Source organism: Nocardia transvalensis NBRC 15921, assembly GCF_000308875.1.
Classification (GTDB): domain Bacteria; phylum Actinomycetota; class Actinomycetes; order Mycobacteriales; family Mycobacteriaceae; genus Nocardia; species Nocardia transvalensis.
The window spans coordinates 112,075-157,861 of the sequence record NZ_BAGL01000124.1 but is presented as its reverse complement, the minus strand read 5'-3'; the positions used below and the strand labels follow the sequence as shown (position 1 = coordinate 157,861).

General features: G+C 69.1%; 46 protein-coding genes. 29 read left to right on the top strand and 17 right to left on the bottom strand.

From position 1 onward, the window contains the following. The coding region (locus ON41_RS34040; RefSeq protein ID WP_040752517.1) for an aldehyde dehydrogenase family protein at positions 1-938 on the bottom strand (938 nt) is incomplete at its 3' end. Positions 939-1,012: 74 nt separating this feature from the next. Beyond that, on the bottom strand, positions 1,013-1,735 hold the full coding sequence (locus tag ON41_RS34035; RefSeq protein ID WP_218003599.1) for a TetR/AcrR family transcriptional regulator: 723 nt from the start codon (positions 1,733-1,735) through the stop codon (positions 1,013-1,015). Positions 1,736-1,831: 96 nt separating this feature from the next. On the opposite strand from ON41_RS34035, the gene ON41_RS34030 reads away from it, so the two are divergent. The 4 genes from ON41_RS34030 (at position 1,832) to ON41_RS34015 (ending at position 5,232) form a co-directional block, all read left to right on the top strand. Beyond that, on the top strand, positions 1,832-2,032 hold the full coding sequence (locus tag ON41_RS34030) for a DUF4177 domain-containing protein (RefSeq protein WP_040752513.1): 201 nt from the start codon (positions 1,832-1,834) through the stop codon (positions 2,030-2,032). A 350-nt stretch (positions 2,033-2,382) separates the two neighbouring features. Then, the gene (locus ON41_RS34025; protein ID WP_040752511.1) at positions 2,383-2,985 is read left to right on the top strand and encodes a TetR/AcrR family transcriptional regulator; all 603 of its coding nucleotides are present in this window, start codon (positions 2,383-2,385) and stop codon (positions 2,983-2,985) included. Positions 2,986-3,121: 136 nt separating this feature from the next. Beyond that, positions 3,122-3,739 carry an NADPH-dependent FMN reductase gene (locus ON41_RS34020; RefSeq protein ID WP_040752509.1) on the top strand — a complete coding sequence of 206 codons (618 nt, stop codon included), beginning with the start codon at positions 3,122-3,124 and terminating at the stop codon, positions 3,737-3,739. A gap of 5 nt (positions 3,740-3,744) precedes the next feature. Further along, positions 3,745-5,232 carry a DHA2 family efflux MFS transporter permease subunit gene (locus ON41_RS34015; RefSeq protein ID WP_051163111.1) on the top strand — a complete coding sequence of 496 codons (1,488 nt, stop codon included), beginning with the start codon at positions 3,745-3,747 and terminating at the stop codon, positions 5,230-5,232. On the opposite strand, the gene ON41_RS34010 is transcribed toward ON41_RS34015, so the two are convergent. From ON41_RS34010 to ON41_RS34000, 3 genes are read right to left on the bottom strand one after another with little or no spacing between them, the layout of a single operon-like run. Then, a complete protein-coding gene (locus ON41_RS34010; protein WP_040752507.1) occupies positions 5,216-5,677 on the bottom strand; it encodes a DUF8821 family protein in 462 nt (153 codons plus the stop codon). The two genes, ON41_RS34015 and ON41_RS34010, sit on opposite strands and share 17 nt — an antisense overlap. A 22-nt stretch (positions 5,678-5,699) precedes the next feature. Continuing rightward, entirely contained in the window at positions 5,700-6,398 is a 699-nt protein-coding gene (locus tag ON41_RS34005; protein WP_040752505.1) for an LmeA family phospholipid-binding protein, read from the bottom strand. A 4-nt stretch (positions 6,399-6,402) separates the two neighbouring features. Next, positions 6,403-7,068 (bottom strand): TetR/AcrR family transcriptional regulator, encoded by a 666-nt coding sequence (locus tag ON41_RS34000; protein ID WP_040752503.1) that lies wholly within the window; start codon positions 7,066-7,068, stop codon positions 6,403-6,405. A 156-nt stretch (positions 7,069-7,224) separates the two neighbouring features. Here ON41_RS34000 and ON41_RS33995 point away from each other — a divergent pair, with 156 nt between their 5' ends. Genes ON41_RS33995 through ON41_RS33980 form a run of 4 tightly spaced genes read left to right on the top strand, consistent with a single transcriptional unit; the run spans position 7,225 to position 11,979 of the window. Beyond that, a complete protein-coding gene (locus ON41_RS33995; RefSeq protein ID WP_083905831.1) occupies positions 7,225-8,085 on the top strand; it encodes an alpha/beta fold hydrolase in 861 nt (286 codons plus the stop codon). After that, on the top strand, positions 8,082-9,107 hold the full coding sequence (locus ON41_RS33990) for a VOC family protein (RefSeq protein ID WP_040752500.1): 1,026 nt from the start codon (positions 8,082-8,084) through the stop codon (positions 9,105-9,107). The genes ON41_RS33995 and ON41_RS33990 overlap by 4 nt, the downstream gene beginning before the upstream one ends. After that, on the top strand, positions 9,104-10,858 hold the full coding sequence (gene mhpA / locus ON41_RS33985) for a bifunctional 3-(3-hydroxy-phenyl)propionate/3-hydroxycinnamic acid hydroxylase MhpA (protein WP_083905828.1): 1,755 nt from the start codon (positions 9,104-9,106) through the stop codon (positions 10,856-10,858). Before ON41_RS33990 ends, mhpA begins: the two co-directional genes overlap by 4 nt. Further along, complete coding sequence (locus ON41_RS33980) at positions 10,855-11,979, top strand: amidohydrolase family protein (RefSeq protein WP_051163109.1); 1,125 nt, start codon at positions 10,855-10,857, stop codon at positions 11,977-11,979. Before mhpA ends, ON41_RS33980 begins: the two co-directional genes overlap by 4 nt. Before the next feature lie 30 nt (positions 11,980-12,009). On the opposite strand, the gene ON41_RS33975 is transcribed toward ON41_RS33980, so the two are convergent. Continuing rightward, complete coding sequence (locus tag ON41_RS33975) at positions 12,010-13,134, bottom strand: hypothetical protein (RefSeq protein ID WP_040752498.1); 1,125 nt, start codon at positions 13,132-13,134, stop codon at positions 12,010-12,012. Between the two features lie 261 nt (positions 13,135-13,395). Then, entirely contained in the window at positions 13,396-14,334 is a 939-nt protein-coding gene (locus ON41_RS33970; RefSeq protein ID WP_221333388.1) for a TIGR03564 family F420-dependent LLM class oxidoreductase, read from the bottom strand. Between the two features lie 233 nt (positions 14,335-14,567). Here ON41_RS33970 and ON41_RS33965 point away from each other — a divergent pair, with 233 nt between their 5' ends. The 14 genes from ON41_RS33965 to ON41_RS33900 are packed head-to-tail and all read left to right on the top strand — an operon-like array spanning position 14,568 to position 31,463. Next, a complete protein-coding gene (locus tag ON41_RS33965) occupies positions 14,568-15,785 on the top strand; it encodes an acyl-CoA dehydrogenase family protein (protein WP_051163107.1) in 1,218 nt (405 codons plus the stop codon). 7 nt (positions 15,786-15,792) lie between these two features. Then, the gene (locus tag ON41_RS33960) at positions 15,793-17,427 is read left to right on the top strand and encodes an ABC transporter substrate-binding protein (protein ID WP_040752494.1); all 1,635 of its coding nucleotides are present in this window, start codon (positions 15,793-15,795) and stop codon (positions 17,425-17,427) included. A gap of 17 nt (positions 17,428-17,444) precedes the next feature. After that, positions 17,445-18,395, top strand: coding sequence for an ABC transporter permease (locus ON41_RS33955; protein WP_040752598.1), 951 nt, complete (start codon positions 17,445-17,447; stop codon positions 18,393-18,395). Further along, on the top strand, positions 18,392-19,225 hold the full coding sequence (locus ON41_RS33950) for an ABC transporter permease (protein WP_040752492.1): 834 nt from the start codon (positions 18,392-18,394) through the stop codon (positions 19,223-19,225). Before ON41_RS33955 ends, ON41_RS33950 begins: the two co-directional genes overlap by 4 nt. A 1-nt stretch (position 19,226) precedes the next feature. Further along, on the top strand, positions 19,227-20,900 hold the full coding sequence (locus ON41_RS33945) for a dipeptide ABC transporter ATP-binding protein (protein ID WP_040752490.1): 1,674 nt from the start codon (positions 19,227-19,229) through the stop codon (positions 20,898-20,900). Then, positions 20,897-21,826, top strand: a complete 930-nt coding sequence (locus tag ON41_RS33940) for a TauD/TfdA dioxygenase family protein (RefSeq protein ID WP_040752487.1) — start codon at positions 20,897-20,899, stop codon at positions 21,824-21,826. Before ON41_RS33945 ends, ON41_RS33940 begins: the two co-directional genes overlap by 4 nt. Further along, positions 21,823-23,067 carry an NtaA/DmoA family FMN-dependent monooxygenase gene (locus ON41_RS33935; RefSeq protein WP_040752485.1) on the top strand — a complete coding sequence of 415 codons (1,245 nt, stop codon included), beginning with the start codon at positions 21,823-21,825 and terminating at the stop codon, positions 23,065-23,067. Before ON41_RS33940 ends, ON41_RS33935 begins: the two co-directional genes overlap by 4 nt. Positions 23,068-23,101: 34 nt before the next feature. Beyond that, positions 23,102-24,112, top strand: a complete 1,011-nt coding sequence (locus tag ON41_RS33930; protein WP_040752484.1) for an aldo/keto reductase — start codon at positions 23,102-23,104, stop codon at positions 24,110-24,112. Between the two features lie 6 nt (positions 24,113-24,118). Then, positions 24,119-25,105, top strand: a complete 987-nt coding sequence (locus tag ON41_RS33925; protein WP_246829654.1) for an ABC transporter permease — start codon at positions 24,119-24,121, stop codon at positions 25,103-25,105. After that, positions 25,102-25,947 (top strand): ABC transporter permease, encoded by an 846-nt coding sequence (locus ON41_RS33920; RefSeq protein ID WP_040752481.1) that lies wholly within the window; start codon positions 25,102-25,104, stop codon positions 25,945-25,947. Before ON41_RS33925 ends, ON41_RS33920 begins: the two co-directional genes overlap by 4 nt. 2 nt (positions 25,948-25,949) lie before the next feature. Continuing rightward, the gene (locus ON41_RS33915) at positions 25,950-27,566 is read left to right on the top strand and encodes a dipeptide ABC transporter ATP-binding protein (protein ID WP_040752479.1); all 1,617 of its coding nucleotides are present in this window, start codon (positions 25,950-25,952) and stop codon (positions 27,564-27,566) included. Beyond that, positions 27,563-29,200: an ABC transporter substrate-binding protein gene (locus tag ON41_RS33910; RefSeq protein WP_051163105.1), complete on the top strand. Its 1,638-nt coding sequence runs from the start codon at positions 27,563-27,565 to the stop codon at positions 29,198-29,200. The genes ON41_RS33915 and ON41_RS33910 overlap by 4 nt, the downstream gene beginning before the upstream one ends. 1 nt (position 29,201) lies before the next feature. Next, positions 29,202-30,149, top strand: a complete 948-nt coding sequence (locus ON41_RS33905) for an LLM class oxidoreductase (RefSeq protein WP_051163103.1) — start codon at positions 29,202-29,204, stop codon at positions 30,147-30,149. Positions 30,150-30,161: 12 nt separating this feature from the next. After that, positions 30,162-31,463 (top strand): NtaA/DmoA family FMN-dependent monooxygenase, encoded by a 1,302-nt coding sequence (locus ON41_RS33900; protein WP_040752477.1) that lies wholly within the window; start codon positions 30,162-30,164, stop codon positions 31,461-31,463. A gap of 36 nt (positions 31,464-31,499) precedes the next feature. On the opposite strand, the gene ON41_RS33895 is transcribed toward ON41_RS33900, so the two are convergent. The 3 genes from ON41_RS33895 to ON41_RS33885 form a co-directional block, all read right to left on the bottom strand. Next, the gene (locus ON41_RS33895) at positions 31,500-32,405 is read right to left on the bottom strand and encodes a LysR family transcriptional regulator (RefSeq protein WP_040752475.1); all 906 of its coding nucleotides are present in this window, start codon (positions 32,403-32,405) and stop codon (positions 31,500-31,502) included. Positions 32,406-32,507: 102 nt separating this feature from the next. Then, a complete protein-coding gene (locus ON41_RS33890) occupies positions 32,508-32,777 on the bottom strand; it encodes a hypothetical protein (protein ID WP_040752473.1) in 270 nt (89 codons plus the stop codon). Between the two features lie 65 nt (positions 32,778-32,842). Further along, positions 32,843-34,408: an adenylate/guanylate cyclase domain-containing protein gene (locus ON41_RS33885; RefSeq protein WP_246829653.1), complete on the bottom strand. Its 1,566-nt coding sequence runs from the start codon at positions 34,406-34,408 to the stop codon at positions 32,843-32,845. A 174-nt stretch (positions 34,409-34,582) separates the two neighbouring features. Here ON41_RS33885 and ON41_RS33880 point away from each other — a divergent pair, with 174 nt between their 5' ends. Both ON41_RS33880 and ON41_RS33875 read left to right on the top strand, forming a co-directional pair. Beyond that, positions 34,583-35,338, top strand: coding sequence for an SDR family NAD(P)-dependent oxidoreductase (locus tag ON41_RS33880; protein ID WP_040752590.1), 756 nt, complete (start codon positions 34,583-34,585; stop codon positions 35,336-35,338). Positions 35,339-35,520: 182 nt separating this feature from the next. Beyond that, a complete protein-coding gene (locus tag ON41_RS33875; RefSeq protein WP_040752471.1) occupies positions 35,521-36,084 on the top strand; it encodes a hypothetical protein in 564 nt (187 codons plus the stop codon). Between the two features lie 14 nt (positions 36,085-36,098). Here ON41_RS33875 and ON41_RS39500 read toward each other — a convergent pair whose 3' ends face one another. Then, positions 36,099-37,232, bottom strand: coding sequence for an LppU/SCO3897 family protein (locus tag ON41_RS39500; protein ID WP_051163101.1), 1,134 nt, complete (start codon positions 37,230-37,232; stop codon positions 36,099-36,101). Between the two features lie 202 nt (positions 37,233-37,434). Here ON41_RS39500 and ON41_RS33865 point away from each other — a divergent pair, with 202 nt between their 5' ends. After that, complete coding sequence (locus ON41_RS33865; RefSeq protein ID WP_040752470.1) at positions 37,435-38,085, top strand: DedA family protein; 651 nt, start codon at positions 37,435-37,437, stop codon at positions 38,083-38,085. A gap of 29 nt (positions 38,086-38,114) precedes the next feature. On the opposite strand, the gene ON41_RS33860 is transcribed toward ON41_RS33865, so the two are convergent. Then, the gene (locus ON41_RS33860; RefSeq protein ID WP_040752468.1) at positions 38,115-38,987 is read right to left on the bottom strand and encodes an oxidoreductase; all 873 of its coding nucleotides are present in this window, start codon (positions 38,985-38,987) and stop codon (positions 38,115-38,117) included. A gap of 210 nt (positions 38,988-39,197) precedes the next feature. Between ON41_RS33860 and ON41_RS33855 the strand changes: the two genes are divergently transcribed. Next, positions 39,198-39,953: an STAS domain-containing protein gene (locus ON41_RS33855; RefSeq protein WP_051163099.1), complete on the top strand. Its 756-nt coding sequence runs from the start codon at positions 39,198-39,200 to the stop codon at positions 39,951-39,953. Between the two features lie 81 nt (positions 39,954-40,034). Then, positions 40,035-41,141, top strand: a complete 1,107-nt coding sequence (locus ON41_RS33850) for an NADH:flavin oxidoreductase (protein WP_051163122.1) — start codon at positions 40,035-40,037, stop codon at positions 41,139-41,141. Between the two features lie 178 nt (positions 41,142-41,319). Here ON41_RS33850 and ON41_RS33845 read toward each other — a convergent pair whose 3' ends face one another. The 3 genes from ON41_RS33845 to ON41_RS33835 form a co-directional block, all read right to left on the bottom strand. Next, positions 41,320-41,694: an SHOCT domain-containing protein gene (locus ON41_RS33845; RefSeq protein ID WP_040752466.1), complete on the bottom strand. Its 375-nt coding sequence runs from the start codon at positions 41,692-41,694 to the stop codon at positions 41,320-41,322. A 261-nt stretch (positions 41,695-41,955) separates the two neighbouring features. Next, the gene (locus ON41_RS33840) at positions 41,956-42,642 is read right to left on the bottom strand and encodes an alpha/beta fold hydrolase (RefSeq protein ID WP_040752465.1); all 687 of its coding nucleotides are present in this window, start codon (positions 42,640-42,642) and stop codon (positions 41,956-41,958) included. 155 nt (positions 42,643-42,797) lie between these two features. Next, positions 42,798-43,382 (bottom strand): TetR/AcrR family transcriptional regulator, encoded by a 585-nt coding sequence (locus ON41_RS33835; RefSeq protein WP_040752463.1) that lies wholly within the window; start codon positions 43,380-43,382, stop codon positions 42,798-42,800. An 85-nt stretch (positions 43,383-43,467) separates the two neighbouring features. Between ON41_RS33835 and ON41_RS33830 the strand changes: the two genes are divergently transcribed. Together ON41_RS33830 and ON41_RS33825 are read left to right on the top strand one after the other, a co-directional pair. Next, positions 43,468-43,962: an anthrone oxygenase family protein gene (locus ON41_RS33830; RefSeq protein ID WP_040752461.1), complete on the top strand. Its 495-nt coding sequence runs from the start codon at positions 43,468-43,470 to the stop codon at positions 43,960-43,962. A gap of 32 nt (positions 43,963-43,994) precedes the next feature. Continuing rightward, positions 43,995-44,591 carry an NUDIX hydrolase gene (locus ON41_RS33825; protein ID WP_040752459.1) on the top strand — a complete coding sequence of 199 codons (597 nt, stop codon included), beginning with the start codon at positions 43,995-43,997 and terminating at the stop codon, positions 44,589-44,591. Positions 44,592-44,710: 119 nt separating this feature from the next. Here the strand turns inward: ON41_RS33825 and ON41_RS42025 are convergent, their stop codons facing one another. Together ON41_RS42025 and ON41_RS33820 are read right to left on the bottom strand one after the other, a co-directional pair. Next, positions 44,711-44,866: a hypothetical protein gene (locus ON41_RS42025; RefSeq protein ID WP_218003598.1), complete on the bottom strand. Its 156-nt coding sequence runs from the start codon at positions 44,864-44,866 to the stop codon at positions 44,711-44,713. 58 nt (positions 44,867-44,924) lie between these two features. After that, a complete protein-coding gene (locus tag ON41_RS33820; RefSeq protein WP_040752457.1) occupies positions 44,925-45,728 on the bottom strand; it encodes an alpha/beta fold hydrolase in 804 nt (267 codons plus the stop codon). Positions 45,729-45,787 lie beyond the last annotated feature (59 nt).

Genomic DNA, 45,787 nt, shown 5'->3' with positions numbered 1-45,787 from the left:
GTCGTGATGCCGTCCACCACCTGGTCGTAGACGCCGCGCTGGACGAAGACCCGTGAGCCGCAGACGCATCCCTGGCCGGAATGCACGAAGATGCCCATCGAGGCCATCATGATGGCCATGTTCAGGTCGGCGTCGTCGTAGATCAGGACCGGTGACTTCCCGCCGAGTTCGAGCATGACCTTCTTGAGGTTGCCCGCCGACGCCTGCACGATCTGCTTGCCGACCTCGGTCGACCCGGTGAAGGCGATCTTCTCGACATCCGGATGCGCGGTGAGCGCCGCTCCCGCCGTGTGGCCGTAACCGATCAACAGGTTGACGACACCGTCGGGCACCCCGGCCTCGGCGATGATCCGCTCCAGGAGCACGGCCGACAGCGGCGTCTCCTCGGCGGGTTTGACCACGCTGCTGCACCCCGCGGCGAGGGCCGGGGCGATCTTGGCGCACGCGTTGAAGATCGGGCCGTTCCACGGAAAGATCAGTCCCACAACGCCGTAGGGCTCCTTGAGGGTGTAGGCGTGCATCTCCGCGAAGGAGCCGGAGACGCCGCCCTCCATCTGCACCTCGTAGGCGTTGCCGTTGACCTTCGTGCACCAGCCGGCGTAGTAGCGGAAGAACTCGGCGCAGGTGGGAACGATCATCCGCGCCTGCGCCATCGGCATGCCGGTGTTCAGCGAATCGAGTTCGGCGAACTCCTCGGCGTGCTGATCCATCAGATCGGCGATCCGCCACAGGACCTTGGCCCGCTCCCGGGCCGGCAGACCGCGCCAGACGCCCGCCTCGAACGAGGCCCGCGCCCGCGCCACCGCCTCGTCGACGGCCTCCTGCCCGCAATCGGTGAACTCGGTGATCTGCTCCTCCGTCGCGGGGTCGATGACCGGGATGACCGCACCCGTCCCGCGGCGCTTACGTACTTCGTCCAGTACCGACTGCACTGTCATCAGGGATCCCTTCTGGAACGGCAATTCTCAAAGGCGAGAATAGCATTTCCACATCCGCGCGGCAGGTACGACGTTCATTCGTTCACTTCGGTCAGGATCTTGCCGAGGTGGTAGTCGAGGGTGCGGCGGACCTCGGGGAGGGTGCGGGTGCCGTGGAGGACGTCGCCGCCGAGGGAGACGGCGGCGGAGACCAGGATGTCGGCCTCCGCGCGGGGATTCAGGGTCGAGGGGGCCGCGCCGGTGTGCTGGGCGTGGGTGATGACGGCGGTGACGAGGTCCTCCAGGGGGTGCTGGTCGTGGAGGAAGACCGCTGCCAGGGCGGGGTCGGTGAGGCTGCGCGCGTAGTAGGCGGCGAGTACGCGCAGGGTGGAGCGCCGCTGTGCGTCCAGTGGCAGCAGCTCGTCGACGATCGCCCGGAGCAGGGCGGCCGGGTCCCGCGGATCGGCGGTGATCCGCCGCCCGGCCCGGTGCTCGTTGTCCTGGTGCAGCAGGCGCAACGCGGCGACGAGCAGGTCGTGTTTGCTGCGGAAGTGGTACTGCACCGCGCGGGTGGAGACGCCGGCCTCGGCGGCGACCTCCCGGACGGTGGCCGCGTGCAGGCCGCGCTCGGCGGCGATGCGCCACACCGCTTCGACGATCTGCCGCCGCCGCGGATGCGGTGACGCCGGTTGCGGGACCGGCGGCGCGACGCGGCGGCGGTACGCGCGGGCCTGGCAGCTGCGCGAGCAGTACACCCGCCGGCGACCGCGGCCCCGGTCCGCGAGCGCCGTGCCGCACATCGCGCATCCGGCACTCATTTCGTCACACCGGCGGCCGGGTTTTCCCCACAGGAAGTGTGATGGAAGTCAACGTGTGCACAGGTTTTCGCCACATACCGACGATACGTTCGTGTCATGACGAAGTGGGAGTACAAGGTCCTGACCTATCCGATCAGCGAGTTCCGCAAGAAACTGCCGAACTACCAGGAGATGGAGGCCGAACTCAACAGCCTGGGCGCGGCCGGCTGGGAGATCCTCAACGCCGTCGCCCCCGGACGCGGCCAGGGACAGGCCACCGAAGTCGTCCTGATCGCCCGCCGCCCCGCCGCGGCCTGACAACGTCGGGTCACACGACCGTGAAGGTGATGTGCAGGTCTCGTAGTCCGTGCAAGAGGAAGGTCGGCTCGTACGCGTAGGAGCGCCCCTCGCGCCGCGGCCGAAGGCGATGTGCTCGCGGGAGTTCTTGCGGCCGGGCTGGAATTTGTCGCGACGACCCCGTAGTGCGGTTCCCGGAACACCGGATTCGGCTGCGCAGGTGCGCCGGATACTCGTAGATCTCGCCTTATCACTGATCGATCGATCAAATGTTAGGGTGGACCATGCTTACCAGCCGTTTCGGGCCGTCAAGGGATGCGATGCCGCGCGCACATCGGCTGCGCGTCAGTGCTTCCGGAAGGCACCGCTGAATGCCGGCCAAGCGCGCCACCGGAGCCGACGAGGCCGGGACCAGGACGCGACTGATCGAGGCGACCGCTCGGATCATCCGCGAGGAGGGGTACGCCGCGGCGACCTCGCGCCGGGTGGCGGCGGCCGCGGGGGTCAAATCCGCCCTGGTGTACTACTACTTTCCCACCATGGACGACCTGTACGTCGCGGTCATGCGTGACGGCGGGGACAAGGCGCTGGACCGGATGCGCCAGGCCCTCACCGCCGACGATCCGCTGCAGGTGTTGTGGGAGATCAACACGGACGCCCGATTCGCCCAGCTGAACACCGAATTCATGGCACTGGCCAACCATCGCAAGGCGGTCGGCGCCGAGCTGAAGGCGTACGCCGAACGGGTCCGCGACATCGAGACCGCCGCCGTCACCTTCGTCCTGCGTTCGCACGGGGTCGATCTCGGCCGCTACCCGCCGATAGTCGTCTCGATGCTGCTCACGGGCGCGGCGCGCATCCTGTGCAACGAAGGTGCGGTCGGAATGCGGCAGGGGCACACCGAATTACGCGCCTTCGTCGAAGAACTGATGGGCCACTACGGCCCGGCGACGTCGGCCGAAGGTGCCGGATAGTTTATCGATCGATAAAAATGCGTCCGGTCGAGGGCTCCGGGCTCGATGTGGCCTCGATCACCGCGAGCTTGACCTCAATATTAGTTGTGGTTGCACGCTGAGCCGGTAACAGTAGCCGCACAGCACGGAGAACCACATGACGAGCCCCGCTCCCCATGCCGATGTCGAACACGTTCAGGGCCCGGTCGATCCGCTGCGTCTCGCGGTGGTCATCGGCAGCACCCGGGAAGGACGGTTCGGCACCACCGTCGCCGACTGGTTCGTCGGTCAGGCCGGTCGCCGAGACGCGTTCGCCACCGACATCATCGATACCCGCGAGGCCGACCTGCCCCATGCCTTCGGCGCGGCCGGGGGCGGCCCGTCGCTGGCGGCGGTGACCGAGAAGCTGTCCCGCGCAGACGCTTTCGTGGTGGTGACACCCGAGTACAACCACAGCTATCCCGGCTCCCTCAAGAACCTCGTCGATGCCCATCACGCCGAATGGCAGGCGAAGCCGGTGGGCTTCGTCTCCTACGGCGGCATATCCGGTGGCCTGCGAGCCGTCGAGCATCTGCGGCACGTGTTCGCCGAACTGCACGCCGTCACCGTCCGCGACACGGTCAGCTTCGCGAACCCCTGGGGACGATTCGACGACGCCGGTCGCCTGACCGATCCGGACGACGCCGTCACCGCCGCGGCGACACTGCTGGACCAATTGACCTGGTGGGGTACCGCATTGCGGACCGCCCGCGCCACCACCCCGTACGGACGGTGACAGCGATGACAACCGAAACGATTCCCGCGCCGGGCGCCACCCGCGGCCCGATGGCGATCGCGCTCGTCCTCGTGGTCGGCGCGATCATGGCGACGCTCGACCAGACCATCGTGAACGTCGCCGTCAACACGTTGTCGGTGGAGTTCGATACGGGCTTGAGCGTGATCCAGTGGGTGACCACCGGGTACTCGCTGGCACTCGGCGCGGTCGTTCCGGCCTCCGCGTGGCTGGTCGGCAGGGTCGGCGCCAAACGCCTGTACCTGGTAGCGGTCGCCGCCTTCGCGCTCGGTTCGGTGCTGGCCGGGCTGGCCTGGAACATCCAGTCGCTCATCGCCTTCCGGGTAGTGCAGGGCGCGAGCGGCGGGCTGCTCATGCCGGTCGCGATGACGATCCTGCTCCGCGCGGCCGGACCGGAGCGGCTGGGGCGGCTGATGAGCACTCTCGGGCTGGCCATTCTGGTCGGCCCGCTGCTGGGCCCGGTGATCGGCGGGTATCTCATCGACGCGGTGTCGTGGCGGTGGATGTTCTTCCTCAACCTGCCCCTCGGCGCGCTGGTGCTGATACTGATCACCCGGGTGATCCCCGGCGACGCCCCGGAACCGCCGCGCCCGTTGGATATTCGAGGTCTGCTCCTCATGTCACCGGGGCTGGCGCTGCTCATCTACGGCGTCACCGCGGCGGGCGAGCACGCGGGATTCGCCACACCCTCCGTGTGGGCGCCGCTGCTGGCGGGAGCCGGACTGATCGCCGCCTTCGTCCGCCACTCGCTGACCACACCCGCGCCGCTGCTGAACCTGCGGGTGCTGGGCAACCGGACGACGGGCACGGCGGCCGCCCTGCTGGCACTGTTCGCGTTCGGCTACTTCGGATCGATGCTGTTGCCGCCCTTGTACTTCCAGACCGTACGCGGCGAATCGGCGCTGGCCGCCGGCGCGCTCGGCATCCCGTTCGCGCTGGCATCGGGGGCGACGATGCAGGTGGCGGGCAGGCTCATCGACCGGATACCATCCGGTCGCTATCTTCCCGTCTCGATCACGGTAGCGCTGACCGGATTCGTGCTGTTCGCGATCCAGCTCGACGCGGACGCACCGTACTGGACCCTCGCGGCGGCCATGCTCCTGATGGGCGCGGGCGGCGGCGGAACGATGATGCCGGTCCTGACCACCGCGACCCGTCAGCTGAACCGGTCGCAGCAACCCGCCGGATCGACGGTCCTGAACATGATCAGCACCACCGCCATGGCCGTGGGCACCGCGGTCACCTCGGTAACCCTGGGCGCGCTGCTACCGGTGGCCGGTGGGCTCCAGGACCTGCACGGCATGACCCCTGCGCAACGAGCCGACCTGGCCCCGGCCCTGGCCGAGGCGTTCCGGCACACCTACTTCATCGCCCCCGCCATGATCACCCTCGCGCTCATCCCGGCACTGTTCCTGCCTCGGAAGCGACTCAGCGAGGGCATCGACTCGCCACGACCGGTCAGTAGTGATTCTTGATGACGAAGTAGGAGCCGCGAATGGTCCCCGCCAGCTTCGATCTCTGCCTCGCGAATTTGAACGAGGCGAGTTCGGCGGGGATCTCCATACCGTCGGAGAGCTTGAACCCGACCGCGCGCTTGCCGGCGCTGTCGATCGAGTACATGACATTGATCGCCAGGCCGCTCTCGTAGAAGACGTAGGCGAAGCGAATGTCCTCCACCTGGAAGGCGGACGCCTCGAGCGGGGGCGAGGCGATGACGATGCCGCGTTCCTCCTCGAGGATCCGGCTCACCCAGTCGACGGTCGGCCGGGCATCGCCCGCCGGCTCGACGGTGAAATCGTGGCCGTATTTGTTCTTGAAGTAGCGGGCCTCGTTCGCTCGCAGACCGGCCAGCGCCGGGGCGACCGGTGAGGATTCCAGGCCCGTGGTCGAGACGGTGTCGAAGTCCACTGTGTATGGCATGACGAGTCGAACTCTACAGTCTTCAGCGCTCGAGGCTCGACAGGCGCACGGTGTGGGCCACGGCGGCGACATGGAGGCCGTCCGGGTGCGGCTCGATGGCGGTCAGGCGTGCGCCCAGCGGCAGTTGCCGCAGCGGGATGGTGAAGGTGACGAACTGGCGGATCGATGCCAGGGAGATCACCGGACCGCCCGCGGCGGACTGGACCGCGACCGGAGTGACGATTATGCCGTCGTCGGCCGGCGCGACGGTCACATCGACCGTCGCGGGCACCGAAACGCCGTCGACCAGGAAGGTTCCGGTGACGCGCAGTCCCTGCGGGCCGTTCGCTATCGACTGGACGTCGGTCGGCGCGAAGCTCTTCACGGTGTCGTAGGGGACCACGGCCGTCGCCGTCGCCGTCTCCGCGACGATATTCGACGTCTGCTGATGAATCAGATCGTTCAGCGGCGCGGAGACATCGGTCAGCGTGATGTCGAGGTCGTGGACGGAGATCTTCTCGTCGCTCCAGTCGCCGACACGCACGTCGATATCGCGATAGTGGCCGTCGACGGCCTGGGTCAGAAACGGGAAGCCGCGGATGTGGACGCTCGGCGGGTGCGCGAGGTCGTACTCGGTGGCGACCCGGCGTCCGATCTCGTTCTGCGCCAGCACGACGGCGACCCGGTCGCCGGCGACCAGCGCGATCGCCAGGACGACGATCAGTATCAGTAGCGCGCGCATACCCTCATCCGTCGGTGTCGAACATCGATGCCGGAAGTTCCGGCGGGGGCGGCAACGGGGTGGAGGACAGCCGTTCGGCGGTGCGTTTGGTCATGCCGAACATTCGCAGGGTACGGAAGGCCATCTCGTCGGTGAGCGCGCCGGCGTCGGCGTCCGGCCGCGCGTCGAGCAGTTGCAGCAGGCCGAAGAGCGTGCCGCCCGCGGCCATGACCGCCAGATCGGGGTCCATCGGCTCGAAGCGCCCGGCTTCCTGTGCGGCGATGATGTCGCGGCGCGCGCGTGGCGCCAGGCCCTCGTCGCGCAACAGGATCGACGTACCGGAATGCAGGATCACCCGCACCACTTCCGGGACCTGCCGCTGCAGCCGCCCGGTCATCCGGAAACTCACCGCGAACACCTCGGCCGGATCCTCGTAGGGTGCGACGAAGCTGTCACGCATCTCGCTGTAGAGCCGCAGCGCCGCTCGCACGGCCTCGTCGAACAGCTGGTCCTTGGACTCGAAGTGGTTGTAGAAGGAGCCGAAACCGACATCGGCGGCATCGGTGATCTCCTGGATGCTGACCGCGGATCGTCTCTCGGACAGGAATTTCTGCGCCGCACCGAGCAGCGCGTTGCGGGTGCGTTCGCGACGCCGGTCGATGCGGTTGCGGACCGCGGGTTCGGAGGTCATCGGGCCTTCTCTCGTCAGCTCTGCGCCGAGTCTATCTGAGGAAAACATCAGTCACGATTCCGGTTGGTGATGATTTCATCAACTACTGCTTGACAAGGGATGTGATCGTAACTGATGATCTGATCAGAAAACGTCGTGGAGGTGGCAGTGACGAGCATCGACGAGGGTGTCGGCGCCGGGCGGACGGTCCGGGTCGGCGCGCGGGACATCTACTTCACCGAGGCGGGAGCGGGACCCGCGCTGGTGTTGCTGCACGGCGGCGGGCCCGGTGCGTCCGGCATGTCGAACTACATGCGCAACGTCGAGGCGCTGGCGCGGCGGTTCCGGGTGATCGTGCCGGATATGCCCGGCTACGGTCGTTCGTCGAAGTCGATCGATCGGACCGATCCATTCGGTGACCTGGCCGGGGCCGTCGGCGGCCTGCTGGACGAACTCGGCGTCGCCGCGGCGCATGTGGTCGGCAATTCCTATGGCGGCGCGGCCGCGTTGCGACTGGCCATGGACCGCCCGGAGACGGTGAACCGGTTGGTGCTCTTGGGTCCCGGCGGTGTCGGCACCACGCGGTCACTGCCGACCGCGGGGCTGAACGAACTGCTGAACTACTACACGGGGACGGGGCCGAGCCGCGAGAAGATCGCCCGGTTCGTCCGCGGGTACCTGGTCCACGACGGCAGCGCGGTGCCCGGTGAGCTGATCGAGGCACGCTATCGAGCCAGTCTCGACCCGGAGGTGATCGCGAATCCGCCGCTGCGCCGTCCCTCGGGACCGCTGGCCCTGCGCACGCTGTGGCGGATGGACTTCACGCGCGATCGCCGGTTGGGTGCGGTCACTCATCCCACGCTGGTCGTCTGGGGAGCCGACGACAAGGTCAACCGCCCGGCCGGTGGGCGTGTGCTGGCCGAGACCATGCCGAACTGCGACCTGTACCTGGCCGCCCGGACCGGCCACTGGGTGCAGTGGGAGCGTGCCGAGCTGTTCAACGACCTGGTCGCCGGTTTCCTCGGGGCGGACTCGTGACGGGCCCGTCGCGGCCGGGCGCCGACTCCGTATTCGGCGCGGTGCACCTGGGATACGTTGTCGTGCACTCGAATCGGCTGGCCGACTGGCGGCGGTTCGGAGCCGAGGCGATCGGTCTGCACGTCGACGAACTCGACGACGCCACCGTGCGCTTCCGGCTGGACGAGCGGGCCTGCCGCTTCCTCGTCCGGCGCGGCCCCGCCGAGGATGTCGTCGCACTGGGCTGGCATGTCGACGACCACGAGACCTTCGACCGCATCGTCGCGCGGGTGACCGGCCGCGGTCTGCCGGTCGCCGAGGGCAGCGCCGAGGACGCGGCGCTGCGCGGAGTCGAACGGCTGTGGCGCTTCGCGGGGCCGAAAGGCATTGCGCAGGAGATCTTCACGACACCGGTGACGACACCGGCGCCGCTGCGCATGCGGAGCTCGGGCTGGGTCACCGGCGAGGCGGGGCTGGGTCACGTGGCGATCGTGTCGCGGGAGCCGGAGTCGATGCGCGGCTACTTCCGGACGGTCTTCGATTCCCGGCTCAGCGACTACATCGACGAGACCGTCTCCGGGCTGCGGATGAGGATCCGATTCCTCCGGGTCAACGAACGGCACCACTCGATCGCCATCGCCGGCATACGCGGCATGCGGATCGACCCGCTGCGAACATCGGTGCAGCACATCAACATTCAGTCAGCGACGCTCGACGATATGCTCGCCTCCTTCCAGCGCGTCACCGACCTGGGTTTCCGCATGCAGTGGTCGGTCGGGCAGCACACCAACGACCGCGAGCTGTCCTACTACTGCGTGACCCCGTCGGGCTTCGAACTGGAGGTCGGCTGGAACCCGGTCGTGATCGGGCCGGAACTCGAATCCACCTGGGAGCCGACCACCTACCAGGGCATCAGCGTCTGGGGTCACACGCCGGTGGGGGAGACCGTGCTGGGCAAGTTCGGTCAATTCCGGCAGGCGTTGCGGGCCGCCCGCACACCCGAGATCACCGTCCCGCAACTGGCGGAAGGACTTTCCCGGTGAACACCGATGTCGATGTGGTGGTCGTCGGGCTGGGCCCCACCGGCCTCACCCTCGCCAACCTGCTGGGCCGGCGCGGAGTGCGCGTCCTGGTGCTGGAACGCGAGCCGGAGTTCTACGGCATGGCCCGCGCGGTCTACACCGACGACGAGGGCATGCGGATCTTCCAAACCGCCGGAGCCGCAGACGAACTCGCCGCGGAGATGAATATCGACTCGACCGTGCAGTGGGTGCGCGGCGACGGACGGGTCCTGGTCCAGTTCCATCGGACCGACCGGCCCCTGGGCTGGCCGGTGGTGAACTTCCTGTACCAGCCGTACCTCGAGAACACCCTCGAGCGCGCGCTGCAACGGTATCCGCACGTGACCGTCCGGCGCGGCCGGGAGGTCACCCGCTTCGACCAGGACCGGACCGGCGTCACCGTCGAGCACGCCGAATGCCGTGGCACCGGATACGGCACACGCGCCCCCGACGCCGATCCGCGCGACGCCGAACGGGTCCGTGCGGCATTCCTGGTCGGGTGCGACGGCGGGCGCAGTGCCGTCCGCACCGGGCTGGGTATCGAGATGACCGGCACCAGCTTTCCCGAACGGTGGCTGGTGGTGGATCTGAAGGCCCGCGACGGCGCGGACGCGTTCCGGCATCTGCCGTATTTCGATTTCGTGTGCGATCCGGAGCTGCCCATCGTGTCCTGCCCGCAGCCGGACCGGCATCACCGCTTCGAGTTCATGCTCGCCGAGTCGCAGACGAAGGAGGAGATGGAGGATCCGGACACCGTGCGCCGGCATATCTCCCGCTTCGTCGATCCGGACGAGGTGGTCGTCCTGCGCAGGCTCGTCTACACGTTCCATGCGGTCGTGGCCGACCGGTGGCGCGACGGCCGTGTCCTGATCGCCGGCGACGCCGCGCACATGACTCCCCAATTCATCGGCCAGGGCATGAATTCCGGCGTCCGCGACGCCGACAACCTGTCCTGGAAACTCGCCGCCGTCGTGAAGAACCATGCCGCCCTGGAGATTCTGGACACTTACGAATCCGAGCGGCGTCCGCACGCCGAGGCGATGATCTACCTGTCGGTGCTGAACAAGCGGCTGGTCTCGGTCGGCAACCCGCTGGTCGCCGCGGCCCGCGATCTCGCGCTGACGACGGCGGTGCGAATACCGGTGCTGGGCGGGTGGATTCGAGCCGCGAAGATGAAGCCGTCGCCGCGGTTCCGGCGCGGCGCGTATCTCGGACTGCCGCGGCGCGGGGTGCGCGGTGTCGAGGGTGCGCTCGCCCCGCAACCCGAGGTCCGTACCTACGACGGCCGTCGCTGTCGCTTCGATGATGTGCTGGGGCCGGATTTCTCGCTGGTCGGGTACGGCGTCGATCCGCGTGCCCGCCTGGGCGTTTCAGAACTGAAAGCCTTGCGGGCCTTGGGAATTCGTTTCGTGACTGTGTACCCCCTCGGCGGTCGCCCCCAGGGGACGCCCGGCAGTGGACGCATTGCCGGTGACGACTACGCCGACATCGAGGACCATACCGGTGCGCTGATTCGGTGGTTCGCCAGAGCCGGTGTCGGTCACGGTGGACTACTCCTGCTGCGACCGGACCGATATGTGTTCGGCGCCTCCGCCGCCGGTGACGGCGACCTGCTGGTCACCGAACTGCTGGGCCGCCTGCTGGTCCCGGTCGAATCGTGCTCTGCGGCACCGGCGCCGAACGATGCTCCGACGGTCCGTGCGGCCGCCTCCGTCCGAAAGGGAAACGCGTGACCGACCCGCAAGCTCGTTCCGGTCTCAGTCGTCGCCGTGTGCTCGGAGCCGCCGTCGCCGGTGGCGCCGCGACCGCCGCGTCGAAAGGACTCGCCGATGCCGTCCCCGCGCTCCGGCGGCAGACCGCGCCCTCCGGGGCGTATCGCATCGACCTGCACGCGCATTTTCTGCCGCCGGACTACCGCGCCGCCCTGCTCGAGCATGGTCACGTCACCATCGGCGGCTATCCGACGCCGGACTGGTCGCCGGAGCAGGCGATCGCGTTCATGGACTACTACGGCATCCAGGCCCAAGCGCTGTCGGTGTCCGACCCGGGCGTCTCGTTCCTGTCCGGGAAGGAAGCCGAGGATATGGCCCGATACTGCAACACCTACGCCGCGAACCTGTTCGGGACCCACCCCACCCGCTTCGGCGCGTTCGCGGTGCTGCCCATGCCCGACATCCCGGCGTCCATCGCCGAGGCGGTCTACGCACTGGACGTGCTGCACCTCGACGGTGTCATCCTGCTGTCCGCCTACGACGGCGTGTACCTCGGCGATCCGCGCTTCGAACCACTGATGGCCGCGCTGAACCAGCGCAACGCCTACGTCTTCGTGCACCCCGCCGCGATACCCGATTCCGCGAAACCCGCACTGCCGCTGCCGGATTTCCTCGAGGAGTTCACCTTCGACACGACCCGCGCCGCCACCATGATGATGCTGACCGGCACGACCCAGCGGTACCCGGACATCCGCTTCCAGCTGGCCCACGCCGGCGGCACCCTGCCGTTCCTGTCCTGGCGCGTGGGCGTCGCCGCGAACACCGCGATAGGCCGCACCTGGCCACAGGACCGGCCGAAGCCCTCGCTCCTCGACGCCCGCGCCCAGATCTCGAACTTCTTCTACGACACCGCATTGAGCGGTTCCCCGGCGGCCATGTCGAGCGTGCTCGCCGTCACCGCCCGCACCCACATCGTCTTCGGCTCCGACTGGCCCTTCAGCGCCCTGACCCTCCCGCAATCCGGCACTCACGACCCCGCCCCGGAACTCGGCGACATCTTCGACCCCGACCAGCGCCTGGAGATCGAACGCCGGAACCCGCTACGCCAACTCCCGCGCCTCGCACAAGCAGTAGGCGCATGACGTGATGCGGTCGGCCCGCACGGCGAAGCATCAGCCGGCGATATCTCGCGGACGTGCTGCGGGGCGCGCGCGTGCGGTGGTCAGGGTGGCGGTGGCGGCATTGTCGGCGGTTTCGGGGGTGCATCGGCCGAAACCGCATGCCGTGGCCACCCCGTGCGCGGGTCGGCCGAGTGCGTTCTCGAACAGTGCCAGGGCCTGAGCGCTGTGATCGATATCGGGTGACACGACGCCGGCGATCGGCTGCCACCGTGGGTCCAGGGCGTTCAGCGGGCGGTAGAACTCATCGGTCAGGGGTGCCGGTTCGGCGCCGTATCCGCACGGGATGTGTACCGCGGGAAGCGGGATCCGCCGTTCGGGCAGTCGTGCGGCGACGGCGTTGAGCAGCCGTGTCGCGGGGGCGAGCGATGTCGGTGCCAGCAGGCTCGCGTGCTGGTAGTCGCCGTAGCAGAGGTGCAGAACGGTCTCCAGGCCCGCGGCATTCGTGCGGGCCAGCAGACTCGCGAGCTGCCGGGCGAGCAGGGGCCCCAGGACGCGGGCGGCGTGCAGTTGCTCGGCTTTGACCATCGCGAGCATCGCGATCGGAGTCTCGATCTGCCACACGATGTTTCGGTGCCGGGCCGACACCGCCGCCATTTCGCGAACGACGGCGTCGACGAAGACGGGAAGCCTGCGCACGGCGCCGAATACCGCGGCGGAATGGCGTAGCGCGCGTGCGGTGGGGAGTCCCGATGCCACGGCGGCGCCGGCGAAGACGAACATGGCCATGTCCAGGGGATTCGGCTGGCTTATCTGCAACCGCGTACCGGAGTCCAGTGGGTATTCCTTGCGCAATTCCTCGAACGCCGAGACGATTTCGCCGATCCGGTCCGCGCGATCCATGCCGACGTGCTCCGGCAGTAGCGTCTGTCCGCGTCGCACCCGGTAGGCGGGAAAGTCGCTGTAGTCGGCGAAGACGCCCGGCCGCACGAGTTCCAGGGTGTCGCTGTGGTGCGCGCGGGCGCGGATGTAGTCGAGGATCCAATCCGAATCGAGATCGCGCGGTATCGCGTCGACCGGCGATCCCGTGCTGCGGCTGAGAAACCACCGCAGCGCGGCGCGGTCGTCGGTAGCGATATCCGGCGGCAGGCTTCCTACGAAATGAGCGATACGAGTCATGATGGTTACTCCGAGCCCTGCTGATCATTTGCCCGAGAAGGGGTCGACCGGGTGCCAGGAAGTTACCGACCATGACGGCGGGCTTCATCGGTACGCCGTAGGGGCTGCTTAGGTAACCCGTTACGAGGTGCCGGAGTGTGCAATCGCCACGAGATCGGAACCCGCCGACCCGGTGTGGCTGAGATGTAACTCGAGAAATCCTGATCGATTGCTGGACAGCAGGTTTCGGCAGCGTCCAATTATGAACGGAAACACCACATCTCAGGCTCGGTTCAGCTCGCCGAGTAGTTGCCAGGTGCGGTGCTGGTCCTCCGGGGTCGTCAGATTCGTCTGGGAGAACACGACCTCCGTGGCGCCCGCGGCGAAATACTCCTCGACCCGTGCGGCGACGTGTTCCTCGTCGCCGATCACGACCAGGTCGGCGGCTCGGGACGCACCCGACAGGCCGATCATCCGGGCGTAGGAGGGGATGGCGTCGTAGAACGCGGTGGTCTCGGCCGCGGCCGCGCGGGCTCGCTCGACATCCGCGGTGACGACGCCCGGAACCAGTACGGCGATGCGGGGGCGCGGGCGGCCCGCCGCCTCGGCCGCGCGGGTGATCGGTGTGACGATGTGGTCGCGCAACGCGCCGGGGCCCACCAGGAACGGGAGCGTCCCGTCCGCCAGTTCGCCGGTGGCGCGCAGCGCCTGCGGGCCCATCGCCGCGACCAGGATCGGCACCCGTGGCGCCGCGCCGGCGACGGCGGCCGGCAGCGGATTCACGGCGGTGACGGTGTCGCCGTGGAAATCGACTGCGCCGGTGTCGAATACGGAATTCAGGACGGTGACGAACTCGCGCAGCCGGGTGATGGCCCGGGCGAATCCGACTCCGAAGACCCGTTCGGTGGTGCTCTCGGTGCCCAGCGCCAGGCCGAGCGTGAAACGCCCGCCGGTCGCGGCCTGCGCGGTCTGTGCTTGGCTCGCGACCAGCAGCGGGTGCCGCCCCGATATCGGCACCGCGGACGTTCCCACCTCGATCCCGGGCACCTCGCGACCCACGACGGCGGACAGCAGCACGGAGTCGTGGGAGAAGCCCTGCCCGAACCACAGTGAACTCAGTCCCGATTCGGCCACCCGGCGGCCGGCGGCGACACCCGCGTCCACGGCATTGTCGGTGGCGTCGAGGGCGAACGGTGACAGCGCTATTCCGATACTCACCATTGCGATAACCGGTGCGGTATGCGGATGATTCCCGCAATTCGCCTGTCGGCGAATACGGTTCATAAAATCAGAATGATTCCAATACTAAATCCGGATGATTCCAAGGCTATCCAATCGTGCCCCGTCGACGGCACTGTCGACGGAGTGACGGCGCGCCGTTTCCGGTGAATGCCGACGCCGCCGACGAGTACGGCCGCGGCCGTCGGCGCCTGGCTCGATCTGGAGGAGAGTGCATGTCAACTGTCGAGACTGTGGTGACGCCGGTGCCGCGGCCCGGGGCGGCCGAACTCACGGAACTGGTCGCCGATATCGCGGCCGACGCCGCCCGACGTCGCGCGGCCGGCGATACCGAACCGCCCGAGGCCGCCGTCGCCGCGGTCAAGCGGCTGCGCCTGGGCGCCGCGCGCGTCCCGGTCGCGGACGGCGGAGGCGGCTGGACGGTCGGCGAACTGTTCGCCTTCCTCATCGATCTCGCGGAGGCCGATCCCGACGTCCCGCATATTCTGCGCGTGCACTTCGGGTTCGTGGAGGAGCTGTACCGGCTACCGCGCACCGACGACAAGAGCGCCTGGATCGCCGAGGTCGCGGCGGGCCGACTGATCGGCGGCGCGCTCACCGAACTCGGCGCCAATCCCGTCGGCGATTACGTCTACGACAGCACGCTCACCGCCGCTCCGGGCGGATACCGGCTGAACGGCCGCAAGTTCTACAGCACCGGCGCGCGCTACGGCGATTATGTGCGGGTCACCGCGAAGGCGCCGGAGGGCGGCGTACTCAGCGCCATCGTGCCGGTCGACCGCGCCGGAGTGGAGCATGTGGACGACTGGGACGGCATCGGCCAGCGCCACACCAGCAGCGGCACAACCATTTTCACCGACGTCGCCGTGGCTCCCGAGGAAACGCTGCCCTTCCGCGATCCCCGCGCCGCCGACCGGCCCCGGCAGGCCTTTCCGCAGCTCTATCTGCACGCCCTGGCCGCCGGTATCCTGCGCTCGGTCGTCACCGACGCCGCCGACGTAGTGCGTTCCCGGGCACGGAATTTCGTCTTCGCCAATACCGGCGAACCGCGCCACGATCCGCAATTGCTGGCGGTGGTAGGGGAATTGGACGCGGCCGCCTTCGCCGCGGAGGCCGTCGTGCTGGCCGCCGCCGCGGCGCAGGACCGGTCCTTCGCCGCCGCCCGATCCACGGGCGTGGACCCGGCGCTGGAAAGCGATTCCTCGGTCCGGGCCGCCCAGGCCAAGGTCGCCATCGAGGATTTCGCGCTGCGCGCCGCGGGCCGGATATTCGATGTCGGCGGGGCCTCGGCCACCCGCGGTACGGCCGGGCTGGACCGGCATTGGCGCAATCTGCGCACGCTGTTCTCCCACAATCCCGCGGCCTACAAGGCGCGATCGCTGGGGAATCTGCGGGTCAACGACGAACCCCTGCCGCTGGCCGGGCATTTCTGAGGCGCACATGGCACACGATATGTCGCGGCGCCGCGCGCTGACCCTCGGCGGCGCGCTGCTGGGCGCCGGCCTCGCGGCGGCGTGCGGGACCTCGAACGCCGTCCGCGGTTCCGCGCCCGCGGGTTCGGCGCCGGCGCCGGGCGGGGAGATCACCTACCTCGCCGAGAAACTGATCGACGGATATCAGCAGCAGAGCACGGGATCCTGGCATGTCGCGCAGGTGTGGAACCAGATCGTCGAGCGGCTGTTCTACTACGACGCCGCCGGAAAGTTCCACCCGCATCTGGCCACGGGATTCACGCAGAACGACGAACGCACCGAATTCGGGCTGACGATCCGGCAGGGCGTCACATTCTCCAACGGCGAGCGCCTCGACGCCGAGGCGGTGGCCGCCAACCTGAACCTCCTCGGCAAAGGGGACAAGAAACGGGGAATTCCGCGCGCCGCCTATATTCCGACCACCTTCGACAAGGCCGAGGCGGTCGGCGAATACGAGGTCCGCATCCGGCTCACCGCGCCGTTCGCCGATTTCATCCAGAAACTGGGCGCCTGGACCACCGTCGGCATTCTCGCCCCGGCGACCGTCGCGGGGAGCCTGGCCGATCAATCCGACCTGTCCAAGATCTTCGGCACCGGCCCGTTCGTGGTCGAATCCTGGTCGCCCAGCAGGGAAGTGGTGCTGCGGCGGCGCGCGGACTACGCCTGGCCGCGCGGCGACACCGCGCACCGGGGCCCCGCGTATCTCGAGCGGGTGACGGTGAAACAGGTGATCGAACCCTCGCTGCGCATCGGCTCGCTGCAAGCGGGTCAGGTCGACGTCATCCACTACGTCCAGCCCACCGAGGAACCGTTCGTCACCGATGGGCTCCGGCTGATCGCGCCCGCCTTCTTCGGCAGCGTCTGGGGTCTGCAATTGCGCCTCACGGCCCCGCATATGGACGACGTCCGCGTCCGCCGGGCGCTCACGCACGGAATCGACCGGCGCGAGATCCTGGCGACCAATTATCCCAGCGGCGCGTGGACCGAGGCGAAGTCGACGTTCAACGATGTCGTGCCCGGCACACTCGATCTGCGCGAGAGATTCGCCTACGACCCGGACCGGGCGAACAGCCTGCTCGACGAGGCCGGGTGGACCGGACGCGACCGCGACGGCTACCGCACCAAGGACGGCGCGCGGTTGAGTTTCCTGATCTACCCCTCGGTCTTCATCACCACCTCCAAGGCGGATCTGCAACTGATCGCGCAGCAATGGCGCAAGATCGGGGTGCGGCTCGAGATCACCGGAACCGATTTCTCGAACTACAACACGGTGACCGCCCACCCGGATGTGCCGCTCTACGAGAACCATTGGCTGGCCGGCAGCCAGACCGAGATGTGGCGCTGGTGGCACAGCTCGCAGGGAAATCAGTTCATGGCTCCCGGCGCCGAACTCGACGGACTACTCGAGGCGCTGGCACAGGCGAAATCCGAGAACGACCGCATCGGCGCGTCGAAAGCCGTGCAGGAGTACGTCATCGACAACGCCTACTACATCCCGGTGCACGAATTCCGGGAGACGTGGGGCGCCGCCGACCGCCTGCGCGATCTCGGGGTCGACGGCCTGGGGCTGATCAGTTTCTACGACGCATGGCTCGACTCGTGAAGAGGGAACGGAATCAGGTGTCGCACTACACACGCTATGTCTCGGCGCGGATCGGCCAGGCCCTCGTCACGGCCTTTCTCGTCTACATCGTCGTCTTCGTCATCGTGACGCTGCTGCCGGGGGATCCGGTCTCCGGACGGCTGAGCAATCCGGAATACGGCTACACCAAGGACGAGATCGCGCAGATGCTCGTGTATTTCAAACTGGATCGGCCGGCGTGGGAACAACTCTGGATCGCGCTCGAGCGGCTCGCACACGGTGATCTGGGCCTGTCCTACGCCTCGAATCTGCCGGTCTCGACGCTGCTGTGGGCGGGCGTGCCGTCCACCCTGCACTTGGCGGGGACGGCTTTCCTGTTCGCGCTCGTCTTCGCCTTCGCCCTCGCGGTCGGCGCCTACTTCCTGCCGGACGGGTTCGGCGGGGGAGTGCTGCGCGCGTTCCCGTCGCTGTTCCTGTCGGTGCCCAATTTCCTCATCGGCCTGATCGTCATCAACGTCTTCTCCTTTCAGCTCGGCCTTTTCGTCATGAGCGATTTCCGGAGCCCGGAGGCGCTGATCTACCCGGCCGTCACACTGGCCGTTCCGGCGTCCGCCCCGATCGCCCAGGTGCTCCTGACCGCGCTCGACGGCGCTCGCGCGGAACAGTATGCGACGGTGGCGATTTCGAAGGGCCTCGGCCGATTCGAACTGCTGTGGCGGCACCTGCTGCCCAATGCGGCGCTGCCGACCTCGACGATCGCGGCGATCATCGTCGGCGATCTGCTCGGCGGATCCATCATCACCGAGGCCATCTTCGGCCGCACCGGCGTCGGGACCGTGGTCGAGAAGGCGGTCGGCGAACAGGACGTCCCGGTGCTACAAGCGGCGGTATTCCTGGCCGCCGTGCTGTTCCTGCTCATCAACCTCGTCGTGGATTTGGTCTATCCCGTCCTGGACCCGCGGCTGCGCACCACGGCGGCCGCGACATGACGGCCACAGCGATCATCGCGGAAAGGCGGGCGCTCCCGGCTCCACGCAGCGTCTCCACCGTCCTGGCCGTCCTGGTCGTCGCGGTGATCACGGCCTGGGCGATCGTGCCGGGCCTGTTCACGGGCCAGGATCCCTACGTCGGCGTCACGGCCGACAATTTCCAGGGCCCGTCCTGGGAGCATCTGTTCGGGACCGACCAGTTCGGCCGCGACATCCTGACCCGGGTCATCTTCGGCACCCGCTCGGCCGTCTCGACGGCACTGCTGGCCGTGGCCATCGGCCTGCTGGCGGGCAGTGTGATCGGCCTGGTCGCGGGGTTCTTCGGGCGGTGGGTCGACGCCGTGCTCGGCCGGGTGATCGACGCCCTGCTGGCGATTCCCGGATTCCTGCTGGCCGTCATCGTGATGGTGTCGCTGGGGTTCGCGAGCGTGAACGCGGCCATCGCGGTCGGGATCTCCTCGGTGGCGGTCTTCGCGCGGTTGATCAGGTCCGAGACCCTGCGCGTCAAGCACACCGCGTTCATCGAGTCGTCGCTGCTGATCGGCGGCGGGCGGGTGGTGGTGCTGTTCCGGCACGTGCTCCCGAATGTGTACCGGTCGGTGCTGGCGCTGGCGGTACTGCAGTTCGGCCTGGCCATCATCAACATCTCCGCGCTGGCGTTCCTCGGTTACGGGAACCCGCCACCGGCCCCGGACTGGGGGCTGCTGGTGGCCGAGGGCAAGAACTTCTTCTACCGCTATCCGTGGTTCGTCTACGCCCCCGGCACCGTCATGGTGCTGTCGGTCCTGGCATTGGGGCAGCTCAGCAGGCAGATCGGCAGGGACAGGTGAGATGACAGCGATAACCGACGTCCGACCCGGCGCCACGGAGGCCGCGGTCGCGGCACCCCTGCTCGCGGTGCGAGATCTGGCGGTCTCCTACAGCGGGAATCTCTCGGCGCCAACGGTTTCGGGAGTGTCGTTCGATGTGGAGGCCGGGCACACCGTCGCGATCGTCGGCGAATCCGGATCGGGCAAGTCGACGGTCGTGAACGCGATCCTGCGGCTGCTCGAGCATCGGGTCGCGGTCGGGGGCGCCGCCGAATTCCGCGGTCGCGACATCCTCCGGCTGCGCGGGCGCGAGATACGGCGCCTGCGCGGGCGCGAGATCGGTTTCGTCCCACAGGATCCCACCTCGTCGCTCAATCCGGTCCGCCGCATCGACCGCCAGATCTTCGAGGCGTTCCGGATCTCCGGCCGTCCCGAGTACGCGCGGCCCGCGCGGTTCCACGAGCAGGCGGTCGACCTGCTGGACTCGGTGGGCATCGCGCATCCCGAGCGGGCCCTGCACTCGTATCCGCATCAGCTCTCCGGCGGCCAGTTGCAGCGTGTGCTGATCGGCATCGCGATCTCACAGCGTCCCGCCCTGATCATCGCCGACGAACCGACGTCCGCGCTGGACGTCACCATTCAGAAGACGATCCTGGATCTCCTCGACCGGATGAAGGCCGAGCACGGCGTGTCGGTGCTGCTGATCACCCACGACCTCTCCCTCGCCGCCGAGCGCGCGGACCGGGTGGTCGTCCTCGACTCGGGCCGGGTGGCCGAATCGGGCGCGTCGGAACAGGTGCTGCGCGAACCGAAGTCGCCGTACGCGCGCCGGCTCGTCGGCGATATCCCGAGCATCGACCCCGACCGCTTCGCCGCCGCCAAGGCCCGCCGCGCACCGGCCGGCGAGGAGCCCGCACTGAGCGTGGCCGACGTGCGCAAGGTGTTCCGGATCGGCGCGCACCGGACGGAGGCGCTCGCCGGGGTGTCGTTCGACATCCCGGCGGGGCGCACGCACGCTCTGGTGGGGGAGTCGGGGTCCGGCAAGTCCACCCTGGCCCGGATCGTGCTGCGACTGCTCGAACCGGACGCGGGACGGGTGCTGGTGGCCGGGCAGGACATCTCGCACCTGGGCCGCGGCCCGCTGCGCGAGGCGCGCCGGAATCTGCAACTGGTGTACCAGAATCCGTTCCAGTCGCTCGATCCGACGTACACGGTCGGTCAGCTCGTCGCCGAGCCGCTGGTGCGCTACAAGCTGGGATCGAGGGCGGAGCGGCGCGATCGCGTGGTCCACGTCCTCACCCTCGTCGGGCTCGACGAGTCGTTCCTGAATCGCGGGATCCGCCGGCTGTCGGGCGGCCAGCGCCAGCGGGTGGCCATCGCGCGCGCACTGAGTACGAGCCCGAAGGTGCTGGTTCTCGACGAACCGACCTCCGCGCTGGATGTGACGGTGCAGGCCCAGATCCTGGAGGTCCTGGTCGATCTGCAGGTCGAGCTCGGGGTGAGCTACCTGTTCATCTCCCACGACCTGAGCGTGGTGCGGCAGCTCGCCGACACGGTGACCGTGCTGCGCCGCGGCGAGGTGCGCGAAGCCGGCAGCACCGAGGCGGTCTTCTCGCACCCGGCCACCGACTACACCCGCGGGTTGGTCGAGTCCATCCCGAAACCGTTGGAACACACAGAAGGAGACAGATCATGACGGCTGTACCCGCGTCCCGCCTGGGACTGGACATCGTTCCGGTCGCCGGATATATCGGCGCCGAGATCACCGGCGTCGACCTGCGCGAGGACCTCGACGACGCGACCGTCGCCGAGATCCGGCGCGCGCTGCACGAGTACAAGGTCGTGTTCTTCCGCGAGCAGCGGATCGGGCACGCCGAGCAGGTGGCCTTCGCCCGGCGGTTCGGCAAGGTCACTCCCGCGCATCCGCACGAGGAGAATCCGCCGGAGGGCTTCCCGGAGATCCTGCCGATCGACAGCCGCCGGTACGAGAAGAACCTCGGCCGGCCGCGGACCTCGTACGACCACAGCTGGCACACCGATGTCACGGCGCTGGTGAACCCACCGGCGGCGTCGATCCTGCGCGCCGACATCCTGCCGCCCTACGGTGGCGACACCGCGTGGACGAATCTCGTTGCCGCGTACGAGAATCTGCCGAAGGAGCTCCGCGATTTCGCCGACACCCTCGATATCAAGCACCAGTTCCAGACCCGCGCGACCACGGGGAGCCAGCGCGCCCGCAAGGTCGAGGAGGCCAACCTCGTCGCCTACCACCCGGCGGTCCGCGTACATCCGGTGACCGGCGAGCGGGCGCTGTTCGTCAGCCCCGGCTTCACCCGCGGCGCGCGCGAGATCCGCGGATTCAGCCCGGACCAGAGCGAGCGGCTGCTCCAGCTGCTGTGGTCGGAGGCGACCAGGACCGAGTACACCGTCCGATTCCGGTGGGCGCCGGGCAGTATCGCGTTCTGGGACAACCGCGCCACCGCGCATCTGGCGATCGCGGACGCGGGACATCTCGGGCACGACCGGGTGCTCTACCGCGTCACCCTGGAGGGCGATGTGCCCCGGGGTGTCGACGGGCGGGAGTCGGAGCGGGTGTCCGGGCAGCCGTTCCTGGGCGCATGAGCCGATATATCCGCTTCGCGGTCAACCTGATTCCGGGGCCCCTCCAGGCTCCGGACGGGTCGCATCCGTTCATCGATATCGATGACTTCGCCCGCTCGGCGCGCCTGGCCGAGCGGGCGCGGGTCGATACGGTGTTCTTCGCCGACTCGCAGGGCCTGGCCCCGAGGGGGCAGGGGTACGCCTATCTCGACCCGCTGGTGGTGCTGCCCGCGCTCGCCCGCGAGACCGAGCACGTCGGCCTGGTGGCGACCGTATCGACCACGTACAGCACGCCGTACGCGCTGGCCAGGTCGATCCTGTCGCTCGATCACCTCTCCCACGGCCGCGCGGGCTGGAACGTCGTCACCACGATGGACCCGGCCGTGGCCCGCAACTTCGGGAGCCAGGAGGCGCCGCCCCGGGCCGAGAGATACCGTCGCGCACAGGAATTCACCGAGGTCGTCGACAAGCTCTGGGCGTCGTGGCCCGACGACGTCACCGAGGCGTGGGACCTCGACCGGTTGCGGCATTCGCCGATCGACCATCGCGGCGAGTTCTTCTCCGTCGCGGGGCCGCTGCAACTGCCGCGCTCGCGGCAGGGCAGGCCGGTGATCTTCCAGGCCGGCGGATCGGACCAGGGCATCGACACCGCGGCACGGTTCGCCGACGCCGTCTTCTCGGTCGGCGTCGACGAACAGGCGTCCCGGGACTACCGGCAACGGCTGAACAAGGAGGCGCGCGGCGTGCGCGGCGACTCCGCGAGCGTCCTCGTCCTGCCGGGGATCTTCTTCAGCGTGGGCAGCACCACCGACGAGGTCCACCGACTGCTGCACGACGCGGAACAGGCGCTGGAGAGCACGGATACGCTGCGCCGGTCGCTGGCCCGGTTCGGCCTGGACCCGGAGACGGCGGACCTCGACGGGCCCCTCCCGCCGGAGATCGCGGTGACCGCGGGCACCCGCTCGATCGGATTCGCGCAGGGCGGTGTCGATCTGGCGCGGCGGCAGCCCGATCTCACGCTGCGCCGGTTCCTCGTGCTCGGCGGCGGCGGGCATCGGCGGGTGTTCGGAACACCCGAGTCGATCGCGGACGAACTGACCGGCTGGGTCGACCGGGACGCCGCGGACGGCTTCACGGTGTTCGCCGAGTCGCTGCCGCAGTTCGCCGAGCACATCGTTCCGGTGCTCCGGGATCGCGGCGTCCATCGGCGCGAATACACCGGCACGACCCTGCGCGACAACTTCCGGCAGCACACCGGCTGACGGCCGCTCACGACTACGACACCAGGAGACAACTGTGACCGACAGCGCGACAAGACAACTCGGTACGGGCGGGCCACGGGTTTCACCGATCGGCCTGGGCTTCATGAGCTTCCGGACCGGCGCGGAGCCGGCGGACGAACGTGCGGCGCGCGAGGTCGTCGACGCGGCCCTGGAGTCCGGGATCTCGTTCTTCGACACCGCCGACGTCTACGGTCCCGAGCACAGCGAGATCCTGCTCGGCCGGGCGCTGAAAGGTCGCCGCGATCAAGCGACCATCGCGACCAAATTCGGAAATCCCGTGGACCGCACCACCAATCCGGACGCGCGGATCGACGGCCGCCCGGAATACGTCCGGTCCGCCATCGACGCGTCCCTCCGGCGTCTGGACGTGGACCACGTCGACCTCTACTACCTGCACCGCGTGGACCCCGCCGTCCCGATCGAGGACACCGTGGGCGCGTTGAAGGAACTCGTCGAGGCGGGCAAGGTGCGCCACCTCGGATTGTCCGAGGCGGGCCCGGCCACCCTCCGCCGCGCCCACGCGGTCCACCCGATCGCGGCGCTACAGAGCGAATGGTCGGTGTTCAGCCGCGATATCGAGCAATCGACCGTGCCGGTGGCGCGGGAACTGGGCATCGCCCTGGTGCCCTACTCGCCGCTCGGCCGGGCCTGGCTGACCGGCACGGTGCACTCGCGCGACGACGTCAAGGCGCAGCTCACGGCGCACCCGCGCTTCGCCGAGGAGAACTTCGACACCAACCGCGCGCTCGCCGCCGAGGTCGTGGCGGTGGCCGCCGAACTGGAGGTCCGCCCGTCCCAGGTCGCGCTGGCCTGGGTCCTCGGGCAGGGCGACGACGTCGTGCCGATCCCCGGTACCCGCCACCCCGAGTATGTCCGGGAGAACGCGGGCGCCCTGACGGTCGAATTGTCGGCGGCCCAGCGGGACCGGCTCGGGACGCTGGCCGACCGGGTGGCGGGCCATCGGTCGCTGCGGCCGCAGCATCTCGGTACGGAAGCGCCGGCCGTCGATCTTCAGCTGGGGTGAACGGCAGTGCAGGTGTCCGGTTATCTCCTGCGGCGGATAGGCCAAGCCATACTCGTTGTGGCACTGGCTTATTCGGCCGTGTTCTTCGTGCTGAACGTCCTTCCGGGCGATCCGATCGAACAGCAGATCGCGAATCCGGAGAATCCGATCTCCGACGAGGATGCCGCGGCGTTGCGCGCCTATTACCGCCTGGACCAGCCCGTGTATGTGCAATTCGGTATTTCGCTCGAACGGTTGGTATCCGGGGATCTCGGTTATTCGCTCAACAGCGGCCAGCCCGTGTCCCGGTTGCTCGGCGAGGCGTTGCCGTCGACGCTGGCGCTGGCGTCGACGGCGTTCGTGCTGGCCGCGCTCATCGGTTTCGCCCTGGCCCTGGTGGCGGTGTTCGCGCCGTGGGCGCCGTTGCGGGAGACCGCCCGCACGCTGCCGCCGATCTTCCTGTCGGTTCCGGCGTTCGTCTCCGGGCTGCTTGTGCTGCAAGTGGTCTCGTTCCGGCTGGACTGGATGTCCGCGGTGCGGGACGAGGGGTTCCGGTCGGTGCTGTTCGCGGCGATACCCCTCGCCCTGCCGGTGGCCGCGCCGATCGCGCAGATCCTCATCCAGGGGCTGGCCAACGCGGCGGGGCGGCCGTACGTGGAGGTTCTGCGGGCCAAGGGCCTGTCGTCGCCGCGCATCGTCTTCGGGCACGTGGTGCGCAACGGCTCGATCCCGACCGTGACCATCGTCGCCATCACCGTCGGTGAACTGCTGGCCGGGTCGGTGATCACCGAAACGGTGTTCAGCCGCACCGGCATCGGCTACCTCACCGAGACCGCCGTGCGCAACCAGGACACCCCGATCATCCAGGCGGTGGTCATCTCGGTGTCCATCACCTTCGTGGTGATCAATCTCCTCGTCGACCTCGTCTACCCGCTCATCGACCCGCGGATCAGGAGAACGAACCATGTCCCGCAGACCGACGTCGCCCGCCCGGCCGAGGCGGCCCTGACATGACCGCCGTCCCGGCCGTCGCCGCCGTCCCGCAGCCGTCGAGACGCCGCCTCCCGCTGAGCGTCCTGGACCTCGCGGCGATCGTGGTCCTGGCGCTGATCGCCGCCATGATCGTCGCCCCGACCGCCCTCGCGCCCTACGACGCGTTCCAGGAGAACATCGCGCCGCCGCTGTCGGGACCGACGGCGGCGCACCCCTTCGGCACCGACTACATCGGGCGGGATCTGCTGAGCCGCATCGTGGTCGGCACCGCGGCGACCATCTCCGGCTCGTTCGTCGCGGTCGCGATCGGGCTGGTCGCGGGCACCGCGCTCGGGCTCGTGGCCGCGTATTTCGGGCGGCTGGTCGACAGCGTGGTCGGGCGCGTGGTGGACGTGCTGTTGTCGATCCCCACCCTGCTGCTGTCCATCACGATCATCGTGGCGCTCGGCTTCGGGACGGTGAACGCCGCTGTGGCGGTGGGTGTTTCCTCGGTCGCGGTCTTCGCCCGGCTGGCGCGCTCGGAGGTGCTGGAGATCCGGCACCTGCCGTTCGTCGAGGCCGGGGAGCATATGGGCGCCGGGCATCTGCGGCTGCTGTTCCGCCACGTGCTGCCCAACGCGTACTCGGCGGTGCTCTCGCTGGCCGCCCTCCAGTTCGGCGCCGCGATCCTGGCCATCGCCTCGCTGAGTTTCCTCGGGTACGGCGCGCAGCCGCCGGATCCCGAATGGGGACTGCTCATCTCGGAAGGCCGCAACTACATCAACTCGCATCCGACCCTGGTGCTGTTCCCCTCCCTGGCGATCGTGCTCGCCGTCATGACGCTGAGCCGCCTCGCCCACCTCATCCGAAAGAAGGTCGGCTGACCATGGCATCCCCCGAACCGCTACTGGCGGTGTCACACCTGAGCGTCGACTACGCCGCCGCCGGCCCGCACGACGGCAGGCCGGTCGTCTCGGACGTGAGTTTCACCGTCGGCCGGGGCGATGTCGTCGCCGTCGTCGGCCAGTCGGGATCCGGCAAATCCACCATCGCGCGGGCGATACTCGGGCTGCTGCCCGAGGGCGGCCGCATCGTCGCGGGCAACGTGCGCATCGACGGCCTGGACGTCACTCGCCTCGGCCGCCGCCGGTGGCGCGGAATACGCGGCGGCACGGTCGGTTTCGTGCCGCAGGATCCGCTCGGCTCGCTGGACCCGCTGAAACGCGTCGGCAGCCAGATCGCCGAGGTGCTGGTCGCACACGGCATCGCACGCCCGCGCGCGGCGCGACGGCGGGCGGTGGAGTTGCTCGACCGGGTCGGCATCGACGCACCCGAGGCGCGGGCACGGCAGTACCCGCACGAGCTGTCCGGCGGCCAGCAGCAGCGCGCCCTGATCGCGATCGCGGTCGCCGGAGATCCGGACCTGCTCATCGCCGACGAACCCACCTCCGCGCTCGACGTCACCGTGCAGCGCCGGATCCTGGACCTGCTGGACGATCTGCGCCGCGAACGCGGCCTCGGCATCGTCTTCATCACCCACGATCTGGCCCTCGCGGAGCACCGCAGCACTCGCGTAGTGGTGCTGTCCGACGGCGTGATCCGCGAATCCGGCGCCACCGCCGACGTCCTGCGATTCCCCGCCGACGACTACACCCGCCGGCTGATCGGCGACGCGCCCGCGCTCTCGCCCGACAAGTACGAGCGGCCCGCGCCCGACGGCCCGGCGGTGCTCGAGGTGCGCGACCTGACCAAGTCCTACCGCGCCGGCGCTCCCGTGCTGGACGGCGTCGGCTTCTCGGTGACGGCCGGGTCGGTGCACGCGCTCGTCGGCGAATCCGGTTCCGGCAAAACGACTCTCGCGCGCGTTCTCGCAGGGCTGACCGCCTTCGATTCCGGCGAGGTGATCGTCGAGGGCGCCCGCCTGGACAGCCGCGCCTGGTCCACCCCCGCGCTGCGGCGAGAACGGTCGCGGGTGCTGCATCTGGTCCAGCAGAATCCGCTCGCGGCCCTCGATCCGCGCCTGCCGATCGCCGAATCCGTCGCGGAACCGTTGACCATCAACAAGATCGGTACCCGCGTCACCCGCCGGGCGCAAGCGCTGGCCGCGCTGGAGCGGGTCGGGCTGCCGCCGGAGATCGGCGCGCGCCGACCGGCCGAGGTGTCCGGCGGGCAACGCCAGCGCGTCGTCCTCGCCCGCGCACTCGTGGCCGATCCGCGCATTCTCGTCCTGGACGAACCGACCTCGGCGCTGGACGTCTCGGTACAGGCGCAGATCATCGACCTGCTGCTGGGGCTGCAACGCGGCCTGGATCTGACGCTGCTGTTCATCTCCCACGACCTCGCCTTGGTCCGGCAGATCGCCGACGACGTCAGCGTGCTGCACGGCGGCGCGCTCGTCGAAACCGGCCCGGCGCGTGCGGTTTTCGACGCGCCCGCCGCCGAGTACACCCGCCGCCTGCTCGACGCCGTCCCGCGGCCCGCGACGGTGGTGAACGCGGCATGACGCTTCTCGATCGGGCGGTCCGGACCGCGGCCGCCGCGCTCGCTGTCACCGCCATCGCCGCCGGATGCGCGCCCGCCGACGAGACCGGGCGGCCCACCACGCCCGGCCGTGGCGGGCACCTGACCTACCTCGATGCCGAGGCGGTGGCCTCGATGCAGGTGCAGGTGAGTTACTGGCAGAACAGCCTGGTGAAGGATCAGGTCCTGGATCGGCTCGTCTATCAGGACCCGGTGACCTTCCGATTCGTGCCCTGGATCGCCGAGAACTGGACCGTCGACGGGTCGGGCCGGGAGTACCGGTTCACCATTCGCGACGGGGTGAGCTACAGCGACGGCCAGCGGCTGGACGCGGAATCGGTGCGCCGCAATCTCGACTGGCAGTTCAACGGCGACAAGGCCAAAGGCATCATCCGGAATCCGGCGCTGCCCAAGGCCGCCGGCATCACCGCGGATCCCGGCGCGCGCACCGTGACCGTGGTCCTCGAACAGCCCTACGCACCGCTCATCCCGGTGCTGTCGATGAATACCGCCGGTCTGGTCGCCGACCGGACGATCGACGCCGACAAGGAAACCCAGTCGGTGCCCACCAATCTCATCGGATCCGGGCCGTTCGCCGTCGAATCCGAGGTCCCGGACAAGAAGATCGTCCTCGCCAAGCGCCGCGGCTACGCCTGGCCGCCCGCCACCGCACCGCATCAGGGCGAGGCCTATCTGGACACCGTCACGGTCATACCCGTCACCGAGGACAGCATCCGGGTCGGCGCCCTGCGCGCGGGCCAGGCCGACGCCATCCGCTACACCCAGCCACCGGACGAGCAGCTGCTGCGCGGCGAGGGATTCGATGTGCGCGGGCTCCGGACGCCCGGCCTGGCCAACACCCTCGACGTCCGCCAGACCGCGCCGTATCTGCGGGATATCACCGTGCGCAAGGCGATCGGGTACGGCATCGATCGGCAGGAGATTCTGAGCACCCTCTACACCGACAACTGGCGGGCCGCGCAGAACATCGTCACCCGCGGTTTCCCCGGGTACACCGACCGCTCCGACGCGGTGCGTTCGGACCCGCGGGAGGCCGAACGGCTGCTCGACGCGTCGGGCTGGGTGAGCCGCGACGGCGACGGCTTCCGGACCAAGGACGGGCAGCGGCTGTCGGTGCTCATCTACGTCGACGTCTACGACCACACCGCCCGGCCCCTGTACGAGCTGATCCAGCGGCAACTGCGCCGGATCGGCATCGATCTGGTGGTGCGGCAGACGGATTTCGCGAACTACCCGTCGGCGAGCGTGCAGGACCAGGTCGGGCTGCGCCGCAACGGCTGGCCGTCGCCCGATCCGGTGCGGCTGTGGCAGAACTACGACAGCAAGGGCGGCGACCTGTACGCGCTGAAGGGCGGCGACCCGACCGTCGACCGCCTGCTGCGCGCCCAGCTGGTCGAGAACGACCCGCGCCGCCGCGCGGAACTCGTGCGCGAGTACACGAACTATGTGATCGACAACGCGTACACCATCCCGCTGCTGGAGGACACGCAGATCTTCGCGGTCGCCCCGCGGGTGCGCGGCTTCGCCAACGCCGCGAATTCGGTGCCCTGGTTCTACAACGCGTGGATCGACAACGGATCCGGAAAGCGAGGCTGAGATGACTGTCGTTCTCGGAGTGGAGGTTCCGGACGATCAGCTGGCCCGATCGGTGGGCACGGATTTCGAGCGGGCGCCCGAACTTCTCGACCAGGCGGGCGTCGGTTACGTCGTCCTCGGCGCGGACCGGGCATCGCCCGGCAGGCCGCCGGGCGCCCTGGACCCCACGCTGGCGGGAGTCTTCTTCGCCCGCCGCACGCACGGGCTGGGCCTGATCGTGGCGGCGGCCCCGCAGCGTGACCATCCCTTCAATATCGCGCGGCGCACCGCCTCGCTCGACCACATCGCGCGCGGGCGCGGGGGGTGGCTGGCCTCGCGCACCGACCACGCCCTCGCGCTCGGCAGTCCGCCGCACGGCAGCTGGGCGCCGCCGGACGCGCCCACGGGGGCCGCCCTGCTCGCCGATGCCGTGACCGCCGCCCGCGCGCTGTGGCGCACCTGGCCCGCCGCCTCGCTGGCCGAAGACCTCACCGGCCGGCCACCCGAAGCGGAGGTGCGCTACGCCGATCACACCGGCGTGTACGCGACGACCGGGCCCCTGAACGTGCCGACGACACCGCAGGGCGAACCGGTGGTGGCGTGGGACTACCGGCCCGGTGACGCGGGCCGTGCCGCGGTGGCCGATATCGCCTTCGTGACCACCCGCGACCATCCCGCCGCCGCGTCCGAACTGCCGGACACGGTCGCCATCCACGTGCGGCTCGACGGCCGTGATCCCGAATTGGTCTCCCGCATCAGCGAATTGGCCTCATGGGAGACCGCGGGCGTCCTGATCCGGCTCGATCTCGCCGCGATTCCCCGCTTCGTCGAACACACCGTGCCCGCGCTGTCGGGGGCGGGAACGGTGCGGTTGCGCGGGCCCGCCCCGGCACTGCGTGACCATCTCGGCGTCGCGCGTCGCGCGGATCCCGATCCGCGGCGCCTGCGCCCCGTCTTCGCCTCGGCCTGAAGGAGTTTCGTGATGGGACGTGAACACGTCATCCTCAATATCAATGTCCTGGACCTCGGGATCAGCGCGGCGGCCTGGGAGCTGTCCGGATTACCCAAGTCCGCCAACACCACCGGCGACTACTTCGCCGATATCGGGCGCCTCGCCGAACGCGGCACGCTCGACGCGTTCTTCCTCGCCGACAATCCCGCCGTCCGCGAGGATCCGCTGCGACGGCCGGGCGGGCGCGCGCTGGAACCCACCATCATTCTCGCCACGGTCGCCGCGGCCACCAGCCGGATCGGGTTGATCGGCACCCTGTCCACCACCTTCAACGATCCCGTGGAACTCGCCGGACGCCTGCTCACCCTCGACCATCTCAGCGGCGGGCGGGCCGCCTGGAACGCGGTCACCACCTACAACCCGGCCGCCGGTGGCAATTTCGGTCTGACCGCCAACCCCGACCGTGCCTCTCGCTACCGCCGCGCGGACGAATTCGTCGACGTGGTGCTCGCGCTGTGGGAGGGGGCGATCGACGGCCGCGATATCGCCCATCGCGGCGAATTCTTCGATGCCGCAGGGCGATTGCCGCTCGGCGCGTCGCCGCAGGGCCATCCGCTGATCGTGCAGGCAGGCGGCTCTCCGCAGGGACGGGAACTCGCCGGGCGCACCGCCAACGGCGTCTTCACCGCCGAACTGACCCTCGCCGCCGGGCTGGAACACTACGAGCAGGTGAAACAGACCGCCGCGCGATACGGGCGTCCGCGCGGTGATATCGCCATCCTGCCCGGGCTGATCACCATTATCGGCAGCACCCACGCCGAGGTCGTCGGCCGCTACGAGCGGGCGCGGGAATTTCAGGAACCCGGCCAGGAAACCGCGCGCCTGAGCCAGCAGCTGGCGCACGATCTCAGCGTCTACCCCGTCGACGAGCCGTTCCCCCGGGAGGTTCTCGCCGATCCGGCCGACCCGAACGCCTTCGCCGCCTCCCTCGGCTTCCGCGAATCGCTCGTCCGCGGCCTGCGCGATCGGATCGCCGCCCACGGCGATCGGTACACCCTGCGCGATGCTCTGCGGGAATTCGGCGACGGCGGCCACCGCCGTATCATCGGCACGCCGGAACAGGTCGCCGACACCATCGAGGAGTGGTTCCGCGCCGGCGCCGCCGACGGCTTCAACCTCATGCCCGACGCGTTCCCGTCCGGACTGGAGATCTTCGTCGACGAGGTCGTCCCGATCCTCCGGCGCCGCGGGCTGTTCCGCCACGAATACGCCGAGACCACGCTGCGTGATCGGTTCGGAATCGGCGAGGTCCGTACGCACCACGCCGCTTGACGGGGGAGGCCCACAGGCGGGAGGAGGATTCGGCGATTACGACGCCAGGCGTTCGTCTCCCGCGACGCCGCGCAGCGCCGCGACGGCCGCCGCGACCGCCGGTCGCTCCAGCGACGCCTGCCGGTAGGTGACGCCGACCCGGCGGAGCCCGCCGGTGATGGCCGAAGCGATCAGGTGGCGGTGGCGGTCGTCGACCGACATCTCCGGGACGATCGTGACGCCCAGTCCGTGGTCGACCATTTCCGCCATGGCCGCGAAACTTCCCCCGCGATGCTGGATCCGCGGCGCGAAACCCGCCTCGCGGCAGGCGAATATCACCGACACGATCGACGGCGCGCCGTCGCGCGCGGCGATCCAGTCGGCGTCGCGGACCGCGCTCAGGCCGTGCTGCCGGACCGGGTCGCGCAGCGCCGGGGGAGCGAGGAGCACCAGCGGATCGTTCATCAGGAACTCGGACCCGAGACCGAGCGGCAGATCGCGCACCCGGAACGAATACGAGTACGTCACAGCGAGATCCACGTCCTGCTGGCGCACGGCCGGGACCGAATCCACCGGCATCAGGGTCACCAGGCGCACGCGCAGCCCCGGATACTCGGCACGCAACCGCGCCGCGGCGGGCAGGGCCAGCTGCGGCAGCGCGGTCCGGAAGGTGGCCAGGGTGAGCACGCCGGTCACCGCCGCGTCGGTGGCCGCCACCGCGCTCTCGGCCTCCTCCAGCGCCGCCACCACCCGCACGGTGTGGTCGACCAGGACCCGGCCGGCGTGGGTCAGCCGCAGCACCCTGCCCTCCCGCCGCATGAGCACCGCACCCACCTCCTCCTCCAGAATCCGCAACTGCTGCGACACCGCCGAGGTCGTGATGCCGTGCAACTCCGACACGGCCCGCATAGTGGTGTGCTCCGCCAGATCGCGTAACAGGATCAGACGTCGAATGTCGTACATGCGCCCTCACTTCGCCCGTCCCCGCCCCCATCATGAGCAGCCCTGACCGTGGCGGAAATCCTTACGATCAGAACGATTCTGTGCAGCGAGCGTGCACCCCCGCTATGTCAGGAAATGACCCAGCAAGGCGGTCAGGAACGGAGCCAGAGTGATGAAGGCTCCCCGGGACTGTGTCATGGCTGAGGTGGTCGATCCCATCACCTCGGACAGTCGCATGCGGCCCGCGGGTCCATTCCTCGTCGGGCAGCAGGGGCCGGTCGTCGGCATCGGCGCGGCGCCGGCCACCGCGAGCACACCGGCGACGACCAGCACCGGATCGAGGTATCGCTGCCGCGTCGTCGCCGTACTGTCGGCAGTGGGGAGCGATTCCATCGCTCGTCTCTCCAGCTCCGGCGGAATCGGTACTCCTACAAACTATTCCAGCTCGAGCGCCTACATCACTCCTCGGGCTGGTACAGCTGGGTGGGTGCTTGCCGGCCGCGCAGGACGACCTTGTCGACGGCTTTCCAGTGCTGTTCGCCAGTGGCGGCGGTGACGGCGCGTTCGGAGGCCAAGGGGAGGCGGGTGTCGCGCTTGGCGAGTTCGGAGAGGCGGGCGGATTCGTTGACCGGGTCGCCGATCACGGTGTATTCGTAGCGGTCCTCGGCGCCGATATTGCCGGCGACGACCTCGCCGTACGAGACGCCCACGCCGGCTTCGATTCCGAGGTCCGCGGCGGCGAGTTCGCGGGTGATCTCCGCGGCGGCGGCGAGGGCGGCGCCGGCGGGGTCGGGGTGCGGGGTGGGCGCGCCGAAGACGGCCAGGGCGGCATCGCCCTCGAACTTGTTGATCAGGCCGTCGCGGCGGTGGACCGCGGCGACGATGACGCCGAAGAACCGGTTGAGCGTGTCGACCACTTCGTGAGGCGGGAGACGGCTGGCCATCGTCGTGGAGCCGACCACGTCCACGAAGAGCACTCCGACATCGCGGGTTTCGCCGCCCAGCTGGACGCCCCGGTCGAGCGCCGCGCGGACGACATCGGGCCCGACATGCCTGCCGAAAAGGTCACGCAGCCGCTCTCTTTCGGTGAGGCCGTCGACCATCGCATTGAAACCCGCTTGTAGTTCACCCATTTCGGTGCCGTCGTAGACGGCGATCGTCTCGGTGCGGCCGTCGCGGCGCACCCGTTCCATTCCGAGGATCACCGATCGGAGCGGGGCGCCGATCCGATCCGTTCCGAGATAGGTCAGCAGCAGGCCGGTGCAGAAGGACATCACCCCGATGATGCCGACGGACAGCAGCAGATCCCGCTTGGTCGTGCGGTCGTCGGCAGCGCCGAACGCGACCACGAGCACGATACCGGCCACGGGCACGCCGGATCCGAGCAGCCAGGTCACCAGCGAGCGCGTGGTCAGGCCGCGGCGCCGCATCGCCGGGTGCGCCGCGAGCGCCAGGGCCGCGTAGGGACGCATCGCGAATTCGGTGAGCAGGTAGGACGCCGCGCACACGACCGCGGCGCTGAACAGCGATACGAGCAGGGCTTTGGGAATCAGCTCCGGATCGCGCAGTCCGTACAGAGTGGTCATCGACGCCGTGCCGACGATCCACAGAACCGCCTGCATCGTCGTCAGTACCCACGGCGCCCGGAACGCCGACCGGGCCTCCTCCTGGGTGGGGGCCGTCTCGGTGTCGGTGGACCAGCGAAGCATCCGCAACACGACGGCGGTGCCGAACGACGCCCCCACGACGAACGCGGCCACCACGTAGATCGGCAGATAGACGAACGCGACGTCGCGCACCTCGGCCGCGAAGACGTCGGGGTTGGGGATTCCGACGGTGCCGAGCAGGAGCACCACGGCCACTCCGACCGCGTTGGCTGTCACCACCGAGACCGTGAGCAACAGCTGAACCCGGGCCCGGCGCCGCGCCGGGGAATCCCGGCGCGAACCGAGTAGAACGGATCCGTATTCCGTTGCGCCCTGCGGCACCTCGGCCGCCGCGTCCCCGTCCCGCTCACTCTTCACCCGGCCAGCGTATAGGGACCTCTCGCTGCGCCGACCCGATTGCACACCGGGAATCGGGGCTCCGCGCGATCGACGTGATTACCCGTGCTGAGCTAATCTCTAGCTACGCTCGCTCGACGCTTCCGACGCGAACAATCCAAAAATCCGGTGCTGACATTCGGAGAGGAGTCGGACATGGCTGTATACGACGTGGCAGACCGCTCGGCGATCGTGAGCGGGGGTGGTTCCGGCATCGGGCGGGCGGTCGCGCTCGAGCTGGCCCGCAGTGGTGCGGCGGTGCTGGTGTTCGATCTGAACGCCGGACACGCCGCCGATGTCGCCGAGGAGATTCGCGGCGCGGGCGGGACGGCGGCCCCCTTCGACGGCGACGCCTCCGATCCCGAGGTCGTGCGTCGCAGCGTCGAGGCGGCCGGCGAGCTCGGACCGCTCCGGATCGCGGTCAACAATGCCGGCATCAGCGGCGAGACCGCACCGATCGGCGAGTACTCGGCCGAGAGCTGGCGCACGGTCCTGACGGTCAACCTCGACGGCGTGTTCTACGGCCTGCGCGAGCAGTTGCCGGCCGTCGCGGCGGCGGGTGGCGGAGCGATCGTGAATATGGCCTCGATCCTCGGCAGTGTGGGCTTCGCGAATTCGTCCGCCTACGTCACCGCCAAACACGGCCTGCTCGGCCTGACCCAGAACGCCGCGCTCGAATACGCGCCGCAGGGTGTTCGCGTCACGGCCGTGGGCCCCGGTTTCATCGAGACTCCGTTGCTCGCGGACACCATGGACGACGACACCCGAAAGTTCCTGGCGGACAAGCACGCTCTGGGCCGCCTCGGCACCCCGCAGGAGGTCGCGGGCCTGGTCGCTTTCCTCGTCAGCGACGCGGCGACATTCATCACCGGTAGCTACCACCTGGTCGACGGCGGCTACACCGCCCAATAGCGTGACTGTGATCGCTGGATGATTGCTGATCTCATTCGGGTGTCTGTTTGATCTCGCTCGAGCCGAGCCGGTGTCTCGGGTTGTACGCTTCGAATTCCGGCTCACCAGCGTTTCGAAGTGAGCGGTACGGGAGGAGATCGTGTCTGTCGAGGGTTTGCTGACTCGGTAACGAGGAGGAAAACATGAGGATTCTCAACGTCCTGCCCAAGGCCGAACAGCGCCGCGAACCGGCCGATCAACACGAGCCGGACTACCTCGCCTGGTTGTCCGGCGGCGACACCGCGTTCGCGATGTTCTTCAAGCAGGATGCCCCGCGAGTCGCGGCGCTCGACGATCCGTGGACGCTCGAGGGACTGCAGACCGCGGTGGCGACCGCCCGCGAGACCTTCCCCGACTACCGCGCCGTGGTGGCCCCCGAAAACCGTTCGGCGATAGACAGATTCGGCCGTTTCGTGGGCGAGGTCTTCGTCCGCCGCTTCGAAGGTCACTGGTGCAATATGCCCGACAACGCACCCGCCGGCGTGGACTTCTGGCCGATGGTCGAATGCGGCGGCTACCTCGCGTGCATCACCCCGCACAGCCAGCTCGAGATCGCCGTCGTCGAAGGCCGCATGCCGAACCTCTCCGCCGCCCCCGACGGAATCCTGACCGGCCTGTTCGACAGCGTCCAGCGCAGCTACCACAAGTGGGTCACCGCCGACCGCCCGTCCCTCGACGTCTGGGCGACAGCCAAACTCGCCAGTTAGCCGTAAGCGGGTGTTCAGAGCATGTGCAGGCACAGGACGAAGGTCGTGGAGCCCTCGGAGATGACATACGACCGGCCGGACTCCTCGTAGCGCAGGCACCCGGAGGTGTCCTCGGTCCCGTCGAGTCGTGCGACGACTCGTGCCTGGGCGTGCGGTTCCGCGCAGTCGAGCTTCATCAGCTGGGATGCGGACCAGCTCATCCTGGTCCCGTCGGTCGTGGCGACGCAGTCACCGACCGACAAGCCGCGGCGGTCCCTCGCGACGGCGGGGAGGGCGACGGCGGTGACGATGCTCGCGACGATCGTCACCGGTATCAGCAACCCGAGCGCGGCCGGGCGATGCAGCAGCGGTTTGCCCGGATCCATCGGCTGCCGCGGGCTGCCCGGCGCCGGTGGCGCCAGCGCGGCCACCGTCGCACGGGCAGGCAGGTTGATCAGCATGGTCGTGGGATTGATGACGACCGACAGCAGGCCCCACCAGCCGAGCCAGGCGCTGTCCACGGTCATGCGGCGATACGTGGCGAGCCCGCAGTCGCGGCAGAACGGCCCCGGTTGGCGGCGGAACTGCATCACGATCAACAGGCCCCGATGTCCCCGGAAGTCCACCCGCGCAGCCGGTGTCGCGCCACAGTATGCGCAGTAGACGCCGTTGTCCGCTGTTCCTTCGGTTGCCTGGACGGAATGTGTCGCAGACGTTGGATTGCTCAGGGTCGCACCATGATTCGCGACATCGCCTCGGGCGCCGGCGATAGTCGTGGGTCTGCGGAACCATCGGCCGGCGGACGCGCGGTACAGCAGGACGATGACGACGATGGCCGCGACCGAGCCGATGGGTCCGGGTGACAGGCGTACGAAGAAGGGCCCGGGCCCCGTCGGGCCGGGGTGGGTCACGCCGGTGTCGAATGCTGCGGATCCGAGCCCGACCAGCGCTTCCAGGACGGCGAACACGGTCGCGGCAACGCGTACCCCGCCGCGTCCGCTCCCGAAGAAGCACGCGGTGATCGCGAGCATCCAGAAGAAGAAGTACCCGACGACGTTCCCGCCCGCCGCATACGAGTTTCCGAGAGCGGCCCAGGCGACGGTGCCGCTCACCCCGATCGCGGCCATCACGACAATGATCGCCCGCGCCGCCCGGACACTGTGCGGCATCCGCGACGGTGGGATGACAGCGGGCGATCCGGCCTCACCCCCCGGACCGGGAATGGGTTGCGGCGGAGACGGTTGCTGCTGCACGCGCGCAGTGTCCCGGACGGGCTGGGACCGATCATCGGTAGTCGATAGGTACCGGAGGGGTTCGCGGGGTGGGCCGGGACCGGAACGGGTGCCGATGCCGTCGATTACCGTGGCCCCCATGAACTCTGTGCTGCACCGGATTCTCGATGTCGCCCCGGTGTGGGTGTATCTCGTCGTCACCGCGCTGGTGTTCGCCGAGGACGCGATCTTCGTCGGATTCGTGATTCCCGGTGAGACGGCGGCGGTGCTCGGCGGGGTCGCCGCCAGCCAGGGGCACGTCCTGCTGTGGGCCATGATCGCTGTCGTGATCGCCGCCGCGATCGTCGGCGACAGCGTCGGTTACGAGGTCGGCAAGCACGTCGGGCCGCGGTTGCTGGGAGCCTCGATCCTGGACCGGCACCGCGGGCGGCTCGATCGCGCCCAGGATTTCCTCGCGCGCCGCGGCGGCTGGGCGGTGTTCCTGGGCCGGTTCACCGCCTTCTTCCGCGCGGTGATGCCCGCCCTCGCCGGTACCTCCCGCATGCCCTACCGCCGCTTCCTGGCCTTCAACGCGGTCGGCGGAATCGTCTGGGGCGCCACGTTCGTCACCCTCGGATTCGTCGCGGGTCAGTCCTACGAGGCCGTGGCGAAGACCGTCGGCCGCGGCATGGCGATCGCCGTCGTCGCGATCATCGTGATCGCCTTGATCGTGTGGAAGGTCCGCGAACGCCGCCACGACCGCACCCTCGAGGTCGAATACCAGGCCGCCCACGACCCCGACCGCGGCTGACGCCTCGAGTCAGCGGAAGACGCGGACGGCTAGTGGCCGATCGTGTCCAGTTCGTCGAGTTCCTTGCCGGGGAGGGGGATTCGCGCGCCGGAGATGTTCTCGCGGAGGTGTGCTGTCGATGATGTGCCCGGGATGAGGAGGATGTTCGGGGAACGGTGGAGCAGCCAGGACAGGGCGATCGACATCGGGGTCGTGCCGAGGCGGGTGGCCACGGCGGAGAGGGTCGCGGACTGTAGCGGGGTGAAGCCGCCGAGGGGGAAGAAGGGGACGTAGGCGATGCCGTCGGCGGCGAGGTCGTCGATCAGGTCGTCGTCGTGGCGATGGGCGAGGTTGTACATGTTCTGTACGCACACGATCGGGGCGATCGTCCGCGCTTCGGTGACCTGGTCGGCCGTCGCATTGCTGACACCGAGGTGGCGGACGAGGCCCTCCTGCTGAAGCTCGGCGAGTGTCTCGAAGGGTTCGGCGAGCGAACCGGGCTGTGGCCCGTGCGCGTAGCCGAGCCGGAGGTCGACCACGTCGAGCGCGTCCAGCCCGAGATCCTCGAGGTTCTCGTGGACGGCGCGGCGCAGGTCGTCGGGGCGCCGGGCGGGAGGCCAGCCGCCCTGGAGATCGCGGGTGGCGCCCACCTTGGTCACGATGTGCAGTGCGTCCGGATAGGGATGCAGCGCTTCGCGAATCAGCTGGTTGGTGACGCGCGGGCCGTAGGCGCCGGCCGTGTCGATATGGGTGATCCCCAGATCCGCGGCCTCGCGGAGAACATCGAGTGCGCCGTCGCGATCGGCGGGCGGACCCAGGACGCCGGGGCCCGCGAGCTGCATCGCGCCGTAGCCGAAGCGCGTGACGGTCAGGTCGCCGAGAGTCCAGGTTCCGCCGGGAAGTGCGTGGGACGATGTGCTCATTACCTCTGTCTCTCCGGGTCGTCGTGCGTGGCAGCTCCGGTCAGTATGGGCAGGTCGCTTCCCGGCGGTAAGTAGGCACTCGAAGGTGCGTAAGGCACCGGCCTGGCGCGCGGGTGTTCACGGTGTCGGCGTATCGTTCTATTCGAATGCGTGCGGGATGCGTGGGCCGGAAAGCATGATTCGCAGGGTGGTTCGCTGAGGGGGCGGCAGATGGGCGGCGTCGGCATCACGTGGATCCGGTCCGAGTTCGAGAACTGTTCCGTCGTCCGGCCCTGCGGGGAACTCGATGTGCTCACCTATCGGCGGCTGAGCGACGACCTCGTGAAATACGCCGTCGAGCAGCCGCGGGCCGTGATCGTGTCGCTGGTCGATCTGACGGTCACCGCCGACACGCTGATGACGGCGTTCTCCAGCGCCTGGATGCGCATCGGTACGTGGCCGGCGGTCCCGATGGTGCTCGTGACGTCCTCGTCGGCGCTGCGCGATCGACTGCGGTCCAGCTCCGTCGACCGATTCGTGCCGGTGTTTCCCACGATCGCGGAGGCGGTCGCCGGTCTCGCCGGGCAGCCGGCCCGGCGACGCGTATTCATCGATCTGGCCCGCTCCCCGGCATGCGCAAGGCGCGCACGGAGATTCGCCTACGAGACCTGCGAGCGCTGGTCGGTGCCGGAGGTCTGCGGCCACGCCGGGTTGATCGCGACGGAGCTGGTCGAGAACTCCCTGCTGCACGCGGACCGCGGCGACGATATCGGGCTGCGGCTGGAACTCCGCGGCGGTGTGCTCACGGTGGCCGTATACGACGCGGACCCGCACGAAGCGGTGCTGCGGGAGAGCGCGTCCGGCGTGCATCAGGCCGGTGGGCTGCACATCGTGTCCCGCTTCGCGCAGGCCTGGGGGTGCTCGCCGCGCTGGCCGGCCGGGAAAGTGGTGTGGGCGACGCTCCGAACCGGTAGCCGCGCAGGCTGAGTAGGCGCCGGAATGACGACCGGGGTGGCGCGGTTGTTCCCTGCGGAATTCGCGGTTGTCGTCTCGGAAGGAATGTGTTCCATGACACAGGGAACGGTCGAAGATCCCTCGCGCTACCTCGAGGATTTGTTCACCGAGTTCCATGCGGGATCGCTGCGAGTGCGCAATCGGTTCGCGATGGCTCCGATGACGCGGGCGAAATCGCCGGGCGGTGTCCCGAATGCGGAGAATATCGACTATTACCGCAGTCACGCCGCCGGGGGTGCAGGCTTGATCATCACCGAGGGCACCTACGTCCGGGGTCCGGCGGCCGGGCCGCATCCGGATGTGCCGCGGTTCTACGGTGAGGACAGCGCGGCCGGCTGGCGCGCGGTGGTCGAGGCGGTCCACGGGGAGGGCGGGGCCATCGTCCCGCAACTGTGGCACACCGGCGTGGAGCGCGGCCGCACCCCGGACCTCGAGCCGGAGGTCTCGTCCGTGAGCCCGTCCGGCATCGAGTACACCGGACAGCAGGTCGGCCGGGCGGCGACGGCCGACGACCTGGACGCGCTCGTCGAGTCGTATGTGGAGTCCGCGATTCTGGCCGAGCGGCTGGGTTTCGACGGCATCGAACTGCACGGCGCGCACGGCTACCTCCTCGACCAGTTCTTCTGGACCGCGACCAACCGGCGCGGCGACGAATACGGCGGAACCCTGCGTGAGCGCGCCGCGTTTCCCGCCCGCGTCGTAGCCGCTGTCCGGGCCGCGGTCGCCTCCGATTTCCCGATCATCTACCGCTATTCGCAATGGAAGGGCGTCGACTACACCGCCCGGATCGCCGAGACGCCCGGCGAACTCGAGGAGTTGCTGACACCGCTGGTCGAGGCGGGCGTCGACATCTTCCACACCTCGCTGCGGCGGCACTGGCTCCCCGAGTTCACCGACCACGCGGACGACCTGAGCCTCGCCGGGTGGACCAAGAAGATCACCGGCCTGCCCGTGATCACCGTCGGTTCCGTCGGCGTCGACAGCGTCTTCCGCGGCGACCGGATCGACGAGACGCAGGCCGACAGGTTCCGCGTCCTGCAGCGGCAATTCGAGCGGGGCGAATTCGACATCGTCGCCGTGGGCCGGGCACTACTGGCCGACCCGGCCTGGGTGAACAAGGTCCGCGACGGCCGACTCCCGGAAATCACCCCCTTCCGCTAGCCCGCCCGCTGGATGCGGTCCGTGCGTCGTGCTGCCCACTGGTCGCGGACATGATGTGATGGATCGGCATCCAGCAAGCGGGCGCGGTGCTGACGGTCGACGGCCACGAGGTGACGGCGGATCTCTCGATCGGGTGACACCCGGCGCGGTTCTCACCCCGGATCCGCCGTGGCCGGGGTCAGGCGAGTGCCTTGTTCTTGAGGCGGTCGAATTCCTGCGCCGAGATCGTGCCGGCGTCCAGCAGTTTCTTGGCGTCGGCTATCTGGGCCGCCGAATTGGTGCCGGCGGTCTCGCGGATGTAGTCCTGCTGAGCGGCCTGTGCGGCCTGCATGGCGGCCGCGCTGCGTTCGGCCATGCCGCGGCCGCGGACGAGCAGGTAGACGAGTGCGGTGAGCAGCGGGAACACGAACAGGAAGACGATCCAGACGGCCTTGACCCAGCCGGAGGTCTGCCGGTCCCGGAACAGGTCGCCGATGATGTAGAACAGCATGAGCAGGTAGGCGACGAAGGCGAAACTCACCAGCAGCAGCCAGAGCACTTCCCACACCGACATGGTTCACCTCGCGGACTCGATCGACAGCGCCGCAGTTCTGCGGCCGTGGCGTAAGGCTAGGAGCCGGGGCGGTCGCGCGAATCACCCGGCGAGGGTGAATTCGACAGACCGTCGCCGACACCCATCGGGCTCCTGTATCAGCAGCGAGTATCCGAGGCCGCGGCCCACCAGGGAGCAAGTGATATCGAATTCGTTTGTGACATGGCGGATTCCGGGCTCGACGCCAGCGGAGCGCCGCGGATACTCGACCCGCAGGGCGCGCTAGACCGCCTTGACGGCGGCGTGGATCACGTCGAGGACGAAGTCCGGATGCGACAGCATCGGCACGTGGCTGCTGTCGATCTCGTAGGTCGTCGCGCCCATCCGCTCGGCGCAGAAGCGCTCGAGATCCGGGTGGACGGTGTGGTCCTGGGTGGCGACGACGTACCAGCTGGGCTTGGTGCGCCAGGCGGCCCCGCCGTACCGCTGATTGAACAGGTCCACGTCCGGGACGCCCTGTACCGCCCAGACCTGCGCCTGCTCCTGTTCGGACAGGTCGCCGCAGAAGTACCGGGTGGCGCCGGGTAGCAGCCAGATTCGCCCCTCCGCCACCTCGACCTGCCCGAATACATCGGTCGTCGGGAACCTGCTCACCAGGGATTGCGAGGTCTCGGTCTCGTCCGGAGCGAGGGCGGCGAGATAGACGAGCCCGGCGACCCGGTCGTCGGTACCCGCCGCGGTGATGACGGTCCCGCCGTAGGAGTGTCCGACGAGGATGATCGGGGCGGTCACCCGGCCCATCGCGCGGGTCACGGTGGCCACGTCACCCGCGAGCGTGTTCAGCGGATTCTGCGCGGACACCACCTGGTGCCCCTCCGCCCGCAGCGTCGGTATCAGCTTGCTGTAGCACGACCCGTCGGCCCACAGCCCGTGCGCGAAAACGATGCTCGGTGTGCCCGGCTGCGACATGATCGGCTCCCTTCTCCTGGATGTGGTTGCGGGACCGCACATCCGGGGCCGAGGAGGACGGCACCGGGCCGCGCCGTCCTCCCGGTCATCGTAGGCCGGACCGAGCGGCGAGACCCCGCGTCTTCAGGGGCAGACAGGTTGTGCCGGAACGCCGTTCAGGTGAACAGGCCCGCGCGTGCGGCGGTCGAGGCGACTGCGGCGGCCGCGTCGGCGGTGGCGTCGGTGACCGGTTCGCGGGGGATGAGGACGCGGAAATAGATCGGTGCGACAAGGGTTTTGACGAGTTCGGCGGGATCGGTGCCGGCGGGGATCTCGCCCCGGTCGATCGCGCGCGGCACGATCGGCAGGGCCCGGCGGATGCGGTCGCGGAAGGCGTGCCGGGTGGTGTCCGGCGGCGCCGGCGAACCGGCGGCGGGCACCATGACCGCGAGGACCGCACGGCCCGACGGGCTGTTGATCCAGGCGACGAGGCTGCGTGCCAGTGTCCGCAGGTCCTCGTCGAGCGAACCCGTATCGGGAATGGGGATTTCCGCGGCGACGCTGTCGTCCAGCGCGTCGGCGATCAGGGCATCGCGATCAGGCCACCGGCGGTAGACGGTCGTCTTGTGCACGCCGGCGCGCTGGGCCACGGCGTCGACGGTGAATGCGGCATAGCCCCGTTCGCTCAGCTCGTCGACGGCCGCGGCGAGGACGGCCGCGCGGACCTTCGGCCCGCGGCCGGGCGGTGCGGCAGGACTCATTGCAACTCCTTGTTGCGATATGGGCGGCGATCGGGCACGCTGAGCCTATCGCAACATGTTGTTGCGATAGGCGATGGGAGTTTCGATGCTGTCGAGGTCCGTGCGGGCGGCGGCGCTGCTGTTTCCCGGCCTGCTGGCCGGGGCGTTCGGGTACGGCGCGGTGAACGTGCTGTACGCGTTTCGCGAAGTGCCCCTTGATGTCCGGTTCACGTTCCATGTCGCCCTCATGCGGGTCAACGGTCCGGTGATGCAGGCGCTGATGGGGCTGGCCGTGCTGAGCACGATCGCGCTGGCGGTGCGGTCGTCGGGGTGGTCGCGGCGGGTCGCGGCGAGCGCCTCCGCGCTGGTGATCGCGTCGTTCCTGGTGACCCGTCTGGGGAACGTGCCGATCAATCAGCAGATCAAACGCTGGGCGGTGGGGACGCCGCCCGACGATTACGCCGATATCCTGCGGCGCTGGGAACTGTTCCATGTCACCCGCACCGGCTGCGCGCTGGTCGCGTTCGTTCTGGTGATCACCGTCGTCGTCCGGGCGGGCAGTGATCATCTGGCGGTGCGAAATGCCGCGGTTTATGGTTAGTGGAGGAAACGAATTGTCGGGCGAGGAGTGGCATGGATCAGCGGACGCTCACCGATGCCCTGCGCGAGTTCCGGCCCGTCGAGATTCCCCTGGATGGCCGGCGCGCGGCGGCCATCGCGATTCCGGTCGGAGTGCTCCGGGGCGAACCCGTCGTCTGCCTCACCAAGCGCAGCTCGACGCTCCGCGCCCACCCCGGGCAGTACGCCTTTCCCGGCGGGCGTCTCGACAGCGGCGAAACGGCTGTCGAGGCGGCCCTTCGCGAGCTGTCGGAGGAACTCGGCGTCCAGCTGACCGGGGATGATGTGCTTGGCCGCCTCGATGATTTCGCGACCAAGTCCGGATACGTGATGTCACCGTTCGTGGTGTGGATCGGCGATGGCGTCGAGGCGATACACCCGAATCCCGACGAGGTCGCCCACGTCTACGCCGTCACCCTCGACGAGGTCGATGTGGACCCGATCTTCGTCAGCGACCCCGCCGTCGAGGAACCCGTCGTCCAATGGCCCTTCCGCGGCGCCCTCGTCCACGCCCCCACCGCGGCCGTCCTGCACCAGTTCCGCGAAGTGGCCCTGCACGCCCGCCACACCCGCGTCGCCCACTTCGGCCAGCCGGTCTTCGCCTGGCGGTGACCGCGTCTCATCCCGATCGCTGAAAATGCCGCTGCCGCAATGGATGTGTGTGGGTCAGGGGATTGTGATCGGGGTGCCCGGTAGGGCCAGGCGGACGTCGATGGTGGGGGCGAGGCGGGCTACGGCGGTGGCGTAGGGGCGAGGGTCCTGGTCGCCTTGGCGGCGGCGACCGGTTCGCCGTGGTGGTAGGTGGCGGTCTCGGTGAACCACGGGCCGGTGAGGACGCGGATCCCGCCGCTCTCGATCAGCTGGCAGGCGTGTCCGATGCGGGTCACGGTCAGTGGGTGCTCATGGGAGTGTCCTTGTCCGGCAGGGAGTGTCGGGTATCCAGGGTCAGTTGCCGAGGTCCAGGAGTGCGCCGAGGAGTTCCTCGGGGGTCTCGATCTGGGGGAGGTGGCCGGTACAGGGGAGCAGCGTGAACGCGGCGCCCGGGATCGCGGCGGCGTAGGCCTTCCCGTAATCGGGATCGACGATGCGGTCGCTGTCGCCCCACACCACGTGGACCGGGAGATCCAGGTCGGCCAGGCGTTCGGTCAGGGTCGGGTCGGTCATGGCGGTGCCGGCGTAGCCGATGAGCGCCTGGACGTCCGGGCTCGGCCCCGTGTCGGATCCGGCCGGGGGCTGGGGAGCCTTGCGCGGGTCGTGGAAGGAATAGGATGTCAGTTCGGTCCGGGACAGGCCGCTGACGTCGGTCATCGGGTGGCCGGGCACCTCGATGCCGATCCCGTCGACGATCACCGCGCCGCTGACGCGCGGGCCGGCGGCCAGGGCGATCTCGGCGGCCAGCCAGCCGCCGAAGGAGTTGCCGATCACGGTCACGTCGGTGAGGTCGAACCGCTCGAGCAGCGCGATGTAGGCGCGGGCCAGCTCTCGAACGCCGGTCAGCCCCTCGGCTTTCGGTGTGCCGCCGAAGCCGGGGTGGGTGGGCAGCAGCACTCGCGAATGAGTCCGCTCGGCCAGCAGGTCGGCGAACCCGGCCATGCTCACGGGACCGGCGCCGCCGTGCAGCAGCAGAAACGGCCGGGTGCGGTCGCGATCCTGCACTGTCACCTCGATCGGATCGATGGAATCGACTGGCAGCGTGTGGGTTTCGATGTGGGTGGGCCGGAGGGAGCGTGCGGCGACGGGAATGCTCATGGACCTTCTCTCAGCAATATAAGGAACCTTATATCAGGAACCTTAGAACAGCTTGTTTA

What these genes read in the sequence shown, in the direction of transcription:
- ON41_RS33915 (WP_040752479.1), top strand. Translation starts at nt 25,950, where the DNA reads ATGGCATCCCCCGAACCGCTACTGGCGGTGTCACACCTGAGCGTCGAC.
- ON41_RS33940 (WP_040752487.1), top strand. Translation starts at nt 20,897, where the DNA reads ATGACGGCTGTACCCGCGTCCCGCCTGGGACTGGACATCGTTCCGGTC.
- ON41_RS34015 (WP_051163111.1), top strand. Translation starts at nt 3,745, where the DNA reads ATGACAACCGAAACGATTCCCGCGCCGGGCGCCACCCGCGGCCCGATG.
- ON41_RS33845 (WP_040752466.1), bottom strand. Translation starts at nt 41,694, where the DNA reads ATGTCGGTGTGGGAAGTGCTCTGGCTGCTGCTGGTGAGTTTCGCCTTC.
- ON41_RS34000 (WP_040752503.1), bottom strand. Translation starts at nt 7,068, where the DNA reads ATGACCTCCGAACCCGCGGTCCGCAACCGCATCGACCGGCGTCGCGAA.
- ON41_RS33900 (WP_040752477.1), top strand. Translation starts at nt 30,162, where the DNA reads ATGGGACGTGAACACGTCATCCTCAATATCAATGTCCTGGACCTCGGG.
- ON41_RS33950 (WP_040752492.1), top strand. Translation starts at nt 18,392, where the DNA reads ATGACGGCCACAGCGATCATCGCGGAAAGGCGGGCGCTCCCGGCTCCA.
- ON41_RS33890 (WP_040752473.1), bottom strand. Translation starts at nt 32,777, where the DNA reads ATGGAATCGCTCCCCACTGCCGACAGTACGGCGACGACGCGGCAGCGA.
- ON41_RS33830 (WP_040752461.1), top strand. Translation starts at nt 43,468, where the DNA reads ATGCTGTCGAGGTCCGTGCGGGCGGCGGCGCTGCTGTTTCCCGGCCTG.
- ON41_RS33960 (WP_040752494.1), top strand. Translation starts at nt 15,793, where the DNA reads ATGGCACACGATATGTCGCGGCGCCGCGCGCTGACCCTCGGCGGCGCG.
- ON41_RS34035 (WP_218003599.1), bottom strand. Translation starts at nt 1,735, where the DNA reads ATGAGTGCCGGATGCGCGATGTGCGGCACGGCGCTCGCGGACCGGGGC.
- ON41_RS33920 (WP_040752481.1), top strand. Translation starts at nt 25,102, where the DNA reads ATGACCGCCGTCCCGGCCGTCGCCGCCGTCCCGCAGCCGTCGAGACGC.
- ON41_RS33865 (WP_040752470.1), top strand. Translation starts at nt 37,435, where the DNA reads ATGAACTCTGTGCTGCACCGGATTCTCGATGTCGCCCCGGTGTGGGTG.
- ON41_RS33965 (WP_051163107.1), top strand. Translation starts at nt 14,568, where the DNA reads ATGTCAACTGTCGAGACTGTGGTGACGCCGGTGCCGCGGCCCGGGGCG.
- ON41_RS34005 (WP_040752505.1), bottom strand. Translation starts at nt 6,398, where the DNA reads ATGCGCGCGCTACTGATACTGATCGTCGTCCTGGCGATCGCGCTGGTC.
- ON41_RS33975 (WP_040752498.1), bottom strand. Translation starts at nt 13,134, where the DNA reads ATGACTCGTATCGCTCATTTCGTAGGAAGCCTGCCGCCGGATATCGCT.
- ON41_RS34030 (WP_040752513.1), top strand. Translation starts at nt 1,832, where the DNA reads ATGACGAAGTGGGAGTACAAGGTCCTGACCTATCCGATCAGCGAGTTC.
- ON41_RS33935 (WP_040752485.1), top strand. Translation starts at nt 21,823, where the DNA reads ATGAGCCGATATATCCGCTTCGCGGTCAACCTGATTCCGGGGCCCCTC.
- ON41_RS34025 (WP_040752511.1), top strand. Translation starts at nt 2,383, where the DNA reads ATGCCGGCCAAGCGCGCCACCGGAGCCGACGAGGCCGGGACCAGGACG.
- ON41_RS33855 (WP_051163099.1), top strand. Translation starts at nt 39,198, where the DNA reads ATGGGCGGCGTCGGCATCACGTGGATCCGGTCCGAGTTCGAGAACTGT.
- ON41_RS39500 (WP_051163101.1), bottom strand. Translation starts at nt 37,232, where the DNA reads ATGCCGCACAGTGTCCGGGCGGCGCGGGCGATCATTGTCGTGATGGCC.
- ON41_RS33875 (WP_040752471.1), top strand. Translation starts at nt 35,521, where the DNA reads ATGAGGATTCTCAACGTCCTGCCCAAGGCCGAACAGCGCCGCGAACCG.
- ON41_RS33945 (WP_040752490.1), top strand. Translation starts at nt 19,227, where the DNA reads ATGACAGCGATAACCGACGTCCGACCCGGCGCCACGGAGGCCGCGGTC.
- ON41_RS33860 (WP_040752468.1), bottom strand. Translation starts at nt 38,987, where the DNA reads ATGAGCACATCGTCCCACGCACTTCCCGGCGGAACCTGGACTCTCGGC.
- ON41_RS33910 (WP_051163105.1), top strand. Translation starts at nt 27,563, where the DNA reads ATGACGCTTCTCGATCGGGCGGTCCGGACCGCGGCCGCCGCGCTCGCT.
- ON41_RS33970 (WP_221333388.1), bottom strand. Translation starts at nt 14,334, where the DNA reads ATGGTGAGTATCGGAATAGCGCTGTCACCGTTCGCCCTCGACGCCACC.
- ON41_RS33905 (WP_051163103.1), top strand. Translation starts at nt 29,202, where the DNA reads ATGACTGTCGTTCTCGGAGTGGAGGTTCCGGACGATCAGCTGGCCCGA.
- ON41_RS33820 (WP_040752457.1), bottom strand. Translation starts at nt 45,728, where the DNA reads ATGAGCATTCCCGTCGCCGCACGCTCCCTCCGGCCCACCCACATCGAA.
- ON41_RS33880 (WP_040752590.1), top strand. Translation starts at nt 34,583, where the DNA reads ATGGCTGTATACGACGTGGCAGACCGCTCGGCGATCGTGAGCGGGGGT.
- ON41_RS33850 (WP_051163122.1), top strand. Translation starts at nt 40,035, where the DNA reads ATGACACAGGGAACGGTCGAAGATCCCTCGCGCTACCTCGAGGATTTG.
- ON41_RS33825 (WP_040752459.1), top strand. Translation starts at nt 43,995, where the DNA reads ATGGATCAGCGGACGCTCACCGATGCCCTGCGCGAGTTCCGGCCCGTC.
- ON41_RS34020 (WP_040752509.1), top strand. Translation starts at nt 3,122, where the DNA reads ATGACGAGCCCCGCTCCCCATGCCGATGTCGAACACGTTCAGGGCCCG.
- ON41_RS33895 (WP_040752475.1), bottom strand. Translation starts at nt 32,405, where the DNA reads ATGTACGACATTCGACGTCTGATCCTGTTACGCGATCTGGCGGAGCAC.
- ON41_RS33840 (WP_040752465.1), bottom strand. Translation starts at nt 42,642, where the DNA reads ATGTCGCAGCCGGGCACACCGAGCATCGTTTTCGCGCACGGGCTGTGG.
- ON41_RS34010 (WP_040752507.1), bottom strand. Translation starts at nt 5,677, where the DNA reads ATGCCATACACAGTGGACTTCGACACCGTCTCGACCACGGGCCTGGAA.
- ON41_RS33835 (WP_040752463.1), bottom strand. Translation starts at nt 43,382, where the DNA reads ATGAGTCCTGCCGCACCGCCCGGCCGCGGGCCGAAGGTCCGCGCGGCC.